The following is a 56,533-nucleotide window of genomic DNA, read 5'->3' on the forward strand; positions in this document are numbered from 1 at the left end:
GCGCCTGCCGAACGGAGCCGTAGCCAGCCCGATCAATCCAAGGACGGCGATCAGGTTGGACGGAAGGAGAAAGATCTCTATGAGCTTGGAGGCGATGAAGGACATCAGGCGCCAACTTTCGGTCCGGGCAGGGGGAGTCTACGCACCGCGATGACAGAGAAGCACCGAACTGCGCGCTGGCATCCCGCCATCAGGTTGCTGCATTGGCTCATGGTGGCTGCGCTCGCCTGGCAGGCCGTCGTCGCCCTCGGCCCTATGAAGGGGGCTGGCGTGATCGCGATGACCTGGCTTCCCACACACATCTCCATCGGTGTGACGGTATTCTGCATCCTCGTCCTGCGGCTGGTCGTTCGTGCCGTCACCAAGGCTCCCATCCGGCAAGCGCATTGGCTTGTGCGATCGGCGGGCGCTTCGGTTCATGCCTGCTTGTACGGCCTCATTGTTTCGATCGTGATAACGGGCTGGCTTGCCTACCGACCGATGCCTCTGATGCCTCCGGCTCGTCTTTTCGGATTCCTCCCGATACCGCGGGCGCCGAACGTCGCGGGTCTGACCGCCCGGGACTTCATCGCGATCCATGACACTCTGTTTTGGATACTCGCCACGCTCGTTGGCCTGCACATCCTGGCCGCGCTGATCCATTCGGTCCTGTTCCGCGATGGAGTCATGAAAGGAATGCTTTTCGGTCGCTGACTGGCATCCGAACGCTCCTGCAGAAGAACCGGACGGCCTGTTCAATTCGAACTGACTATACCGACAGCATCAGCGTGCTCTGATCGGTCAGGCGAACGCGCCGTTCAAAGCGCCGGCATTCTCGGTCCAGCGTCTGGCTGAGCCAAGCGGCGTCAACGTCGCTGGCGCGAACGAGCCGGAATTTCTGCATGCGGAAGGGCACCATTTCCATCCTAAGACGAGTGTGGCTCACGTCGTCCAGATCGATGAAATAGGCCAAAGAGAGTTCAGGACGATACGCTTCGTGCCCGGCGATCCCTTCGTAGTCGTTGATGAAATCGCCGCATCCGTAGAGGATCGGCTTGCCTGCATGGACTTCGATCGCCAGGGGATGATGCGAAGAGTGCCCATGAACGACGTCGACGCGGGCGCTGTCGATCAGACCGTGGGCGAAGCGTATGTGCGCGGCGGGCACTTCATAGCCCCAATTGGGTCCCCAGTGGACGGAGACAAGGACTACGTCGCCAGGCCGGCGCCAGCGATCGATGCTGCGGATGACGGCTGTGAGCGCATTTTCGCCCAGACTGGCAAGGACATTCACGCCGGGCCGGTTCGTCGCGGCAGCCCAGTGGTCCGGAACCCCGCTGGATGGGCAAGCAAAGGCGAATACGAGAAGCCGCTTGCCCGGTGCGCCTTCGAGCATGGCGGGGGCAGCAGCCCTATCTGCATCGAGCCCCGCGCCAGCTGTCGCGAGTCCTGCTTGTTGTATCGCGCGCAGCGTATTCTTCAGGCCGGCTGATCCCCAGTCGGCGACATGATTGTTGGCAAGGATGCAGCAGTCGATGTCCGCGGCGGCTATGCAGCCCACATTGGCCGGATGCATCCGGTAATTGATGCCCTTCGGCTCGGGCTGACCGTCGGCCGTGACACTGGTTTCCAGGTTGATAATCCTCAGATCTGGTTCGCGGCGATCGATCTCGTCCAGCGCATCACCCCAGATATAGTCGAAAGGCACCGCTCGCGGGATTTCGCCCGAGTGACTTTCCGCCAGCTTCACGTAGCCAAGAGCGGAGCGGATATGCGGTTCGTACAGGATCGGTTCGCAAGGATACGGCATGATCTGGTCGATCCCACGACCGGTCATCACATCGCCGCACAGAAACAGTCTCATTTTGCGCAGGTCTCCATCCCAACACGCCTGATCTGGTGCGGAAGCGTCGGACCCTCTCGAAGGTGCGGGGAGCTATGCCCGTCCCTTCGAGCCGGAAGTTCGAGGAACCACGCTAAGGTGATCGATCACCTTAATGACGCCCGGTGCGTTCTCCGCAGCCACGCGGACTGCATCCCGGACAATTTCGCTCGCCACGCTGCCGGTCAATTCAACGACACTGTCACAGACCGCAACATTGATGATTGGTCGCGGCGCCCATCTCTTTCCTCGGATCTCCCTCAGGATGTGTCTTCGCGCGGAGAGGTCCGCGGCCTTGGCTTGCGGCAAGCTGTCGAGGCGTGCGGCGAGACTGCGCAGCAGGTCGGCCCGGCTGACAATTCCGATCACCTTCCCATCTTGAACGACGGGCAACCGCTTCACACCATCTCGGGTCATCAGGGCAACGATCTTGTCGAGCGGCGTGTCCGGTGTGATGCTGACGACCTGACAGGTCATCACCTCGCCGACAGTACGGCCACGGCTCTGCACATATTCTTCCGCCAGCTCGTCCGGTGTCAGCCATAGCTGAATCCATTTTTCGTGCCTGGGCGCGGTGCTGATCTCGGGCCGGCAAACGAGGTCCCGTTCCGTAACGATTCCGACCAAAGTGCCTTTCTGGTCGACGACCGGCAGCCCGCTGATGCGATGCTCAAGCATGAGGTGAGCGGCGTTCGCGATCGAACTCTGCGGAGTGACCGCCAAAATTCCGGTGGTCATGATGTCCCGCGCTTGCATTGCCAGATCCTTCCGATCATCGACATTAACAATGGACCGGCGCCACCTGTTGCGCATTGCGACAAATCAAAGTCGATTTGCAGTGCTGCGGGCCGCAGTTCAACTTCCATGGGGACCGCCGCCAGCCCTCGACGATTGCAAAGAAACGATTGATCAAGATCAATGAATCACCCGTCTCATTGCATATGCTGATCAAGTTGTGCCGAGGCAGATTGGCGAAGTACGGCATCGAAACGTCTTCAGGCGGGAAGATGCCAATGCGACGAACCAGTCGTCCGTTGACGCGCAATAAAGGTTCCGCGGTCTTGCCGACGAGCGCCCCAGGAGAGATCCCAGGGTGGAAGCTGGCGAGGCCGCGGATTCCTGCGCGATGATTCCGGCCGATCTTGAGACGCCGACCGCTTCGGTTTGATGGTGATCAATGCATTTGGCGGCGAGGTGTGTTCTCTGGCGACATGCAAACGCAGACATCGGCTAACGGCGACTTTGCTAGCGGCGTTGCTATTCCACCGCTCGGGCTTCCAGGTCTCCTGCGTGTTCCGCAAGAGTGCCGCGGTTTTGTCGTTTTCGCCCATGGCAGCGGGTCGAACCTGTCCAGTCCGCGCAACGCCTATGTCGCCGAGGCGTTGAACAAGGCAGGATTCGCGACCCTGCTTTTCGATCTGCTTAGGGACGAGGAAGAAGCCGAAAGGCGAAACGTCTTTGACATCCCGCTCCTGGCCGACAGGCTGGCATCAGCGGTTGAATGGAGGGCGTCACAGGACGGTCTGGTCAATCTGCCGATTGGCCTGTTCGGCGCCAGCACCGGGGCCGCTGCAGCGCTCGTCGTCGCCGCGCGGTTCGGGAGCGCGGTCGCTGCCGTGGTCTCCCGTGGCGGTCGGCCCGATCTGGCAAAGGAGGCGCTCGAAGCCATCCACGCCCCCACGCTGCTCATCGTCGGCGGGCGTGATCGAGAGGTGCTGCTGCTGAACGAGACAGCGCTATCCAGGCTGAACTGTCCAAAGGCGCTGAAGATCATCCCCGGCGCGACACATCTGTTTTCCGAGCCCGGGGCCCTCGATGGCGTAATCGCCGAAGCAGCGGGCTGGTTCAGCACCTACCTGAAGTAGCTGCCCGGATAGGCTGATGTCGCGGTTTGATCCAACTCAAGGCACTTCCGCGTGTCTGGCGATTCAATGCCGGGGCGCCCGCTTAGACAGTGTGGGAGTGAGCGATGAGCTACAAGGATATTCTGGTTTTTCTGGACGGTTCCACCGACAACAATGCGCGAATGGAGTTTGCCTTTTCACTGGCTCAAGCTCACGGCGCGAGACTGACGGGTGTCGACGTGGACGCGGCTGCGGCCTTCGAGGGCGAATGGACCGAGCGCGCGAAATCGCTCGCAGAGACGTTCCATGCCGTCGCCAATCGCTCGGGCGTGCACGTCCGCTTCAAGATCGCGGATCGCAATGCGGCGGGATGGAAGGACTTCTATGCGCATTACGCGGATCTGCTGATCGCGACGCAGCCGAATCCGGAGGCCTTTGGCAAAGTCCTCTCCGGGGTGCCCGAGCAGGTTCTGATGTCGGCGGGGGTGCCGATGATCGTACTGCCGCAAGGCTGGAAGCCGCGGCCCGTCGGCAAGGAGGTCGTAATCGCGTGGTCGCCCAGCGCTCAAGCTACGCGCGTTGTGCACGATGCCATGCCGATCCTTGCCCGCGCAGAGAAAGTGACGGCGTTTGCATTCGACCCACCGGCCGACAGGGAGGATGCGGACGTCGAGATGCTTCGCGAGCATCTGCTTGCCCACGGCATCAAGATCGACATCGACATGTGGTCGAACGCTGGCGACCTGTCACCGATCGAAGCGCTGTATGCCTCTCCCGCACTCGAAGAAGCGGATCTCATTGTGGCCGGGGCTTACAGCCATTCACGATTCCGCGAAGCCCTGTTCGGCGGCATGACAAAATCCTTGCTCCAGCAGTTCTCCCTGCCGGTGCTGGTGTCGCACTGAACGGGTTACATCGAGACTCTCCAGCACTAGATTCAGGCAGCACTGACTGCGCGATGGATTTGGGCCGCGATGACTGACATCAGCCTCAGGTTGAACGAACGCCTTGGCCGAATCCATGCAATGCAACGCCTGGGCATAGAAGACGATCACGAGGCGCAAGTCTTCGGCCAGGGTCTGAACTTCTTTCACCTGGAAAACTGGTATTCGATCCACTCTGTGATCCGCAACGTGCTTCGGATCTCCGGCCTCTATGGGCGAGGGCGCCGCAATGCCGCCGATGTCCGGATCCGAACCAACCGCATCGCGTCGGCGAAACTGCCAAGCGAATTTGAAGGTTTCCGGATATTGCAGCTCAGCGATCTGCACGCCGATATGAGTCACGCGGCAATGGATCGGGTCATCGAACTGGCCGCTGATCTGGATTACGACATCTGCGTCCTCACGGGAGACTTCCGCGCCAAGACGTATGGCCCTTTCGAGGCGGCTTTGGATGGCGTCGCGCGCGTGCGGGCGTCTCTGAAGGGGCCCCTATACGGCGTGCTTGGCAATCATGACACTGTCCGAATGGTCCCGGCTCTGGAGGACATGGGCGTTCGCATGCTGATGAACGAGCTCGAGACGATCGAGCGCAGCGGCGAGCGCATCTACCTGGCCGGAATAGACGATGCGCATTTCTTCAGGGTCGACAACATCGAAAAGGCCGCGGCCGGAGTGCCGGCTGAGGCATTCGCAATCCTGCTTTCTCACACTCCGGAGATATATCGTCAGGCAGCGCACGCCGGATTCAACGTGCTGCTCGCGGGTCACACGCACGGCGGCCAGATTTGTCTGCCGGGAGGAATTCCGATCACCTTGGATTCAAAGCTTCCGCGAAGGATGGGCGCCGGTGTCTGGGTCTATTACGGCATGCTCGGCTACACCTCTGTCGGCGCAGGCTCAAGTGTGGTCGCGGTCCGCCTGAACTGTCTTCCAGAGATCACCCTCCATCAACTTCATCGTACGGAACTAGTAGGGCCTGTCTCTGATGCGAAGCATATAGAGAAGCCGAGAGACCATTAGCTCGCCGATCCAGAAGGCTCCGACCCCAATCAGAATGTCCCAAACCGAAAGGCCGACAAAGTCTTCGACAAGGACGAGGGGCAGAAGCGATTCGGGCACCTGATCGAGCCCCGGTGCTTCCGCGCTCGAAGCCAGTCGCAGCCGACGCTTGAGAAAGCTCGACAGCATGTCGCCTGCCATGGCGCCAAAACCGACAAGCGCTCCGATTGGCATGCCGAGCCCCACAACCGTTCCGCCGACCGCAGCCGCCAGGATTGCCAGCAGGAGCCCGCGAAGCGTCTTGGACTTGCCGAGGAGCGGTTGCCCATCCCAGAAAAGCCAGCCACCGTCGATCGGCCAAGCGAGTCGGTCGCCAAGCAACCTCTTGGCGATCACGGGCACGCCGTTCGCGAGGGTCAGCAGGACGAGGCACTGGGCAATCGGCCAGAAGTGAAGCTGCACCATGGGATTTCTCGCATTAACGGGAAGTCAGTGTAGTGAGGGGATCGAGCCAAGTCGCCTAGCCTAATATAGCCATCAACACCTCGCATCGATGTTCCTCCGATCCCGGTGTTGGATCGGTCGTTTCTTCATCGTCGAGAACGTTCCGGAGGCCTAGGGAGCGCCGTGTCAGCGCCCCCTGCCTGGCTTGATCCGCATCAATAACCGACAGCGGCGGCGGTGGCATGCTGTCGGATGATTCTGTGAAGCGGAGCGGCTCATGGTCAACGATCTCCGGGACCCGGACATTCGAGGATATCTCTGCGACGATGTTGATCCCGGCCTGCGGGCCTATATCCTCAAGGTCTACGACTTCATAGCCGACGCCTGTCCGCGAGCAGAGCCACGTGCCGATAACGCCTGAACAGTGCCGGGCCGGGCGCGCGCTGGCGAAAATCGACCGCGAAGAGCTGGCGGCCGAAATAGGCGTGTATGTCGATGTGATTGAAGCTTACGAGACGGGGCTTGCCTCCGACGGCGAGGTCGCGAAGATGGTACAACGTTCTCTTGAGAGCCTGGGCGTGCAGTTCCTTCCCGAGGAAGACGGGATTGGCGTGGGCGTCCGGCTCAAAGTCGATCGCGCAGGGACCAGGCAGATCGGCTGCTGGGAAGCGGAGGGCGGGCGCGTCGCGGAAGACGACGTTTCATGACGACGGCATCGGTGAGACAGATATGCGCTTGTTTGCCCTGAAAGAGACCGGTCGGTTGGGTCGGGATGTCGCGCAAGCCCTGGGTGTTGACCTCGATCCGCATGAGGAACGCGATTTTGAGGATGGCGAGCACAAGGCGAGGCCGCTTGCGAGCGTGCGGGGCGAGGATGTATTCGTCCTCCATAGCCTCGCAGGCGAGCGCGGCGCATCCGCCAACGACAAGCTTCTCAAACTTCTCTTTTTCATCGCCACGTGTCGGGAAAACGGCGCGGCGCGCGTTACCGCAATCGCGCCCTATCTTGCCTATGCGCGCAAGGAACGACAAACCAAGGCGCGTGACCCCGTAAGCACACGTTACGTGGCGCAGTTGTTCGAGGCGGTCGGCACCGACTGCCTGGTTACGCTCGACGTCCATAACTTCGCGGCTTTTCAAAACGCCTTCCGTTGCCGAACGCTCCATCTCAATGCTGGAGCCCTCTTCCTGCCCATGCTTCGCCAACTGGCCGGCGCCGAGCCTATCGTGGTGTTTTCTCCCGACGGCGGCGGCGTGAAGCGTGCGCAACTGATGAAGGAAAAGTGCGAGGCAGCAATAAGCAACGAGATGGGGTTCGGTTTCATGGAGAAACGCCGCAGCCGGGGCGTCGTCTCAGGCGATCTGTTCGCCGGCGAGGTGGACGGAAAAGTCATCTTCCTCATCGACGATATGATCAGTACCGGAGGCACGATGATCCGCGCTGCGCGCGCTTGCCGGGAGCGTGGCGCAAAGGAAGTTCACGCCATAGCCACCCACGGTCTGTTCGGCAAAGGGGCGGAAGCTTTGTTCACCGACCCAGCCATCGGGCGCGTTGTGGTTACCGACAGCGTGGCGTCGGCGTTGAAGGCAGGAGCCGGCCGCGAAGCAAAACTGCAGGTTCTTTCGATCGCCCCGCTGATTGCCGAGGCGGTCAAGCGCCTGCACGGGAATGGCTCAACTTCCGAATTGGCTGGGATGGAGAGCTGAGTTCGACTTTCGCTGCAGCGATGTAGGAGAGTGCCAGGGGGCGCCATCTGTCGGGATCACGGACAACGGGATCGAAAAGATGCGCCATGCAAAGGCGTGCTCGAAGCAGCATCCGGAACGCACCATAGAAGCTCAGGACTTCATCGTCAGGCCGGCCGCCCAGGCGCGCTTCGAGCGAGCCGAGCAGGGCCGGTCGCACCCAGCGCGCGCCCAACATCGCGCATTCGAGACCCAGATAGTTGATCTCGTCGTAAGGATCGACGACGCGCATGGAGCGATCGAATTCGAGACAGTCTATGACCTGCATCGGCGTGCCGATATAGACGTGCTCGGGCCGCAGGTCGCCGTGTCCCTCGACAATCGTACCTGCTTCGATGCGGGCCTTGATCCTCGCGGCTACCTGCTCAAACCTGGTATCGGCCGCTTCGAACAAGGGCAGGGCTGCATCTGAGACGCCGAGTGCCGGCCGGCCCAGAATGGCTCGATTGATCGCCTGCTCCTTGACGAGGCTTTTCAGGTAAAGGCCACCGTCTTCGATCTCCAGCGAACAGGCCGAATAGAAGCCGGCCAACAGGTCGCCTAGCTTGTGAATGTCGTTCCCGGTCACGACACCTTTTCGCAACCTCACGTCCAGCAGGTCGACCTCGGGCAGCCGTTTCATCTCGATCAGCCAGTCGACGATCCGCCCTTGCACTCCAAAAGTGAGACGTCCGTCCTGGGTGCATCGCAGCGGCGTGACGGAACAATAGGTGTCGGGCGCGAGCCGCTTGTTCAGCCGCAATTCCTCCTCGCAGAAGAACCGGCGCCGTGCGGGCGTGCCGAAATCGAGGAAGGGATATTGCACGGGCTTCTTCAGCTTGTAGACGCGGTCCTCGGTCAGGAAAACCCAGGACATATGCGTTTCCCGGGCCTCAACAAAGGATGCGGCATGAGGATACGACCCTGCATCGCTCAGGAAGCGTACCTTTGCCGCTAGATCGATCATCGACAATCATCCTCGCAGTCGCTCATGGATCACACCGTGCACCGGAACAGATCGATCAAACGGCGCAGCGCGCCTTGATGCGCATCAACGAACCGGGCGCTTGTTCGCGTATTGTACCCTGTTGGAACGATCCGACGAGGTACTTCAGGATGACCATTCAGACCGGCATTCAGACTGTCCCCGCAACGATTGTCGCTTCCCGAGGCCTGCCGGCCATCAATTTGCTGGTTGCAGGCAGGCTGCGCGACTATGCCGATCTGCTCGCGCAGCAAGGTGAGAGCGGATTTCGCGCCAGAGCCTTTGAGCACGCAGCCGATATGATCTCGGCTCTCGACCGCCCGGTGGATCAGATTCTTCTGCAGGAAGGCCGTGAGGGATTGATCGCGCTTCCCGCAGTTGGAACGGGTATTGCCAGCGCGATTGCCGAGATGGTCACCACCGGGCGCTGGTCGCAAATGGACAGGCTGCGAGGAGAACTTGCGCCTGAAGTTCTGTTCAGGAGCATCCCGGGCATCGGCGCGAAGCTGGCTGACCGGCTTGCCAAGGAGGGCCAACTCGAGAGCCCGGAGGAGCTCGAGCATGCCGTTCGCTTCGGCAAGATTCCTGTAAGGGGCATCGGCCCGCGACGCAGGCGGATGATTGCCGCAGCCATCGCGGAACGCCTCGGACGGCCGATATTCGTTTCCGAGGCCAGGGTTGCTCGCCCGCCTGTCACACTGCTTTTGCAGGTGGACCGGATGTATCGCGAGCGCGCGGCTGCGGGACAGCTGCGCAAGATAGCGCCGAAGCGTTTCAATCCCACTGGCGATGCTTGGCTACCCATCCTGCATGCCCGCCATGGCGACTGGCATTTCACCGCTCTGTTTTCAAACAGCCAGCTCGCGCACCAGCTCAACAAAACGGCGGACTGGGTCATCATCTACTATCACAAGGACGGCCAGCCCGACGGCCGGTGCACCGTGGTCACCGTCACACGCGGGCCATCGCTCGGGCAACGCGTGATCCGCGGGAGAGAAAGCGCAGAAGACGAAGAGGAGATGTCGGATGAAACGCGGAATCGGAAGTGAAGACATCGAGACGCCGGAACTGGCAATTCCGGTCCGGAAAGTCTGCTTCATAGTCGCCAAGGCACATGAATTCGACGTCAAGGTTGCCATTGCCGAGCCGGACGCGGGATCCAATCCCACGGACGACAATGAGATCGCGGTGCTTCAGGATCACGACGACGACCCTGTGCGTGAAGAGCTTGGTTCGCTGATCTCGGAGCTCTCCATCGATGAGCAGGTCGACCTTGTGGCGTTGATGTGGCTCGGCAGGGATGACGGTGAGGCCGCCGATTGGGAAGAGGTCCGCCAGCAGGCCGCCTTCGCCCACAACGAACACACGGCCGGCTATCTCTGCGGCAACCCGCTCCTGGGCGATCACCTCGAGGCCGGGCTTGATGCTCTCGGCCTGTCCTGCTCCGACTGAACCGAACTCGATGCGCATCAAGGGATCTACCGGCCTCCGATGCAGACGCGAAGGATGTCGGCATGATTGGCCATGTGGTCATCGGCCGGGAAGGCAGGACGGTGGCCGAGGTCAGGGACATTTCGCACTCGCTGAGGCGCCGGGTTGATGCGGATCATGCCTTTTGACGCAGATCAACGACCGCCCGCCGCATCCGGACAAGGGTAAAAACAAGGCGCTGGCGCCCGTCGTCTTCTCGGTTTGGTTAGGAATCGACGAATGCCCAACACTAAGGTCATCGATGACGCCACCGAGTTGCTCCCCTCGAATGGCCGTTCGGCGGGCCGAATGCTTGTGCCGAGCCAGCCTGAGCCCAGCATCCCGGAGATCGTTCCTGCCGCCACCGTGAAACGGCGCCGCCGGCTTTGGCTCGCATTGGCGCTGGTTGCGGTCGCCGGCGCTGCGACAGGCGGATATTGGTGGCTGCATGCCGTTCCCGGACTGCCCGCCGGGATCGCCTTCGGCAACGGTAGGGTCGAGGCGGACGAGATCGACATCGCGGCCAAGTTCAGCGGTCGCATCGCCGCGCTTCTCGTCGATGAGGGAGATGTCGTTCGCGCCGGCCAGGTGGTCGCGCGGATGGACACGCAGGACCTCGAGATGTCGCTCCGCAAATCCGAGGCACAGGTGCTTGGGGCCAATCGGATGCTCGACGAGGCGCGAGCCGGCGTCGAGCAGCAAAAGGCCCAGGCCAAGCTCGCCGAGCAGCAGCTCACCCGCGCGATTGTCCTCGTCGACAAAGGTTACGCGACAGCCGAGATTCTCGACCAGCGTGAGCAGCAGATGAGCGCTGCCAATGCTGCGCTGGCTGCCGCCAATGCCCGCGTCGGGCAAGCCGAACAGACGCTGGCGGCCGCCAGTCACGATGTCGAGCTCTACCGGATCAACATCGCCGACAATTCGCTCGTCGCTCCTCGCGATGGCCGCGTTCAATATCGCCTGGCCAATATCGGCGAGGTGATCGGCGCCGGCGGCAAGGTCTTGACCATGATCGACGCCGGCTATGTCTATATGGATATTTTCCTGCCCACGGCGGAAGCCGGTCGCACGACCGTGGGCAGCGCCGCGCGCATCGTGCTTGACGCCGCGCCTGAATCGCCAATCCCGGCCAAGGTTGTCTTTGTCTCCGGAGAGGCGCAGTTCACGCCAAAAGCAGTGGAGACCAAGGCAGAACGCGACAAGCTGATGTTCCGGGTCCGCGTGCGCGTCGACCCCGACTATCTGCGCATTCATGCGGCGGAGGTGAGCTCGGGGCTTCCGGGGCTCGCCTATGTGCACGTCAACGGCAGTGCAGAGTGGCCGACCTTCCTCGCAGCAGGGCGGACGGATGAGCCATCTCGCTAATGTTGTCGCCGTCGAGGGGCTCTCTCACTCCTACGGTCGCAGGCTTGCGCTCGACGGCGTTACACTCAGGGTCCCGACCGGTGCGCTCGTCGGATTGATCGGTCCGGACGGCGTCGGCAAGTCGACTCTGCTCAGCCTGGTCGCCGGGGCCAAACGCATTCAGACGGGCCGCGTGGCGGTCTTCGGCCGCGATATGGCCGACCAACGCCATCGTTCCGCCGTGTGCCCGCGCATAGCCTTTCTGCCGCAGGGGCTCGGCAAGAACCTTTACCCCGATCTCAGCGTCCGGGAGAATATCGATTTCTTCGGACGCCTCTTCGGGGAGCCGGCCGGCGAGCGCGCCCGGCGCATTGACGAGCTGCTCGAGGCGACCGGCCTGGCGCCCTTTCCCGACCGCCCGGCCCGAAAACTCTCAGGCGGCATGCGGCAAAAACTCGGCCTTTGCTGCGCGCTCGTTCACGACCCAGACCTACTCATTCTCGACGAGCCAACCACGGGCGTCGACCCGCTGTCGCGCCGGCAATTCTGGGAGCTGATCGAACGCATGCGAGCGAGGCGGGCCGGCATGAGCGTGGTCGTAGCCACCGCCTATATGGAGGAGGCGGAGCGCTTCGACGAGCTCATCGCTATGAATGCCGGGCGGATCCTCGCTTCGGCCACGCCGGCTGAACTGAAACGGCTGACAGGGCAGGGGAGCCTGGAGGAAAGCTTCATTGCGCTTTTGCCCGAGGCAGTTCGCGCCGGGCGTCGCGCGCTCTCCATTCCGCCGCGGCCATCGGGCGAACACGAGGCGGTCATCATCGCTCGCGACCTCACCCGGCGCTTCGGCGAATTCGTAGCGGTCGACGGCGTGAGCTTCGCCATCGAACGCGGCGAGATCTTCGGCTTCCTGGGCTCGAACGGCTGCGGCAAGACCACCACGATGAAGATGCTGACAGGGCTGCTGCCGGCCTCCGACGGCAAGGCATGGCTGTTTGGGCAGCCGATCGATGCCACCAACATGCGCCTGCGCAGGCGTGTCGGCTACATGTCCCAGTCTTTCTCGCTCTATACCGAGCTGACCGTGAGGCAAAACCTCGACCTGCACGCCCGTCTCTTCCATATCGCCGCAGACAGGGCGAAATCGCGCATCGCCGTGCTTATCGAACGGTTCGGCTTCGGCCCTTATGTGGACCAGCGGGCCTCGCAGCTGCCCCTCGGCATCCGTCAGCGGCTCTCGCTCGCCGTTGCCGTGGTGCACGAGCCGGAACTTCTTATCCTCGACGAGCCCACCTCGGGAGTCGATCCGCTTGCACGCGACAGCTTCTGGGAGCTCCTCGTCGAGCTTTCGCGGCGGCAAGGCGTCACCATCTTCGTCTCGACCCATTTCATGAACGAGGCGGCGCGTTGCGATCGCGTCGCGCTCATGCATGGCGGCAGGGTGGTGGCCGCCGGCACGCCGGCCGAGTTGGCCGAAGCCAAGGGAGCAGCCGATCTGGAGGATGCCTTTGTTGCCTATCTCCAGTCAGCAGGCGGCGAAAGCTCCAGTCCGGTCAGCAGCCCGCCAGAGCCTGAGCGCGCCGCGATCTCTGCGTCCGCGCGCGTGGCACCACGGGCCGGCTTCAGCCTGGGACGGCTTTTCGCCTATTCGTGGCGCGAGGCGCTGGAGCTTTGGCGCGATCCAGTGCGGCTCGGTTTTGCCCTCCTCGGCACGGCGTTTCTCATGGTTGTCTTCGGGCTCGGCATCAATACCGATGTCAATCAGGTTACTTTCGCCGCCCTGGACCGCGACAACTCACCGGAAAGCCGTGCCTATCTGCAGGAGTTCCGCGGATCGCCCTATTTTGCGGAACGGAAAACACTGGCCAGCTACGACGACCTCGATCAGGCGCTGCGCAGCGCCGCCTTCGCATTGGCTATCGAGGTGCCGCCGGGCTTCGGCCGCGACATCCGGCGTGGGGCGGCGCCCGAGATTGGTGCGTGGATCGACGGCGCCATGCCCTTCCGTGCCGAAACCATCCGCGGCTATCTTACTGGCCTGCATCAGCAATATGTCGCCGACCTCGCGGCCGCTGCCGGCAATCGGCCAGTGTCGCCGCTCATTGAAACTCGATTCGTCTACAACCAGGACTTCAAGAGCATCTTCGCCATGGTGCCGGGGACGATCGCGATGCTGCTCGCATTCATGCCAGCCATGTTGATGGCTGTTGGCGTTGTCCGGGAGAAGGAACTGGGTTCGATCGTCAATCTCTACGTCACTCCCGTGACGCGGCTCGAATTTCTCCTGGGCAAGCAACTGCCCTACGTCATCCTTTGCTTGATCAGCTTTCTTACCCTCTTCGTAATGGCCGTTTTCCTGTTTGGCGTGACGCTGAAAGGCAGCTTCTGGGTGCTCCTTCTCGGTGCGCTGCTTTACGTGACGGCGATGACCGGCTACGGCTTGGTGATCTCGGCATTCACGCGAACCCAGATTGCCGCGCTCTTCGTTGCGGGGATCATGACCTCTCTGCCTGCCGTGCAGTTCTCCGGCATGTTGGCGCCTGTCTCCTCGCTTGTGGGTTTCCCGGCCTTTATGGCCCATACTTTCCCGGCGATGTATTTCCTGCGCATCTCGGTCGGCACCTTCACCAAGGCGCTCGGTTTCCAGGAACTTGCCGGAAGCCTGTCGGCGCTGGCAGTCTTCATCCCCATCCTCATCTTGATCAGCTTGGCGTTCCTTCGCCGCCAGGAGCTATGATGTTCATGCAGCACCTAGCGAACATCTTCTGGCTCGGCACCAAGGAACTCCGCAGCTTCTCGCGCGATTTCGTGCTCTTCGGCTTCGTCATCTACTCCTTCACGCTAGCGGTCTATGCGCAGGCCGAGAGCCCGGCGCAGGAGGCCCACAACTCTTCCGTCGCCATCGTCGATGAGGATCATTCGACGCTCTCGCGCGCGATTGCCGCGGCCTTGCTGCCGCCCTATTTCAGTCCCCCGACCGAGGTCGTCGCCGGTCAGGTCGACGAACTGATGGACACGGCCCGCAGCACGTTCGTGCTCGACGTTCCACCGCATTATGAACGCGGCATCGTGGCTGGCCGCCGACCGGCTATCCAGGTCAATGTCGACGCCACCGCAATGATGCAGGCAGGCATCGGCGCCGGCTACCTGCAGCAGATCATCGCTCGCGAAATCGCCCGCTCTGCCACGGGTTCCGAACCTTCGCGGGCCGAGCCTGTGAATCTTGCCGTCCGCGTCGCCTTCAATCCCAATCTCACCACTCAACTCTTCAATGCGGTCATGGCCATCATCGGCAACGTCAACATGCTGGCCATCATACTTGCGGGTGCGGCAATCATCCGCGAACGGGAGCACGGCACGATGGATCATCTGCTGATCATGCCGCTCACGCCTTTTGAGATCGCGGCTGCCAAGGTGTGGGCGAATGGCCTGGTGATCACCGTCGCGGTCGGCCTGTCACTCTGGTTGGTGATAGAGACGCTGCTCGGAATTCCGATCGTCGGCTCCATTCCGCTCTTCATGGCGGGCGTCATGATCTATTTGTTCTTCGCAACCGCCATCGGCATCTTCCTGGGTACGGTGGCTCGCTCGATGCCGCAGCTTGGGCTGCTGTTCGTCCTGGTCGCTCTGCCAATGAACATCCTGTCCGGCGGCAACACGCCGCTCGACAGCATGCCGGCGTTCTTACGAGCGGTGATGGAGCTGTCACCCTCGACCCATTTCGTAAGCTTCGCGCAGGCCATCCTTTATCGAGGCGCCGGCATTGACGTGATTTGGCCGCAGTTTGCTGTCGTCGGGATCGTCGGCGGCATATTCTTCGCCCTCTCCATCATGCGTTTCCGCAAGATCAGCGCCGCCATGATGTGAGGTCGGCGCAAGCGCGCGCTCGTGCCGGCGAGAAACATCCAAGCACGGCCGCCCTCATGAGGGCTGGCCCCTACGATCGGACGGGCGTCCGACTCGTACGTTTCTTCGGGGGGCACCAGGATCAGCATTTCGCGCCGGCTAAAGCGCCGGGTTGATTGTGATCAATGCCTGGCGGCGAGGGACGCGGCAGAGATTCCAGATCGATGGAAACAGGTGGAATTGGCCATGCAGATCGAACCTCAGATCAGGTTCAATGGAATGGAGCCATCGCCCTCGGTGGAGGAGGTCGTGCGCGAGCGAATTGCCCGTCTCGACCGCTTCCACGACAGGATCACCTCATGCGCAGTCGTGATCGAGGCGCCGCACCGGCGCGGGCACAAGGGCAACCTCTACCGCGTGCAGGTCGACATCACGGTACCCGGAAACGAGATAGTGACCGGCCGGGAGCACGAACAGAATCATGCCCACGAAGACGTCTATGTCGCCATCCGCGACAGCTTCAACGCAGCGCAACGCCAGCTCGAGGATCTAGTCCGCAAAAAGAGCGGCTATCGCATCAAGTCGCACCCCGAAACCCTGCGCGGGAAGATCGCGCGGCTCGCGCCCGAAGAGGGCTACGGCTTCATCGCCGCACAGGACGGACGGGAGTTCTTCTTTCGCCGGGAGAGCATGGCATCGGCCAAGCAGTGGTCCTCGCTGACCATAGGCACCGACGTACGTTTCTCCGAGCATGAGGGCGAGAAGGGACCGCACGCCTCCGCGGTGACGGTCATTTGAAGCGGAGATGCAGCCTGTAGGTGAGGAGAAGATCATGAGCAGCGGGCCATACTTCCTTCGCCCATAGCGTTCAGGAGGCAAATCTCTGGCTCAAGGCCATTGCCACAAAGCTCCATTTCGAGGAAAGGCGTTTCGCCTGCGGCGCGCTGCGTGCCGTGCCGCCACGCGCTTCGAGACAGGCTGCTGCATCCCGCGCCGTGTTTCAGGTCGTCTTCGATCAACTCGATCCCGGAGAAACGGCCAAGGTCATTGATCGGCTTCCAATTTCCTTGAGGTCCTGTGACCGGAAGCGGCAAGGCGTGCGTCATAAGGCTGCTCGAACGATGGGGGTGAAAGACATGAAAGCGAAGACGACGGCAGGCTGCGGTATTGGTAGTCCACCCCGCTTTCGATCCCTTTGAGCCAAATAACTTTCTGCGAAAATTTCCCGCGCGAAGCGCCCCTTTTGCTGCTTCGTCGCGCGACGACGACCGAAGGCTCCTGTGTCCAGTCGTCTCGTCTTGACGGGGATCAAAGTCATCAAGGGCGAGAACCGGCACAGTGACTTCGGTTTCGGAGGTAACGTAATGGTTGCGCAATCCAATCCCCGAATCGTCTGGTTCGAAGATATCGGACGAGATGATGTTGCCCGTGTTGGCGGCAAGAACGCTTCGTTGGGCGAACTGGTCCGCGCGCTGCGTCCGAAGGGCATTCGCGTTCCCCCCGGCTTTGCGACTACGGCCGAGGCCTATTGGGCGTTCGTCCAGGCCAATGGTTTTGAGGAGCGAATGCGCCGCCTTCTCGCCGATCTGGACGAAAGCAAGATTTCCCTTGAGGAGGCGGGGAAGGCCGTTCGAGGGCTGTTCTTGCACGGTGACTGGCCCGAGCAAATAGCAGATGAAATAGCTGCCGCCTACCGGCAGCTTTGCGAACGCGCCGGCAGGTCGGAAGTCGATGTCGCCGTCCGTTCCAGCGCAACAGCCGAAGACCTGCCGGGCGCCAGCTTTGCCGGCCAGCAGGAAACTTTCCTGAATATTCGCGGCGAGAGGGCGCTGCTCGCTGCCTGCCGCCGTTGCTACGCCTCGCTCTTCACCGACCGGGCGATCAGCTATCGCAAAGCACAAGGCTTCGACCATATGAGCGTCGCCCTCTCGATCGGCGTTCAGCAGATGGTCCGTTCGGACATCGGCGGATCTGGCGTGATGTTTTCGATCGATACAGAGACGGGCTTCAAGGATGTGGTGCTGATCGACGCCAGCTGGGGGCTTGGCGAGAACGTCGTTCAGGGCATCGTCGATCCCGACGAGTACCAGGTCTTCAAGCCGCTGCTGGCGAATCCAGCCGTGGTGCCGATCATCGGCAAGAAGCGGGGCGGCAAGGAGCAAAAGCTGATCTACGCCGCCGGCGAGAAGCCGACACGCAATGTCCCGACCTCCAAGGCGGAGCGCTTGGCCTTCGTGCTGGAGGACACGGAAATCCTGACGCTCGCCAGATGGGCTGCCGCGATTGAAGCCCACTATGCCTGCCCGATGGACATGGAATGGGCCAAGGACGGCGAGTCGGGCGAGATCTTCATCGTCCAGGCGAGGCCGGAGACGGTTCAGTCGCGCCGTCAGGCGGCGGCGTTCAAATCCTATAGGATCGTCAAGGCCGGGCGGAAGATTCTCAGCGGACTTGCCGTCGGGGATGCGGTGGTAGCGGGCCGCGTCTGCCTGATTGAAGACCCCCGCGACATCGGCAACTTTGTCGACGGTGCGATACTCGTCACCCGCACTACGGATCCGGATTGGGTGCCGGTGATGAAGAGGGCGACCGCGATCGTCACCGACCATGGCGGGCGCACGTCGCATGCGGCTATTGTCAGCCGTGAATTGGGGCTGCCGGCGATCGTCGGCGCCGGCAACGCCACCGCGTTGTTGCATGACGAGCAGGAAGTGACGGTGTCCTGCGCGGAGGGTGATCAGGGCTTTGTCTATGAAGGGACGGCGACGTTCGAAACCGAAACGGTCGAGGTCGGTAATCTGCCGCGGACCCGCACGCAGCTGATGCTGAACCTCGGGAATCCCGCAGCGGCCATGCATTGGTGGCGCCTGCCGGCGGACGGCGTCGGCCTCGCCCGCATGGAGTTCGTGGTGAGCAACCACATCCGCGTCCATCCGATGGCGCTCCTGCGCTACGATGAGCTCAAGGATCAGGCCGCAAGACGAGAAATTGCCGAGCTGACGGTCGGCTACCCGGACAAGGCCGAATACTTCGTCGACCGCCTGGCGCGCGGCCTGGCGCGAATTGCCGCCGCGCTCTACCCCAAACCGGTCATCGTCCGCATGAGCGATTTCAAGACGAACGAATATGCCGGGCTGGTCGGTGGCGCGGAGTTCGAGCCGAAAGAGGAAAACCCGATGATCGGCTTCAGGGGCGCCGCGCGCTATTACTCGCCGCGCTACCGGGATGGTTTCGCGCTCGAATGCCGTGCTGTCCGCCGCCTTCGCAATGACATGGGTTTCCGCAATGTCGTCGTGATGATCCCGTTCTGCCGATCGACGCATGAGGCCGACCGCGTGCTGGAAGTCATGGCCGAGAACGGCTTGCGCCGGGGAGAGGACGGACTTGAGGTCTTTGTCATGTGCGAGGTCCCATCGAATGTGATCCTTGCGGCCGAGTTCGCAAAACGCTTCGATGGGTTCTCGATCGGCTCGAACGACCTCACGCAGCTCACGCTCGGCGTCGACCGGGATTCAGCCGACTTGGCCACCCTGTTCGACGAGCAGGATCAGGCGGTGAAGTGGATGATTTCCAGCGTCATCGCCGCGGCACGAAGGGCGGGCGCCAAGATCGGTCTCTGCGGCCAGGCACCCAGCGATCATCCTGAGTTTGCTGCCTTCCTCGTCGGGTGCGGCATCGATTCGATTTCCGTGAGCCCTGACAGTTTCATCGCGGTAAAGCACCAGATTGCTGCAGCCGAGGCCGCACGGAAATCGGAAAAGGCACGATGAAAGCCAGCGACATCATGACCATTGGTGCAACAACGGTGCGCCCCGACAGCACGATCGCCCATGCGGCGCGCCTGATGGTCGGACGCGGGATCAGCGGCTTGCCCGTCGTGACCCCACACGGAAAACTTGTCGGAATGATCACCGAACACGACCTGCTTCGCCGCAAGGAACTCGGCACCGCAGATCATCGCTCGCACTGGCTTGGTCTTTGGCTGGATGCGGACACGTTGGCACATCACTATGCGCGCGAACATGGTCGCAGGGTCGAAGACGTGATGACCCGCGACGTCGTCAGCGTTGGTCTGGATACTCCAGTCAATGAGATCGTGGATACGATGGAGACCAGAGGGATCAAGCGCGTTCCGGTGGTTCGAGATGAACAGGTGATCGGCATGGTAAGCCGCGCCAATCTGTTGTCGGTCCTGGCGCGCCTGATGGGTGAGCCGTCTCAACCAGTTGTCAGCGACCTGGCAATTCGCAAGAGTATTGTGGACGAATTGACGGGAAGGGACTGGGCACCGGGCGTCATGATCGACATTCTCGTCCGCGACGGCATCATTACACTGAAAGGAACGGTCAAGACCGAGCATATACGGGACGCCATTCGCGTGGTTGCCGAGAACGCGCCTGGCGCGGTTCGCGTATGGGACAATATTCGTGTCGTTACCGATTCCTGATGCTTGGGCTTGCCCTGGCATGAGGCAGTTCGCGACGGCCGCGGTGAAGATCGGGCCTTGAGCTCACGGAGGATTGGCGCCGGAGGTCTTCATCAAAGTCCTCAGATTGCCGATTCTATCCAACGCTGAACTGCTCTAACGCCGCGGTATCCTTGGTACCGTTCCGGACCACTGCCTGGTCTCGATGTTGCGACCGAGCGCCAGGGCGTTCGCGATCTTTGCAAAGACAATTCCAAACAGGAAGCCGCCGATGTGCGCCCACCACGCGATATCGGTCGCCATCGAGTGGGCGAACAGCGCTTGCGTTCCTTGCAGGATCTGGGCAGCGAACCAGAACACGGCGAAGAACAGTGCCGATACCGGAATAAAGAGCGGCAGGAATAGGATCGGCACAAGGAGAATGACCTGCGCCCGTGGGTAGGTCACGGCATAGGCGGCGATAACGGCGGCAATCGCTCCGGAAGCGCCGAGCGCGGGCTCCGAAGACGTCCAATAGGCTACGAGATGCGTGGCGCTGGCAGCCACGGCGCCTGCCGCATAGAGAATGAGAAACCCCAAGCGGCCGCATCGGCCCTCCATGGCAGGACCGAAGATCCAAAGGCTCCACATGTTCAAAATGATGTGCAGCCAGCCGCCGTGAAGGAAGGTGTTGGTGAGGAGTGGCCAGTAGTTGTTCGGGTCGAGGCCGGCGGCCATTGCCGCCCGCGGGTCCGAGTAACGCGCCGGAATGAGGGCAAAGTGCTCCAGGACCCAGTTCAGGTTGCGTTCGGGCATCCCGCTCATCCAGAGGAAGATCGCGAAATTGATTGCGATCAGGCCAAGGACGACGAGCGGCCGGCGGGCGCGTGGAGCAGTATCATAGATCGGTATCATGCAGGGCCGTCTCGTCCATTTCGCTGCGCATCAGCCAAAGCCCCGGCACCATCGGCAGCCAGAGAGTGAAACCGCGCAGGATCAGGGTGGCGGCAAGACTGCTTTCGATGCCGCTTCCCATAACGTGGAGCAGGCCTGTGCAGGTTCCCTCGAAAGTGCCCAGGCCGAGAGGGATTGGTGAGAGCGTAGCCACCACCGAAGCCAGGACGAAGCTCAGGAACGCGCCGATTGGACCAACGTCGAGCCCTACCGAGCGGGCGGCAATCCACAATGTCGCCGCGTCCAGCAGAAAAACGCCGATCTGCAGGAAAAAGGCCTCAAGGATGAGTTTCCCATCGCGAAGCATGTCCGTGTGGGCGCTGCCGAGAATCGCAGCCATCTTTGCCGCCGGCGCCCAGCGAAGCGCGGCCTTCGGGATGATACGCCCTTGTCGCCGGATCAGAAGGAAGGTGGCAAGCACCAGCGCGAGAAGAACGAGGACGAAAGCGATCGCAAGCGGAAGCCGAGCCGTGCCGAGGTCGCCGCTGTGCCACAAGATCACGAAGGCCAAAAGACCGACCATCAGGTAGCTCGCATAGTACGAAAACCCGTCGACCAGAAGCGCTGTCATGACCAGTGACGGGGCCACTCCCCGCCGTACCAGTCCTTTCGCGACGATCACGATACCGCTGAAGCCCCCGGAGGGAAGTGCCTGATTGGCAAAAAGCTGCACGACCGCGAGCTTGAACAGACCGGCAAACGACTGTCGGGTTTCAGTGCGCGAAAAGATCCTGAACCAGACCGCAGCGGCGCAGGCGTAGGTGGCGATCTGACATGCCACGGCCGCGGCGAGCCAGAGGGGATTGGCGGATCTCAACGTGGAAAGGAAAACCTGAACATCGCCGAAATGCAGTGCAAAGCCGACAATCACGCCCAGGAGAAGCAGGCCCGACAGCCAGCCGATCGCAACGCCGATGCCCGGAAGCTCGATTTCAGGAAGGCCAGGCACGGATTTGGGATGGATGGCCTCTTCTTCTTTGGGAGGCCGGGTTGCGTCCTGTCGATGCTCGAGGGGAGTTTCCCCGCTCAAGGGCGCGCGGCCTCAGATGGCGAGTGATGGGTTTGCATCTGAAAGCCGGTGACGATTGGAGGCGGCGAGAAGTTCTTGAAGCCAAGTCGCGGCTCGTCGCAGTTTGGGTCGAATTCGCCGAGTGGAACCGAGCGATGACATTGAGGTACGCCCGCGTGCGAGTTGCTGGAGGTTCCAATAGAGCCTGTAGTCTGCGAGCACCCGGCAACCGTCACAAGTAAAACGATCGAGGCAACTAGCTTGCTGTCCTTGAGAATCTGTTTTCTTCCTGACATGGATACGCCCTTTTCCGCTTACAAAACAACAAATCAATCAATCATTTACCATAATCCGCTCAAGGGTTTCTTTGTCTTGGATCAAAACACAGCACGGATTTGAAGCACCGAGAGACGGCCGAGTCGCAGGCGCCGCGAGGCGTGGCGGGCTTGACGGCTACCGAGATCGGTATCGAAGGCCGCGGCGAAGTTTGGTGACGACAAAACACCTCGTCGAACATGCATCGTTGCGGACGGGACGAGACGGCTTTCGCGGTCTCGTCCCAAGACAGCAACTACAGCGTCATCACCATGCGGCCATCGACCTTCCCGGCTCCGAGATCATCGAAGATCGTATTGATGTCTTCGAGCTTCGCCTTGTGGATGTGTGTCTTGACCTTGCCCTCAGCTGCGAACGCGATGGCTTCCGCCAGATCCTTGCGCGTGCCGACGATGGAACCCCGAATTGTGATACGCTTCAGTACAACGTCGAAGATCGGTGTGCCAAACTCGCCGGGCGGAAGGCCGTTCAGGCTGATCGTGCCCTTGCGTCTCACCATCTGCAGCGCCTGTGAGAAGGCCGGCACCGAAACGGCGGTCACGAGCACGCCGTGAGCGCCGCCGCCGGTCGCCTTAACCACCTGCGCCGCCGCGTCGGGCGATCTTGCGTTGACGACGGCATCGGCGCCTAGCTGGCGCGCCAGGGCCAGTTTCTCGTCTGTTACATCGAGCGCGGCGACATGCAGGCCCATTGCCTTCGCATACTGCACCGCGACGTGCCCGAGACCGCCGATCCCCGAAATGGCGATCCATTCGCCTGGCTTGGCTTCGGTCTCCTTGATGCCCTTGTAGGTGGTCACGCCGGCGCACAGGATCGGCGCCATCTCGACGAAGTCGACATTCCTGGGGAAGCGCGCCACGTACGGAGCGCTGCCGATCGCATATTCGGCGAAGCTGCCGTTCACCGTATAGCCGCTCATATGCTGGTGCTCGCACAGCGTTTCCCACCCGGTCCCGCAATATTCGCAGCAACCGCACGCGTCGTGCAGCCAGGCGATGCCGACGGGGTCACCTTCTTTAAGCCCGGTGACGCCCGGCCCCAAGGCAGCGACGATGCCGGCCCCTTCGTGGCCTGGGATGAATGGAGGCGTCGGCTTGACCGGCCAATCTCCGCTCGCCGCATGAAGGTCGGTGTGACAGACGCCGCTGGCAATGATCTTGACCAGAACTTCACCCGGCCCCGGCTCGGGGATCGGCACTTCTTCGATCGTCAGCGGTTTGCCGAATGCGTGGACCACCGCAGCCTTCATTGTCTTTGCCATAATCGATCTCCGTTGAATTGGCCGATCGCACGATAGAAGCGCCAGGCCGCGCGGCTTTGATGCAGGTCAACGCCGTCGCTTGGCATCGCCAGATCAGGCCGGCAGAGGCTTTGGCCTGGCCAGTCGGCGACGAGACGGCGAGATGCGACCAAGATCTCATCGCTACGCTCGTCGCGAAATCTGATTCAAATCAAAGAAACGGGCGCCGGAGAAGGCAATGTAAAGCTCCACTCGAAGGAGGGAAGACTATCCCAAGCTGTTCACTATTGACGGGGTTGTCGCCTATCTCACCAGCAGCGTGCAGCCACAAGGGACAAGAAGTTCATGAGCATTGCACGTCCTGCGCCAATCCTGACCATAACGCTCAACCCGGCGGTCGATGTCTCGAGCGAGACGGAAACGGTACGCCCGGTCCGCAAGGTCAGAACCTCCAATATAAGGTATGATCCCGGCGGCGGCGGCATCAACGTGGCGCGCGTGATCACGGCTCTGGGAGGAAAGGCCGAAGCCTATTTCCTGGCGGGAGGAGAGACAGGATCGCTGCTGACCCGCCTGCTGCAAGCCGAAGGAATCGCCGGCCATCTCGTGCCGATCCAAGGTCAGACGAGGATCAGCTTTATGGTTCGAGAGCGTAGCACCGGCCTCGAATACCGCTTTGTTCCCGAAGGACCTCCCGTACAGCCTCGCGAATTGGAGCCGTGCCTGGATGTCGTTGCATCCCACAAGGGACAGTACGTCGTCGCGAGCGGCAGCCTCCCCATCGGCGCGCCCCCCGATATCTACGCTCGAATGGCCAAGCTGGCAGCCACCCGCGGCGCGAAATTCATTCTCGACAGCTCAGGCACGGGGCTTGAAACGACGCTGAAGCAGTCGCGGCTGTTCCTGGTGAAACCGAGCCGTGGGGAATTGGAACAGTTCGTCGGCCGCAAGCTCGACGATGCCGGCGTCGGCCGAGCTGCATCCGACATCGTGGCCAGCGGCGCGGCCGAACTGGTCGCGATTACCATGGGGGTGGATGGCGCACTTCTCGCCAGCGCCCGGGGCGTCCTGCGCGAGCCGGCGATCCATGTGCGTGTGCGCTCCGCGCTCGGCGCGGGTGACAGCTTCCTTGGAGCAATGGTCTGGGCGCTTTCAGAAGGACGGTCTCCGGAGGAGGCATTCCGCTTGGGCGTTGCGGCCGGTGCCGCGGCTGTCATGAAACCGGGCTTTGAGCTTTGTCGCAGAGAGGAAGTCTTGGGGCTCAACGCAACCGCCTTATCCGCTGGCCGCGAGAGCCAAACGCGCTGAGCGATGCGCGTGGGACGCTACCAAATTTTTCACGACAAGAATTCTGCCCGGGACAATGCGACGGCTGCCCCGCGCAAGCCTGCGTCAAGCGCCTTGATCACATATATCGGTATCGGCGCCAGGAAGGACGACAGGCGGCCCTTTGACTGATACTCCCGGTGGAAGAATGCCAAACGGAAAGCCGTGGCTTCCGACGGATCGAACACTTTTGCGGGGATGCCACCGCCGAGATAGATGCCGCCACGCGCACTGTAGACAAGGGCCATGTCTCCAGCGAAACGGCCCAGCCACCTCTCGAGATAGCCGAGAGCTTCGAGCGCGAGGCGATCCTCGCCGTGCAGCGCCTGTTCCACGATCTCAGGCGCCGACGCCAGTTCCGCCGCGACGCCCCGCGTCTCGGCCAATGCCTCGTAGATCCTCACAAGGCCCGGTCCGGAAATCAGACGTTCCGCCGAGATGCGTGTCTCGTCTTTCGCGATGAGCTTGATGAGCGACAGTTCATCCGCGTCTTCGGCTGCGAAGGAAATGTGACCGCCTTCGCTGGGGATCGCGATCCACCCCGATGGAGAAAAAACAAGCCCGGCAACTCCCAGGCCGGTACCTGGTCCAAGCACCACCTTGGGCGCGCGATCAACCGGATCTCCTCCACCGATCTTGTGGAGATCGTGCGGCCCCAGGAAGGGCAGGGCAAGCGCGAGCGCTTCGAAATCATTGACCGCATGGACGTATTTAGCGCCGCTCGCCAGGCACAGATCCTTGCGCGAGAAGGACCAGGGCAGGTTGGTCATGCGGATCGTCTCGTCCGACACAGGACCGGCAATCGCGAAGCCGGCAAGTGATGGCCGATGCGGGATGCAATCCAGGTAGGCTTTGATCGCGGCTTGGAGCGAAGGAAACATGTCGCAGCGGAAGGCGGCAAAATGTTCGATCGTGAGTTCGTCGATGTCCGCGATCGCAAACCGCGCGTTGGTGCCGCCTATGTCGGCGACAAGGGCGGTGCGGGATTTGATGGTGGAAGCCATGATTGCCGATCTCGATCCAAGATAGCGGCATGATCAGGCTTGGCGGGCGCGTTTCGCCAGGACACCAGACCATGCAGGACGGACGCTAACACAGACACCCAACGCCATATTGATTCATGTCAAAAGGCAATTCGTCTTGCGCGATCGGCCCGAGCTCGGCGGATGGTTGGATCGGCGTTGGCAATCGCTTCTGCAGGTCACACGACCACGGCTACGCGCCCTCTCTTCACGCCGTCGCCGTTCACACCAGGCAAGAACTGCTCCACGAGCGGTTCCAGGTTTTTTACTCGGCGGCCTGAACGTGTCGGGCGTCGATGATCGCCCTTATCTCGGAGCGGCAGGAACCGCAGTTGGTGCCGGCGCGCAGCGTCGAGCCAATCGCCTCCAGACTGTCGCATCCTGCGGCGACCGCCGAAGCGAGCTGGTTGACGCCGACGTGGAAGCACGAACACACGACCCGCCCAATGGCGGGCACGGGCACGGGCGAGCGCCCCGACAACAGCGCGTGGCGATCGGTGGCCGACAGCGGCTGGCGCGTGGCCAAGAGCGACACCAGCCAGTCCCGCGTCGGCAGTTGGTCGGGAGCGGCGACCAGCAAGGCTTCCGCCATCGCGCCGCCTTCGTCGATGGCCGCGGCGCGATAGGCGAGCCCGCGGCGATCGGTGTATTCCAGGAGATGATCCTGACGTTGGGCACCGAGCAGCTTGCGCGCCAGGAGGATGCCCTGGTCCGGCGGTTCGGCTCCGGTCAGCTCGTAGACCCAGCCGCCCTCGACCGCCAGCCTGCTCCAATGGACGAAGCCTGTCGGCCTCAGATCACGCCGCGTGATCAGCACGCCCGCCCAGCCGGTGTTCTCGCGCACGATCCTTGCCGGGACATGCTTGAGCTCCGGCTGGCCGGAATGCGGGTCGGTCACCGGCGAGGACAGCAGGCCGGCGGCGGCTCTGGCCGCGAACTGGCCGCTCCAATGCATGGGCAGGAAGGCCTGGCCGCGCCGCTGCGTCTCGGCCAGGCGCACCCTTGCCCGGACGAACCCAAAACGCGTCGAAAGATGGGCGAGGTCGCCATCCTTGAGGTGGCGTGCGGCCGCATCCGCCGGATTGAGGTCAACGGTCGGCTCCGGCGCGTTCGCCATCAGGCGCGGCACGTTTCCGGTGCGCGTCATGGTGTGCCACTGGTCGCGCATGCGGCCGGTGTTCAGGGCAAGAGGATAGTCGGCATCGACCGTGAAGGCCGTTGCCTCCTGCCGCACCGGCACGAAACGCGCGCGGCCGTCGGGTGTCGGGAAACGGCCGTCGGCAAACAGTCTTGTTTGGCGCTCGTGCCGCTCCGGCGCGGGCCAGTGGCGTGGCGCGAAGGCGGCGTAGTCCGCGTCGTCGAGGTCAGCCAGGCCGCCGAGGTCGAACAGGCGCTCCCCACCGTTCTCGAAGGCGGAGAGCGCGGCGTGCTCGCGGAAGATGTCGGCCGGCGACTGGTAGGCGAAGGCATCGCCTGAGCCCATGCGGGCGGCGACCTCACAGATGATGCGCCAGTCGGCCTTCGCTTCGCCGGGTGGCGGCAGGAACGGCCGCTGGCGCGAGAGGCACCGTTCCGAATTGGTGACCGTGCCGTCCTTCTCGCCCCAGGCGGCAGCCGGCAGCAGAACGTCGGCATAGCGCGTGGTGTCGGTGCGGGTCACGTCCGAGACGGCGACAAAATCGCATTTGGCGAGCGCGGCGCGCACACGCGAAGCGTCCGGCATCGACACCGCGGGATTGGTGCCCATCACCCACAGGCCCTTGATGCGGCCGTCGGCAACCGCCTGGAACATGTCCACGGCCTTCAGGCCTGCGCGCCGCGCGATCCCGGGCGCCTTCCAGAAGCGGGAGACCCGGTCGATGTTGGCCTCATCCGCGAAATCCATATGCGCGGCAAGCTGGTTGGCCAGGCCTCCAACCTCGCGGCCGCCCATGGCGTTCGGCTGGCCGGTGACCGAGAACGGCCCCGTGCCGGGCCTGCTGATGCGGCCGGTGGCGAGATGGCAGTTGATGATGGCGTTGACCTTGTCGGTCCCGTGCGCTGACTGGTTGACGCCCTGGCTGTAGACGGTGACCGTACGCTCGGTCTCGGCGAAGAGATCGTAGAAGGCCTGGACATCGGCGGCCGCCAGCCCGCAGCCCTTCGCGACGCGCGCGATCGACGGCGCGTCGGCGCCGGCCAGCGCGGCCGCGGCGTCGAAGCCCGACGTATGGTCACGGATGAAATCGGTATCGATCTTTCCGGTCTGGACGAGATGCGCGAGCAGCCCGTTGAACAGAAGCACATCCGTGCCCGGATCGAGGGCCAGGTGCAGGTCGCACTCGTCGGCCGTGGCGGTGCGGCGCGGATCGATGACGACGATCCTGGTCCCATGCTCTCTGCGCGCCGCGAGCATGCGCTGGTAGAGCACGGGATGGCACCATGCGGTGTTGGAGCCGGTGAGCACGATGAGATCGGCGCACTCGAAGTCCTCATAGACGCCGGGAACGATGTCCTCGCCGAAGGCGCGACGGTGGCCGGCGACGGACGACGCCATGCAGAGCCGCGAATTGGTGTCGATGTTGCCCGAGCCGATGAAGCCCTTCATCAGCTTGTTGGCGACGTAATAATCCTCGGTGAGCAACTGGCCGGAGACGTAGAAGGCGACCGAGTCGGGCCCATGCTCGGCAATTGCCTGCGAGAATTTCGCGGCCACGTGGTCGAGCGCTTCGTCCCAGCTTGTCTGCCTGCCGCCGATTTCCGGCTGGAGCAGGCGGCCTTCGAGGCCGAGCGTCTCGGCAAGGGCAGACCCCTTCGAGCAGAGTCGGCCGAAATTGGCCGGATGCTCGGGATCGCCGCGGACGGTCGTCTTGCCGTCCGCGGCGATCTCGGCCAGCACGCCGCATCCCACCCCGCAATAGGGGCAGGTGGTCCTCACCTCGCGTGCCTCTGCCATGCCTCAGGCCGCTTTCGAGGCCAGCGCTTCAAGCGCGATGAAAAGCCGTTCGCCGTCGACCCTGACCGGGATCGTCCGCGCCGAACCTTCGTCGGCGCCGAGCGCCTTGCCCGTCTCCAGCGAGATCACCCAATTGTGCAGCGGGCAGGTCACCGCCGCGCCATGGACGATGCCTTGGCTGAGCGGCCCGCCCTTGTGCGGGCAATGGTCTTCGATGGCGAAGACCTGGTCGTGCGCCGTGCGGAAGACAGCGATCTTGCCTTGCGGCGTTGCAACGCACCGCGCGCCGCGCGGTGGAATGTCCGAGAGGGAGCCGATTGCGATCCAGTTCATTTGGCTGCCTTTGCTTGAAAGGAATCCGCCCGGGCACCCCCCTCTGTCCTGCCGGCCGTCTCACCCTCAAGGGGGGAGATTGGCAGTGTCGTCGACGGCACCCATCGAGCGGCGTTGGAGGTTGGCGAAGGCCATTGTGACATCTGATCTCCCCCCTTGAGGGGAAGATGGCCGGCAGGCCAGAGGGGGGTGAATGGCGCAAACATCTCCATCACTCCGCCGCCTCGGCGAATCCCACCGAGGCCATCGGCCGGAACTCATGCTTGTCCTTGCCGGAGACACGCTCCGACCACGGGTCGACCTGCGCGAATTTTTGGCTGAAGACGAAGCGCTCGAAATAGGCGCGGCGCTTCTCGACGTCGTCCAGGATCTGCCGTTTGATCTCGGCGGTGCCAACGCGCTTGGCCCATTTGTAGATGCGCTCCAGATAGCGGGCCTGCTCGCGATACATCTGGACGAGCGCCACGATCACCTCCAGCGCCTCGTCTTCGGTCTTGACCAGACCGAGCACTTCGGTGCCCTTGATGTCGAGACCCGCCGCGCCGGCGAAGTGGATCTCGTAGCCACTGTCGACGCACACCACGCCGACATCCTTGCAGGTAGCTTCCGCGCAGTTGCGCGGGCATCCCGACACCGCCATCTTCACCTTGGCCGGCGTCCACGAACCCCACATGAACTTCTCGATACGGATACCGAGACCGGTCGAATCCTGCGTGCCGAAACGGCACCAGTCGGAGCCGACGCAAGTCTTCACCGTGCGCAGGCCCTTGGCATAGGCATGGCCGGAGACGAAGCCGGCCTTGCCGAGATCGGCCCACACCGCCGGCAGGTCTTCCTTGCGGATGCCCAGCATGTCGATGCGCTGACCGCCGGTCACCTTCACGGTCGGGATGCGGAACTTGTCGACCACGTCGGCGATGGCGCGCAATTCGCCGGCGCTGGTCACCCCGCCCCACATGCGCGGCACGACCGAATAGGTGCCGTCCTTCTGGATGTTGGCGTGCACGCGCTCGTTGATGAAGCGCGACTGATAGTCGTCGGCATATTGATCCGGCCAATCGCAGACGAGATAGTAGTTGAGCGCCGGCCGGCACTTGGCGCAGCCGCAGGAGGTCTTCCATTCAAGCTCCTGCATGACTGCCGGTATAGTCTTCAGCTCCTTCGCCTTGATTAGGCGCCGCACATCGTCGTGGCCGAGGCTCGTGCAGCCGCACATGGGCTGCACCGCCGCCGGATTGTAGGCCTCGCCCAGCGTGAGCTTCAGGAGCTGCTCGACGAGACCGGTGCACGAGCCGCAGGAGGCCGAGGCCTTAGTGTGGGCGCGCACGTCGTCGAGGCCGGTCAGCCCCTTACCGGTGATCGCGCCGGTGATCTTTCCCTTGCAGACGCCGTTGCAGCCGCAGATTTCCGCATCATCCGCCAGTGCCGCAACGGCCGCCAAAGGGTCCGAGGAAGCGCCTCCCTGGAACGCCTGGCCGAAGATCAGCGTGTCGCGCATCTCCGAGATGTCGGTCGCCTTCTTCTTGAGGTCGTTGAACCAGGCGCCGTCTGCGGTCTCGCCGAACAGCACCGTGCCGATGATGCGGTTGTCCTGCAGCACGACGCGCTTGTAGATGCCTGCGGATGCGTCGCGCAGGATGATCTCCTCACGATCGTCGCCATCAGCGAAGTCACCCAGCGAGTAGAGGTCGATGCCGGTGACCTTGAGCTTGGTCGGCGTGTCGGAGTGGACGAAGCGCTTGTCCTCGCTGTCCGTGAGCCTGGCAGCCGCGACGCGGGCCATCTCGTAGAGCGGTGCGACCAGCCCGTAGACATGGCCGCCGACCTCCGCGCATTCGCCGAGCGCCATGATCGCCGGATCGGACGTCTGCATGCGGTCGTCGACGACGATGCCGCGATTGACCTCCAGCCCGGCTTCCTTGGCCAAGGCGCTGTTCGGGCGGATGCCGACCGCCATCACGACAAGCGTTGCCGGGATGATCGTGCCGTCCATGAGCTCGACGCCCTCGACCTTGCCATTGCCGAAAATGGCCTTGGTGTTGGCCTTGGTCATGACCTTGATGCCGCGTGACTCAACGGCCTTCTGCAGCAGGTAGCCTGCGGCCGGGTCGAGCTGGCGTTCCATGAGCGTCGGCATGACGTGGAGGACGGTGACGTCCATGCCGCGTTCTTTGAGACCGGCCGCGGCTTCGAGGCCGAGCAGGCCGCCGCCGATGACGATCGCCTTGGCGCGCGACTGCGCGGCGAGCAGCATGGCGTTGACGTCGTCGAGGTCGCGATAGCTGAGCACGCCAGGCAGATCCTTGCCGGGTACCGGGATGATGAAGGGCACCGAGCCGGTGGCGATGACCAGCCTGTCGTAGCTCTCGGTCACGCCATGGTCCGAGGTGACGGTCTTCGCGTCCCTGTCGATGGCGACGATCCGGTGACCCTTGTAGAGGGTGATACCGTGCTTGATGTACCAGCCGTCGCCGTGGATGACGATTTCCTCGAATTCCTTCTCGCCCGAGAGCACCGGCGACAGCATGATGCGGTCGTAGTTCACGCGCGGCTCGGCGTTGAAGATGGTGACGCTGTAGCGGTCGGGCGCGGCTTCCAGCAGGTGCTCGAGCATCCTGCCTGGCGCCATGCCGTTGCCGATGATGACGAGTTTTTCGCTCATGTCCGATCAGCTCCGATCTATTCGGCGGCGTAGGAAAGGGACGCGGTCTTGACCTCGGCCGCGCGCTCCATCCTGCGGACGGTCACGTGCATCCAGACCAGGCACGAGACCACGATGAGGAAAAGCAGCATGAAGCAGCTCGACCAGACGCCGGCGAGGTCGTTCAGCGCGCCGAAGGCGATCGGCAGGATGAAGCCGCCGAGGCCGCCGATCATGCCGACGACGCCGCCGACCGCGCCGACACTTTGCGGATAGTAGACGGGTATGTGCTTATAGACGGCGGCCTTGCCGAGGCTCATGAAGAAGCCGAGCACGAAGGCGACAGCGATAAAGGCGAGCGGGCCGATCTCGAAGTGGAAGGGGATCGGCCCGCTGATGCCGCGCACGACATAGTCTGCCGAGGGGAGAGACAGAACGAGGGTCGCGACGGCACAGACGCTGAAGGTCGAGTAGAGCACGGTGCGGGCACCGATGCGGTCGGAAAGCACGCCGCCATAGGCGCGGAAGATGCTTGCCGGAATTGAATAGGCGGCGCCGACCATGCCGGCGGTGGCGATGCCGAAGCCGTAGACGCCGATGAGGTAGCGCGGCAGCCAGAGCGACAGCGCCACGAACGCACCGAAGGAGAAGAAGTAGTAGAAGGCGAAACGCCAGACCTGCAGGTTCTTCAGCGGCGCGAATTCCTGCCAGAAGCTTTTCGTCGGCGCCGCCTTGCCGGCGCGGCGCTCTCGGATGACCGGATCGTCGCTGGTCGTGAGCCAGAACACGGCGGCCATGACGACCAGCGCCGCGGCCCAGATCAGCGCGACGGACTGCCAGCCCCAGGCAAGCAGCACGAGCGGCGCCAGGAATTTGGTGACTGCGGCGCCGACATTGCCGACGCCGAAAATGCCAAGCGCGGTGCCCTGTTTTCCGGTCGGGAAGAAGCGCGAGACATAGGCGACGCCGACGGCAAATGAGCCGCCTGCAAGCCCGACACCGAGCGCTGCGACCAGCATCTGTTCATAGGTGTGCGCAAAGGCGAGCAGGAAGGTCGCGACCGCCGCAGCGAGCATGGTCATGGTGTAGACCAGACGGCCGCCATAGCGGTCGGTCCAGACGCCGAGCACGATGCGCACGAGCGAGCCGGTGAGGATCGGCGTGCCGACGAGCAGGCCGAACTCGGTCTCGTTCAGGCCGAGTTCCTGCTTTATGCGCACGCCGATGATGGAGAAGATCGTCCACACCGCAAAGCACACGGTGAAGGCGATGGTGGACATGACGAGCGCCTGCCGGGAACTGCTGTCCTGGCTTTGCGCGACTGGGTGGTTTGCGGTCATGATCGGCTCCGGTTTGCGGCGTGGGACGCGCCGCGTGTTGTGTTGATCAGAGGCGCGGCATCGGTCAGCGCGGCGAGACCGGGATCTGCGCGGTTACTTGCGGACCCTTGCCTTCTGTTTCGTGGCTGACGGGAAACAGCAGCAGTGCGGCGATGAACAGCGCCGCCGTCAGCGCGCTGCTCGCCAGGACATCGCGACGGGTGAAATCCTTCAGTGAAGCGCCAGTTCCGATCCGTTTCGTCATCGTCGTCTCCGGTTGGTGCCGCTTGGGATCGGCGCCATCGATCGCGTGTTCGGGTCCAAAACAAAAAAGCTGCCGTCCAGGCCTCTCGCGTCCGTACATCCGGGATCGCGCTTTGACCTGAGCGGCAGCTTTGCCTGTGGCGCCCGCCATTGGACGCCGTGTCTCTTGGCCCTTGCGGGCCTACATTCTAACAATCAAGAAGCGTGCCAATTCGGCAGCTCTCTAAATTATCGAATAAAATCAATGTGAATCCGTAGCCGTGCGATTATTGATCATGCCCAGCGGCGGATCAAAGATTAGTCAGAATGCCTCGCATGGCAGCATAATATTTGTGCAGTGCGGCAGGTTGCCCATTGTCGATGCAGATTGCCCATTGCCGATTACGACGAGTTTTTCGGTCATGGCGCTACTCCGCAGCTTCGACGAAGCGATGGCGTTCATAGAGGAACTTCAACACGGCCTCGCGGCTGCGCAGAAAGGTGCGGTCGGATGCAAGCTCGATGCGCCGGCGCGGGCGGGCGAGCGGCACCGAAAGCACCTCGCCGATGGTGGCCGCCGGGCCGTTGGTCATCATCACGATGCGATCGGACAGAAGCACCGCCTCATCGACGTCGTGGGTGATCATGATCATGGTCGAGCCCAGCCTGGCATGGATGTCCATCACCGCATCCTGGAGGTGAGCGCGGGTCAGCGCGTCGAGCGCGCCGAACGGCTCGTCGAGCAGAAGGATCTTTGGTTCCATGGCGAGGGCGCGGGCGATGCCGACGCGCTGCTTCATGCCGCCGGAAATCTCGGCCGGACGCTTGTCCTTGGCATGCGCCATCTGCACGAGGTCGAGATTGCGCATGATCCAGTCATGCCGCTCTGCCCGGCTTTTTGTCCGACCGAAAACCTTGGACACGGCAAGGTTGATGTTCTCGTAGACGGTGAGCCAGGGCAGCAGCGAGTGGTTCTGGAACACCACGGCGCGCTCCGGTCCGGGGCTGTCGACCTCCTTGTCCTCGAGCAGCACGGCACCCTTGGAAACCTTGGTCAGCCCGGCAATCAAGTTGAGCAAGGTCGACTTGCCGCAGCCGGAATGGCCGATGATGGAGACGAACTCGCCGGCGTCGATGGTGAGCCTGATGTCCTTCAGCACCTCGCTGAACTGGCCGCCACGGACGAAGGATTTGTCGATATGGTCGAGCTTCAGATAGGCGGTCATCTTGGCCTCCTCACTTTGCCGTTGTGCCGCGGGTGACGAAGGCGCCGGCCGCTGCGACCAGCCGGTCGAGGCAGAAGCCGGTGACGCCGATATAGACGAGGGCGACGATGATGTCGGGCAGCCGCGACGAGTTCCAGGCGTCCCAGATGAAGAAGCCGATGCCGACGCCGCCGGTGAGCATCTCGGCGGCCACGATGGCGAGCCAGGACAGCCCGATGCCGATCCTTAGACCCGTGAAGATGTAAGGCGCGGCGGCCGGCACCATGATCTTGATGAAGAATTCGAGCTGGTTGAGCCGCAGGATGCGGGCGACGTTGCGGTAGTCCTCGGGGATGTTGCGGACGCCGACGGCGGTGTTGATGATCACCGGCCAGATCGAGGTGATGAAGATCACGAACAGCGCCGACGGGTTGGAGTCGCGGAAGGCCGCGAGCGACAGCGGCAGCCAGGCGAGTGGCGGCACGGTGCGTAGGATCTGGAACACCGGGTCGAGGCCGCGCATCGCCCAGACCGACTGGCCGACGAGCGCGCCCAGCGCCACGCCGACCGCCGCCGCCATGCCGAAGCCGATGGCGACGCGCTGCAGCGAGATCAGCACCCGCCAGGCAAGGCCGATATCCTGCGGGCCGTTGTCGAAGAACGGGTGCGCGATCAGGTCATAGGCCTCGTTCCACACCTGGCTCGGCGGCGGCAGGCTGGCCGTCGGCGACGCGCAAGCCACCTGCCAGACGACGAGCAGGATAAGGATGACGACGGCCGGCGGGACCAGCGCCGTCGCCAGCCGGCCGGCGATGGCCAGCGGGTCGATGCGCCTCGCCTTGGCGGTGAAGGCGATCACCTTGGCTGGCTTTGCCGGAAACGCCTTCACCCTGGTGTCCTCGATGGGTTGGATGGACATGTCGCAGAAAAACTCGGTTGGGCAGTCCGGTGGAGCGACAACGGCGCTAGCGCCGTTGCGCTTGGGTTGCGCTGCGACAAACGGCGCAATGCGCCGTTTGCGCTTGAGGCACCCTCGCACTTAAGCTGACGTCTTGATCTTCAGGCTGTTGAGATAGGCCGACGGGTTGGCCGGATCGAAGGTCTTGCCGTCGAAGAAGGTCTCGACGCCGCGCGAGGGTGATGCCGGAATCTCGTTTGCGGCGACGCCGAGATCCTTCGCCGCCTCGCGCCAGAGATCCTCGCGGTTGACCTGGTCGACCAGCGCCTTGATGTCGGTGGTCGGCGCGAACTTGCCCCAGCGGATATTCTCGGCGAGGAACCAGGCATCATGGCTCTTGAAGGGATAGGAGACGCCGCCCTTCCAGAACTTCATGTAGAGGTCGGTGCCCTTGGCGACGCGGTCGTTGCCGTAGTTGATGTCGCCCTTGAGGCGGCCGATGATGTCGGCGACCGGCACGTTCATCCACTGCCGCTTGCCGATGATCGAGGCCATCTCCTGCTTGTTCTCCATGGCCTCGCACCATTGCTGGGCCTCCATCACGGCCATCAGGATCGCCTTGGTGGCGTTGGGGTATTTCTCGATGAAGGCGGCGCGCAGGCCAAGCGCCTTTTCCGGATGGCCCTTCCAGAGCTCGCCCGTGGTCGCGGCGGTGAAGCCAATGCCCTGGTGGACGAGCTGCTCGTTCCACGGCTCGCCGACGCAGAAAACATCCATGTTGCCGACCTTCATGTTGGCCACCATCTGCGGCGGCGGCACGACGATGGTCGAGACGTCCTTGTCGGGGTCGATGCCGCCGGCGGCCAGCCAGTAGCGTATCCAGAGATCATGCGTGCCGCCCGGGAAGGTCATCGCGGCCTTGACTTCCTTGCCGGCTGCCTTCTTGGCGGCGAAGGCTTCCTTCAGTTTGGAAGCGTCGAGGCCGACGCCGGTTGCGGCGTATTCCTGCGCCACCGAAATGCCCTGGCAGTCGTAGTTCAGCCGCGCCACGATCGCCATTGGCATCGGCTGGTTGTTCTGCGTTACCTTGCCGGTTTGCATGAGGTAGGGCAGCGGCGTCAAAATATGGGCGCCGTCAATGCCGTTGGCATCGCCGCCGAGCATCAGATTGTCGCGCGTCGCGCCCCAGGAGGCCTGCTTCAGCACCTCGACATCGGGCATGCCGTATTTGGCGAACAGCCCCTTCTCCTTGGCGATCATCAGGGGTGCCGCGTCGGTCAGCGCGATGAAGCCGAGCTTGGCGCCGGTCACCTCGGGCGCGGTGGTCGCCGCATAGGCGCCGGAGGGAAGCAGCTTGCGTGCCGCCACGAGCAGCCCCGCCGTCAGGGCGCTGCTGGCAAGGAAGTCGCGCCGCGTCATGTCCTTCAGCGTCGTTCCAGTTCCGATCCGTTTCGTCATCGTCAGCTCCTTTGGGACCAGCGCGTCGATTGCGTGTTCGATCAAAACAAAAAAGCTGCCGGCCAAGCCGCGCGCGTCCGTCCATCCGGGATCGCGTATCGACCTGAGCGGCAGCTTTGCCTGTGGCGCCCGCCATTGGACGCCTGTTCCGTGACTCCTGGGAGCCTGCCTACTGCAAAGCAGGAACTGTGCCAGTTTCGGATTGGGTGAAAAACACCAATTGAATCAATTATATGTTACAATGGTTTGCGCGTCGGCCAGCAAGGCGAGCAGGACAAAGATTGTTCATTAGCGCAAGCGCACGCATAATTATTGTGCAATGCACAAGGATGGCGCAAAAATAATCAGGCCTGGATCTCGCCGGAATTCTGGCCGGTAATATAGGCGTCGATGCGGTCCGGATCGAAGATCTGGCCGTCGAAGAATCCATCCGGGCCGAGCACAAGGCTTGCCCCCGCCGAACCGACAGGCGTCGCGGTCTTCAGCGCGCCTTCGACCTTGGCATTGGCGCCGGGCAGGGCCACGCCAAGCGGCTTCAACGCCGAGCGGTAAAGGTCGGGCCGATAGCAGTCGCGGGCGATGGCCAGGTTTTGCGGCGTATGCGGCAATTGTCCCCAGCGCACCATCTGCGTGTAGAACCAGAGCGCGTGGCTCTTCCAGGGAAAGTTCGCCGCCTTGTCGAAGGGCAAGAAGAAATCCTCGACGCTGCGCTCCGCACCCCCGCCGAGCTGAAGGCGTCCGGTGAGCGCCGGCATCTGGATCGCCTCCTGCTGCCCGAGGAAGGCGGGCCTCGCCATCAGCGCCGCCAACTCGCCGCGGTTCGCCGGATCCTGGCACCAGCGGGCGGAACGATGCAACGCCCTCAGCAGCGCCGCCAGCGCGTCCGGGTTGTCCTCGGCCCACACCTTGCGCACGCCGATCACCTTTTCCGGGCTGTTGCGCCAAAGCAGCGCCTTGAGGGTGACGATGTGGCCGGTGCCGGCGGCGACTGCGGCGCTGTTCCAGGGCTCGCCGACGCAATAGCCGTCGATGCGGCCGGCGGCCAGGGCGTCGGTCATGAAGGGCGGCGGCACGATGACGATCTCGATATCGCGGTCGGGATCTATGCCGCAGGCGGCGAGCCAATAGCGCAGCTCGTAATTGTGCCCGGAATGCGGGTGCACGACGGCGAAACGCAGCGGCTCGCGGCGGCCGGCGGCAGCCCGCTCGCGGATCAGCGCGCCGAGCGCGGCGCCGGCACGCGCCGGATCGAGATCGGGCGAGGCGCCGTTCGCCGCCATGCCTTCCCATACCGGATTGGAAACCGTGACGCAGTTGCCGCCGAGCCCGAGCGAGAAGGGTACGATGGTTTCCGACGCAAGCGGCGTGAGGCCAAGGCTGCAGGCCAGCGGCATCGGCCCAAGCATATGGGCGACGTCGAAATGGCCGATGGCGATGCGGTCGCGGATGTTGGCCCAGGAGGTCTCGCGATGCAGCTTGAGCTCGATGCCCTCGCGCGCGGCAAAGCCCATCTCGCCGGCCGCGACCAGGACGGCGCTGTCGAAGAGGGGCATGAAGCCGGCAGTGATCTCGTGCATCGCTTCCATGCTCATTCGCCCTCCAGCGGTCCCAGCAATCCCGCCGCCGTCACCAGGCTCTGGGCGATCTCGGCGATCTTGCGGTTCTGGTTCATGGCGGTCTTGCGCAGAAGCGCGTAGGCAGCCTCCTCGCTCAAGCCGCGCGACTTCATCAATATGCCCTTTGCCCGATCGACGACCTTGCGGTTCTCCAGCTCGCTGCGTGCTTCTTCCAATTCGCGCGCCATGCGCGAGAAGGCATTGAAGCGGCTTATCGCCATGTCGAGGATCGGCTTGATGCGCTCCTTCTTCAGCCCATCGACCACATAGGCGGACACGCCGGCATCGACCGCCGCCTCGATCGAAGCCTGGTCGGAGCGGTCGACGAACATGGCGATCGGACGTTTCACCGCGCGCGAAAGCTGGAACATGTTCTCCAGCATGTCGCGGTTGGGATTTTCGAGATCGATGACGATGACATCCGGCTCCAACTCGGCGATGCGCTTGGCGATGCCTGCCACGTCATGAACCACGGTGACATGGCGATGGCCGGCATCCCGCAATCCGGCCTCGATGATCGAGGCGCGGATGCGGTTCTCATCGATAACAAGAATGGTCAACGAACCGGCCGCCATGCCTCTATTGTGCAGTCGGCCCGCAATTGTGCAATGCGGTAGTGTGGCCGAAAGCGAACTTTGCTGCACCCGGTGGATCGTGGCTTATCCCGATGCTCGAGCCGCCGGATTTTCGAAGACACGTCCTTCGCTGGCTCAGAACAGTCAAAAAAGTATCGGTCGGCGCAGCGTGGCGAGGTGGCGGACGTCCTTGGCCGCCTCTATCGTGACCCTAGATGAGCCGGAACAAACGGCCGCGGTTCGAAGGCTGAAAGCATCCCGACAGCCTCCGGGAGGAAGCAATGGGACACGATCTGAAAGTCGCCGAGCTCGGGGCCATTCCCTCGTTGCTCGACCGCATCTATCTGGCCTGCCAGATGCTGATGAGCGACGAGCAGGCTCAGACATCGGAGACCTGCTTCGAGGTCGGCTTCAACAATCTGTCGAACTTCAACCGCCAGTTCGTGGCCGAGAAGGGCATGCCGCCTTCGCAGTGCAGGCGAACGGTTGTGGGCAATTTTGCGGCTCCATGCGCCGCATAGAAAGGAGTTGGGAGGAGAAACAAGCCTTAAGTAACAAATAGGACGAAGCGATGGGGTCGCGCAAGCGAACCAGCGATGGACGAGTATTTCCTCGTGTCGTGCCAGCGGGAGGAAGCCGTTAGGCTGCTGCACGAGTTCGCTAGACTTCCGATCGGGCGGTGCGAGCAGACATCCGCAGCCTGATGTCGGGGTCTATTACACTAAACAACGGGAATGGAGAAGACCTTATGTCCAGATACATGTCCAGATTGACCGCAGCCGCTTTGGCCGTCTCAGGCCTCGCTCTCGGCGCGACGTTTTCCAATGCGCAGGATATTGCCGGTTCCACGGTCGCGTTCCTGATGCCCGACCAGGGCTCGACGCGTTACGAGGAGCATGATCATCCGGGCTTCGTCGCCGAGATGAAGAAGCTCTGCGACAGCTGCAAGGTGCTCTACCTCAACGCCGACGCCGATGTCACCAAGCAGCAGCAGCAGTTCAATTCGGTCATCACCCAGGGTGCCAAGGTGGTCGTGCTCGATCCGGTGGACTCCGCAGCGGCAGCGTCGCTGGTGCACAACGCGCAGGCCCAGGGCGTCAAGGTCATCGCCTATGACCGTCCGATCCCCGACGCCAAGGCCGACTTCTATGTGTCGTTCGACAACAAGGCCATCGGCAAGGCGATCGCCGCCTCGCTGGTCGAGCATCTCAAGGCCAAGGGCATGTCGAGCGACGGCGATGTCGGCGTGCTGCAAATCAACGGCTCCCCGACCGACGCCGCCGCGGGCCTGATCAAGGACGGCATCCATGAGGGCCTGAAGACCGGCAGCTACAAGACGCTCGCCGAATTCGACACGCCGAACTGGGCGCCGTCGAATGCGCAGCAATGGGCAGCGGGGCAGATCTCGCGCTTCGGCAACAAGATCGTCGGCGTGGTCGCCGCCAATGACGGCACGGGCGGCGGCGCCATTGCCGCGTTCAAGGCAGCCGGCGTCGATCCGGTGCCGACGGTGACGGGCAACGACGCCACCATCGCCGCATTGCAGCTCATCATTGCCGGCGACCAGTACAACACTATCTCGAAGCCGAGTGAAATCGTAGCCGCGGCTGCGGCGAACGTTGCGGCGCAGCTTCTCAAGGGCGAGACCCCGAAAGCCGAGACGAAGCTCTACGACACGCCCTCGAAGCTCTTCGTACCGGCGGTCGTGACGCAGGAGAACCTCAAGGCCGAGATCATCGACAAGAAGATCCAGACCGCAGCCCAGCTCTGCACCGACCGCTACGCCGAAGGCTGCAAGAAGCTCGGCATTGAATAAGGAGCGATGCCGCCCTGGCGGCATCGTCTTCAATAAGCGATGCCGCTGGCGGCATCGTCTTCGGCGACGCGACCCAGCTGCGTCGCCGGCGATATGCCCGGCACGCGCCAAGGCGACAGCCGGGTATGTCCGGCCGCTCCCTCCTGGCGGCCGGACATACCGACCAAAACGCGGGAAGAGAGACAGCCCATGGCAATACCCGACGCGCCGTCCACGACAAGCCGCCCGCCAGTGCTCAGCCTGCGCGGCATCTCGAAGAATTTCGGAGCGGTGTCGGCACTCACCGATGTCGATCTCGACATCAACGCCGGCGAGATCGTTGCGTTGGTCGGAGACAACGGCGCCGGCAAGTCGACGCTGGTGAAAATCCTCGCCGGCGCACATATGCCGAGTTCCGGCTCGATCACTTTCGACGGCCAGCCGGTGACGCTTGCCAATCCCGCCGCGGCGCTGAAGCTCGGCATCGCCACCGTCTTCCAGGACCTGGCGCTCTGCGAAAATCTCGATGTCGTGGCCAACATCTTCCTCGGCCGCGAACTCCACCCTCTTCGCCTCGATGAAGTCTCGATGGAGGTCCGCGCCTGGACGCTGCTCAACGAGCTCTCCGCGCGCATTCCCAGCGTACGCGAGCCGGTGGCATCGCTGTCGGGCGGCCAGCGCCAGACGGTCGCGATCGCCCGCTCGCTGCTGATGGAGCCGAGGGTCATTCTGCTGGACGAGCCGACCGCGGCGCTGGGCGTCGCGCAGACGGCAGAGGTGCTGAACCTCATCGAGCGCGTGCGCGATCGCGGGCTGGGCGTCGTCATGATCAGCCACAACATGGAGGACGTGCGCGCCGTGGCCGACCGCATCGTGGTGCTGAGGCTCGGCCGCAACAACGGCATCTTCCTGCCCGGCGCATCCAACCAGGAGCTGGTCACCGCGATTACCGGCGCCGACGACAATGCGGTCTCTCGGCGCGGCAGGCGCACGGCCGAGAAGGCGCAAGGAGAACGGCCATGACGACGGCTTCCGACCGCAATCCCGGCGCGCTGCTCGATCGCAGCGACGAGCGGCTGAAGGACCGCAGCGGTGCCAAGGGCGCCGTCAAGGGCTTTCTCGACCGCGTCCGCTCCGGCGATCTCGGCTCGCTGCCCGTGGTTGTCGGGCTGGTGCTGATCTGCACCATCTTCCAGACGCTGAATCCGGTGTTCCTGTCGCCGAACAATCTGGTCAACCTTTTGTTCGACTGCTCGACCGTCGGCATCATCTCGCTCGGCATCGTATGCGTTCTGATGGTCGGCGAGATCGACCTCTCGGTCGGTTCCGTCAGCGGGCTGTCCTCGGCGCTGCTCGGTGTGCTGTGGGTGCAGTGGGGCTGGCCGGTCGCGCTTGCCATCGTCGCGGCCATGGCGGTCGGGTTCGTAATCGGCTGCGTCTATGCGCTGCTGCTCAATCGGCTCGGCATGCCGAGCTTCGTGTCGACGCTGTCCGGCCTGCTCGCCTTCCTCGGGCTGCAGCTCTACATCCTCGGACCGACCGGCTCGATCAACCTGCCTTACGACTCGCCGCTGGTGAATTTCGGCCAGCTGCTGGTGATGCCGCATTGGGTATCGCACACGCTGGCCGTGGTGCCCGGCGTGCTTGCCCTGGCTCTCGGCTACCGCAAGGCGCAGCGCCGCCAGGCCGCCGGATTGTCGTCGCGTTCGTTTGGCGGGCTTCTGTTCCAGGCCGTGGTGATCACGCTGGTGCTCGAGCTGGTGACCTACTACCTGAACCTGTCGCGCGGCGTGCCGTGGATGTTCGCGCTGTTCGTCGGCCTTGTCGTGGCGATGAACTACGCGCTGAAGCGGACCCAGTGGGGCCGCTCGATGACCGCCGTCGGCGGCAACCGCGAGGCGGCGCGGCGCGCCGGCATCAATGTGCGTCTGATCTATGCCAGCGCCTTCGCGCTCTGCGCCACACTGGCGGCCACCGGCGGGCTGCTGTCGGCCGCACGGCTTGCCAGCTCCAGCCAGCAGGCCGGTACCGGCGACGTCAACCTCAACGCCATCGCAGCAGCCGTCATCGGCGGCACCAGCCTGTTCGGCGGCCGTGGCAGTGCCTATTCGGCGCTGCTCGGCATCATCGTCATCCAATCCATCGCAAGCGGCCTGACGCTGCTCGATCTGTCATCCTCGCTCCGGTACATGATCACCGGCTGCGTCCTGGCTATCGCGGTCATCGTCGATTCTCTCGCCCGCCGCTCGCGTGTTTCACACGGCCGCGCCTGACGGCTTATCGAAGAGGATCGCAATGTCTGAAAGTCTTTCCGGCAAGGTTGCCGCAATCACTGGTGCTGCCTCGGGCATCGGGCTGGAATGCGCCCGTACCATGCTTGCCGCCGGCGCAAAGGTCGTCCTGGTCGATCGGGCCGAGGATCGGCTGAAGGAACTTGTCGCGGAGCTCGGCGACAATGCTTGCGCCGTGGTCACCGACCTGCTCGAGCCGGCTAGCGTCAATCGCATGATGCCTGAGATCCTGGAAAAGGCGGGCCGGCTCGACATCTTCCATGCCAATGCCGGCGCCTATGTCGGCGGCGAGGTGGCATCCGGCGACCCCGACCAGTGGGACCGGATGCTCAACCTCAACATCAACGCGGTGTTCCGCACCGTACACGCCGTGCTGCCGCATATGATCGAGAAGAAGAGCGGCGACATCATCATCACCAGTTCCGTGGCCGGCTTCGTTCCCGTGGTCTGGGAGCCGATCTATACCGCCTCGAAATTCGCCGTGCAGGCCTTCGTCCATACAGTTCGCCGCCAGGTGCTCAAGCACGGCATCCGCGTCGGCGCGGTCGCGCCCGGCCCCGTGGTGACGGCGCTGCTGAGCGACTGGCCGAAGGCCAAGATGGAAGAGGCGCTTGCCGCCGGCAGCCTGATGGAGCCGAAGGAAGTGGCCGATGCCGTGCTCTTCATGCTGACGCGGCCGCGCAACGTCACCATCCGCGACCTCGTCATCCTGCCGCAGAGCGTGGATATCTGAGCCTTCCGAAGAAGTTGCGGCGGCGGCGCTTTTGCTGTGCTCTCCTGCTTCGGGCCACGTGACCGGCGAGATGCTGGTCATCGATGGCGGCCACACCGCGCTGAGACAGGAGAGCTGTGATGAAACTGAAGGACAAGGTCGCCGTCGTGACCGGCGGCGCGCAAGGCATCGGGGCGGCCATCGTGCGCGGCTTCGCCGCGGAGGGCGCTCAAGTCGTCATCGCCGACGTGGGCGCAGACAAGGCGGACGCGCTGGCGCGGGAGCTGGGCAGTCAGGCTTCCGCTATCCGGCTCGACGTGCGCGATCTTGCTTCGATCGAAGCGATGGTCGATTCGGTGACAAGGACACATGGCGGCATCGACATCCTGGTCAACAACGCCGCCGTCTTCGACATGGGGCCGCTTCTGGAAATTTCGGAAGAGAGCTTTGACCTTCAATTCTCCGTCAATGTGAAAGGCCTGTTGTTCACCCTGCAGGCGGTTGCCAAGCACATGGTCGCGCAAGGGCGCCGCGGCAAGATCATCAATATGGCCTCGCAGGCAGGCCGGCGCGGCGAGGCGCTGGTCGCGGTCTATTGCGCGACCAAGGCAGCCGTGATCAGCATCACGCAATCGGCAGGCCTCGCGCTCATCAAGCACGGCATCAACGTCAACGGCATTGCGCCGGGCGTGGTCGACACGCCGATGTGGGACCAGGTCGACGCGCTGTTCGCGCGCTACGAGAATTTGCCGATCGGCGAGAAGAAGCGGCAGGTCGGGCTGGCGGTGCCGGCAGGACGCATGGACGATCCCGACGACTATCGGGGCGCGGCCGTCTTCCTGGCCTCGAGCGATTCCGACTACGTCGTGGCGCAAACGCTCAATGTCGACGGCGGCAACTGGATGAGCTGACCGGCCGAAGCGACAGGACCTCTGCGGCGATTGCGAGGAACGATCTGGCGGTTGGCGCATTTTGGTTCCCATCAACAGTTTGAGGGAATCCATGCGCATTGCCCATGTCGCGCCGCTTTACGAATCGGTCCCTCCGAGATTCTATGGCGGCACCGAGCGCATCGTCTCCTATCTCACCGAAGCGCTGGTGGAACTGGGGCACGATGTGACGCTGTTCGCGAGCGGCGACAGCGAGACCTCGGCGCGGCTGGTGCCCGGGCGCGACCAGGCGATCCGTCTCGATCCGCGGCCGAAGAAATCGGAGATCGCGGCGCATCTGGCGATGCTTGCCGACGTGCGCGAGCGGGCCGGCGAATTCGACGTCATCCACTTTCACCTCAGCCATTTCGCGCATTTTCCGTTCTTCGAGCATATGGCGGGACGAACGGTGACGACGCCGCATGGCAGGCTCGACTATGTCGACCTGGCGCCGGCCTACAAGCGCTTCCCGCGCTTTCCGATGATCTCGATCTCGCATAGCCAAAAGCGCGGCTTGCCCGATGCCAACTGGGTTGCGACGATCCATCACGGGATTCCGGTCGATGCCTATCAGCCCACCTATGACTTATCGGGCGAAGAGCCGTATCTAGCCTTCCTCGGGCGCCTTTCGCGCGACAAACGGCCGGACCGCGCCATCGAGATCGCGCGGCGTTGCGGGCTGAGGCTGAAGTTGGCGGCCAAGATCGGCGACGACGACCGCGCCTATTTTCACGACGAGATCGAGGCGCTCATCGACGGCGACCGCGTCGACTATGTCGGCGAGATCGCGGAGGACAAAAAAGCGGCGTTTCTCGGCAATGCCGCGGGCCTCCTGTTTCCCATCGACTGGCCCGAGCCGTTCGGCCTCGCCCCGGTCGAGGCCATGGCCTGCGGCACGCCGGTGATCGCCTGGGATTGCGGTGCCTTGCCGGAGATCATAGATCATGGTGTGACAGGCTTCGTCGTTGATACTGTCGAACACGCGGCCGCTGCGATGCCAACCCTCCTCAAACTCGACAGGCGGCAGGTGAGGGCGGTCTTCGAAAAGCGGTTTTCGGTCGCCAGGATGGCGCGTGACTACCTTGCCGTCTATGCGCGCCTGATTGGTGCCCATCAGGCAAAGGCTTCCTAAACGCTATTGTCTCGGCAATTGCAGTGGGGGGCGCAGCAACGAAGAGGTTGCGAATGATGGAACTCGACGAGCGCAAGCTCGATCCCGCCGTGGCCCTTGCCTCGTTGGACGAAACGGCGCCACGGGAGCCGCATCGGCTATTTGCCCTCAAACAGGGCGACTGCTTTGCCGTCACGGACGCCTATGGCGACATCAGGGGCGCTGGTGACGGTTTCTTTCGCGACGATACACGCGTCCTGTCCGAGTTCCGCCTGACCGTCGGCGGCCGGCAGATGTCGCTGCTTGGCGCCTCGCTCAGCCAGGATAATGTGCTGTTCACCAGCAACCTGACCAACTTGCCGATCCAGAGCGCCGCCGGCCGCGACATTCCGCAAGGGGCGATCCATATCGAGCGCGTCAGGCTGATCTGGCAGGACCGGCTGTTCGATCGCATCACGCTTTCCAACTACAGCCGCGAGCACTCAACGATTGTCGTTTCGCTGCATTTCGCCGCCGACTTCCGCGACATGTTCGAGGTGCGCGGCTCGACACGGCCGCGGCGCGGAACCGTCCATGTCGCCAAGACCGACAAGGCGTCGGTGCTGCTCGGCTATGACGGTCTCGACGGTTTGCCGCGCATGTCGGCGATTTCTTTTTCGCAGGCCCCCGACAAATTGAGCGACAATCGCGCCGACTTCCTGGTCGCGGTCACCAAGCGCAGCAGCAAGGTGCTCTATGTCGAAGTCGGTCCGGAGGTCGCCGAGACACCCGGACGCGACCGCTTCCGCGCCGCCGCGGCCCGCGCCCGCTTCGGCATGCGCGCCAAGCGCCGGCATGGCGCCACGGTGTGGAGCTCCGGCCGCGTCTTCAACGACTGGGTCGAGCGCGCCCGCGCCGATGTCGCGCTGCTCACCACCGAGCTCCCGACCGGGCCCTATCCCTATGCCGGCATCCCCTGGTTCTCGACGGCCTTCGGTCGCGACGGCGTGATCTCGGGGCTGCAGATGCTCTGGCTCAATCCCGGCCTGGCGCGCGGCGTGCTGGCATTTCTTGCCGAGCATCAGGCGAAGGAGACGTCGCCCTTCATCGATTCCCAGCCGGGTAAGATCATGCACGAGACGCGCAAGGGCGAGATGGCGGCGCTGCGCGAGCTCCCCTTCGGCCGCTATTATGGCGGTGTCGACACGACCCCGCTCTACATTCATCTCGCCTGCGCCTATGCCGACCGCACCGGCGACATGGCCTTCATCGACACGCTCTGGCCGTCGCTCAAGGCGGCCGCCGAATGGACGGTAGAGGCAAGCCGGGCGACCGGTTTCGTCACCTATCAGCGCGCGGCCGCGTCCGGCCTTGCCAATCAGGGCTGGAAAGACAGCATCGACTCGGTCTTCCATGCCGACGGTCGCATGCCCAAGGGACCGATCGCGCTGGTCGAGGTGCAGGGCTATGTCTTTGCCGCCTATCGAGGCCTTGCCGCGCTCGCGCGCCGCCGCGGCGAATTCGCCGATGCCGAGCATTGGGAGAACCGTGCGGAGGAAATGCGGCAGGCCGTCGAGCGCGATTTCTGGATCGACGATCTCAACTTCTACGCCCTTGCCATCGACGGCGAGGGCCAGCCCTGCAAGGTGCGAACGTCGAACGCCGGGCATCTGCTCTATGTCGGGCTGCCGCAGCCGGAGCGCGCCAAGGTCGTCGCCGACCAATTGCTGTCGGCCTCCTTCCATTCTGGCTGGGGGCTGAGGACGCTCTCCGACGACGCGATCTTCTTCAACCCGATGTCCTATCACAACGGCTCGATCTGGCCGCACGATACGGCGCTCTGCGGCGTCGGCCTGGCGCGCTACGGCGAGCGCGACGGTGTCGTGCGGCTGATGAGCGGCACCTTCGAGTCTGCGGTGCATTTCAACATGCGGCTGCCGGAATTGTTCTGCGGCTTCATCAGGGCGCCGGGCGAGGCGCCGATCGCCTATCCCGTCGCCTGCCTGCCGCAGGCCTGGTCGGCGGGCTCCACCTTCATGCTGATGCAGGCCTGCCTCGGCGTGGAAATCGATGGCTGGGATGGCGAAATTCGCGTCACGCGTCCAAGGCTGCCAAACGGCATCGACATGCTCACGCTCCGACACTTGAGCGTCGGCAAAACAGCTGTGGACCTCACATTCCAGCGCGTCGGCGACCGAGTCGTTGCCTTCCTCGCTGATCGGCATGAGGGCATGGTGCCGCTTATCGTGCGCACTTAGAGCGGTTCAGCGTTCCGGAGGATCGCCGAACCGCTCCAATTACCTGTTGTTACGCAATTCCGGGCGGAAACCGCTGCACACTTTTCCTGGCATTGCGCCCGAGCAGAGTTCGGCAAGTACGCGTTCAACAATCGAAAAATGTCGGAACCGACGACCGCTTTATGCGTTTGCCAACTTGGACCGGCCTACCGCTCCGCAGCCGGCAAGAACGAAAAACAAAAATAGCGGACAGCCGGAGGCAGCCTGGCATTCAATGATACAATATGGCGTAGACCTTTTGTGGGTTCTCATCTTATTAAGTTTCGGACTTTCCGCTCTCGCAGTCTTTGTTTCAATATTCCGGCACCGCCGTCAGCGTTCGAGGACGGCGAGCATGCCGGCTTCTGGTGACGATGTCGCTTCGGAGGCGGCGCGCAAGGTGCTGCGCGAATTCGAAAAGAACGGGCAGTCGGTCGACGCCGCGCTGGTCACCTGGTCGCCGGAGACGCTGCGCAAGATCCTCACCGAGGATCTGCCGGACGCGCAGGTCATCGTAGTCTCCAACCGCGAGCCTTACATCCACAACGAAAAGAACGGTGAGGTCGAACTGGTCGTGCCTGCGAGCGGACTCGTCGCGGCGCTCGAGCCGATCACGCGCGTCTGCGCCGGCACATGGATCGCCTATGGCGGCGGCAGTGCCGACCGCGAAGTGGTCGACAGCAACGACCGGGTGCAGGTGCCGCCCGGCAATCCGTCCTACACGCTGCGCCGGGTCTGGCTGACGGACGAGGAATATCAGGGCTACTATCTCGGCTTTGCCAATGAAGGCCTGTGGCCGCTCTGCCATATCGCCTTCACCCGTCCGATCTTCCGCGATTCCGACTGGGAGGCCTACGAGGCCGCCAACCGCAAATTCGCCGATACGGTGGTCGCCGAGGCCCGCAACGAACGGCCGATCGTGCTGGTCCAGGATTACCACTTCGCGCTTCTGCCGCGCATGATCCGCGAGCGCCTGCCGGATGCGATCGTCATCACCTTCTGGCACATTCCGTGGCCGAATTCGGAGGTGTTCAGCATCTGCCCGTGGCGCGAACGCATCCTCGACGGACTGCTCGGCAGCTCGATCATCGGCTTCCACACGCAATTCCACGCCAACAATTTCACCGAAAGCGTCGACCGCTTCATGGAGAGCCGGATCGAGCGCGCGGACGCCGCCGTGTCGTATGGCGGCCAGACGACGCTGGTGCATGCCTATCCGATCTCGATCGAATGGCCCGTCGAGCTGCTGAAGACCCTGCCTTCGGTCGAGCAATCCCAGCGACACATCCGCGAGCGGTTCGGCATTCCGGCCGATGCCAAGCTCTGCGTAGGCGTCGAGCGTCTCGACTACACCAAAGGCATCCTCGACCGCTTCCACGCGCTGGAGGAGCTGTTCATCCGCCATCCCGAAACGATCGGCAAGGTGGTCTTCCTGCAGATCGCGGCGCCCAGCCGGGGCACGCTGCCGGCCTACAAGCAACTGCATGAGGAATGCCTGCGCTATGCCGAGGAGCTCAACGAGCGCTATGGCAGCGAGACGTATCGCCCCGTCGTGCTGGTGGCGGAGCATCATTCGCAGAAGCACGTCTACGAAATCTATCGGGCTGCCGACATCTGCCTGGTCACCAGCCTGCATGACGGCATGAACCTCGTCGCCAAGGAATTTGTTGCCTCTCGCGACGACGAGCAGGGTGTGCTCCTGCTCAGCACCTTCGCCGGCGCCTCGCGCGAGCTTCTGGAAGCGCTGATCGTCAATCCTTACGATGCGGCGATGATGAGCGAGACCATGCTGCAGGCACTCACCATGGGACCGGAAGAGCAGCATGAGCGCATGCGGCGGATGCGCGAGATCGTTCGCGACAACAATGTCTACCGCTGGGCCGGCAGCATGCTGCTCGACGCGGCGCGGCTGAGGAAGCGCGACGAGCTCGACCGGGTCACGGCTTTATCCGACCGGTCGGTGAATGGCGACAATGTCGTCTCCATGTTCGAACGCAGGCAGGCAGTCGGTTACCGATGAACACACAGGCAGATTTGACGCCACGGCTTCCCGAAGGGCGGTGGGCGCTCTTCCTCGACATCGACGGCACCTTGCTTGAGCACGCGGCCCATCCGGACAGCGTGTCGGTCAGCGAGGAACTGCACCGGCTCCTTGAGACGATCGAACGCCGGCTTGACGGAGCGCTCGCCTTCATCACCGGCCGCTCGATCGCCGCCGTCGACCGCCTGTTCGATCCCTTGAAGCTGCGGATCGCCGGCCTCTACGGGCTGGAACACAGGCTGACGCCGGATGGGCAGATCGAAGCCGCTGACGAGCCGGCCGATATGGCGGCGCTCGCAGACGAGATCGAGTTGGAGCTGGCGAGCAAGGCCGTCTATGTCGAGCGCAAGGGTCCGGTGCTCGCCATCCATACGCGGGCGGCGCCGCATCTTCTGGCGCGCGCGGCGGAACTGGTCGAGGCGGCGCTTGCCCGCCTGCCGGAAGGCTACAGGGTCATCGCGGGTAACGCGGGGGTCGAACTGATGCCGCTCGAAGCCGCCAAGGGCGCCGCGATCCGGCGCTTCATGCAGCTCGATCCCTTCAGCGGCCGGCGTCCGGTTTTCCTCGGCGACGATACGTCGGACGAGAACGGCTTCGACACCGTCAATGCCGCAGGCGGAATCTCGATCCGCGTGAAGCCGCAGGGCGAGACCGCAGCGCGTTTCGCCATCGCCGACGTCGCCAGCGCGCTCGCCTGGCTCGAGGCGAATTTCGGGGATCCGGCCGAACAGAGGGCCGGCAACGATCTTTTCGCTTGAACCTGCCCAAAGCGGGAATACCGCATGTCAACAGCCCCGGTGTGGGGCCGTTGGCATCTAAGATTGCTGTAACGCGGCTATTTGCTGCCGCCGTTCGCCTTCACGCTGCTGCAGAATTCCGGATGCGTGTTGGTTGCGTTGGCATTCTTCGCCTCGTCGTCGCAGGCCGCCGCAATCAATTTCTGATCCGCTGGCGTCAGCGCCTTCCACGCCCTGGTGAATTCGTCGCTGCTGCGCATCTTCTTCATGGTGGAGTCGGTATAGAAAGGCTGCATCTTGGCCGGATCGTCGAGCGCCGACGTGCCGGCGCCGGACGCGGCGGCGAACGCGGAGCCGGCAACCATCGAAAGCGCCATCGCGCCGAAGCAGATCATCTTGACGTTCATGACATAGACCTCCTGTTACTCTGGATCGTTCAAGAAGCGATTACGTCACCAACGGCAGGTCCGGATTAAAGTTCCTTGATGGCTATCCAACACAGAATACGATTCTGAAAATTTCGCCGTGATGATCGAAATTTTCCCGCTGGCCGCAAAAATTTGGTCGCATTGCGTTCGGGTGCAATCGTCAGCGGGACGCCACCGGTGCCGTCTGACTATACACGGCTTCCCGTCAGTTCCTGACGACCGGCTTGGAGCGCATGCGGGAGACGGTCTCGCGCTCGGCGCGCTTGGAGCGCATCGGCGGCAGGCCGCGGTCGATGAGATCCATGTCTTCTAGCACCATGTCGCCCATGCGCTTGAAGGCGACATCGAGCGCGCCGGCGCGGTGGGCCGAGCGCAGGAAGCCGGGGAGAGCGCGTACCGGATGATCCTTCGCCAGCGGTTCCTCCGGGAAGACATCGCTTGCGGCAACGATATGGCCGCTCTTGACAGCTGCCATCAGCGCCGGGAAATCGACTACGCCGGCTCGGCTGAGCAGGATGAAGGCGGCGCCCTTGCGCATCTTGGCGAAGGCATCGGCGCCCAGAAAGCCCTGGTTCTCGCTGGTCACGGAGGCGACGACGAAGACGAAATCGCTTTCCGACAGAACCTTTTCGAGCGAGGCCGGCTCGACGCCGTGCTCGGCAAGAACGGATGGCGGCAGCCATGGATCATAGACCCTGGTGCGGGTGCGGAAGCCGGTCAGCAGGCGATTGAGCGCGCGGCCGAGATCGCCGAAGCCGATGATGCCGACATCGGCACCCGAGAGCAGCCGGGCGGTCTGGTTGCCGTCGCCGCCCCACAGCTCCTTGCCCTGCCGGAAAGCGAGGTCGGCATCGACGATGTCGCGCGCCAGGTTGAGCGCCATGGCAAGGCCCAGTTCCGCAACCGGTTCGGCAAACACCAGGCCGGTGGTGACCACATGGATGCCGCGGGCAAACAGCGTCTCATAGGGCATGTTGTTGATAAGGTTCGTCTCTACATTGAAGACGCAGCGCAGCGCCCTCAACTTCTCCAGCGTCTCCGGGGCGATCGGCGGTTGGCCGACGATGTAGCGCGCCTCGCCCAACACGTCTGTCGGCAACTCCGAGACACCTTCCGGCGTTGTCTCGACGATGCGATACTTTCTGCGAAAAAGCGCCAGCTGCGGTGGCGTGAAGATCAGGTCGAGCGTGCGCGGTTCGGGCGCGCTGATGACCAGCGGCAAGGACTTATCGGACATGGTTCATCCTCCCAGTGTGATTGGATCGCGTCAACCACATCCGTGTTTACCCTCGATGAAACGATTTACAATAGCGAAAAATCGATTTATCGGTTAATTTAACGATGGCGGCAAAATGGCTGCCCGCTCTTGGGAGGAAGCCCATGGCGCAGAAGGAAGCCCAGCAGCGGCGCCCGTCGATCCACGACGTGGCAAGCCATGCGGGCGTGTCCGCCGCCACCGTCTCCAAGGTTCTTTCCGGGGTCACGACGGTTAAGCCGGAAAACGCGCAGCGCGTCCTCGATGCTGTCGAACTGCTGGGCTATCGCGTCGACCCGCTCGCCTCGGATATGCGGCGGGCCAAGCGTCGCATCATCGGCGCCATCATGCCCGAGTTCGAAAGCGAGTTCTTCGGCCAGATGGTGAGCGAGCTCGAAGGTCTCGCCGAGCAGCGCGGCTATACGCTGGTCGCCGCCTCCAGTCGTGAATCGGAAGCGCGCGAGAAGGAGATTCTGGCCCGCATGCACGACTGGCGCGTCGCCGGCGTCGTGCTGGCGCCGGTGCGCAACGAGCACGGACCGGCGGCCGCCTTCATGAAGGCGAACGGCATGACCGGGGTGCTGATCGACCGCGTGCTCGCCGACGACGCCTTCGACACCGTTTCGGCCGACAGCGCCGCGGCAAGTGCGGAAGTGGCGCGTGCGCTGGTCGGCATGGGCCATCGCCACGTCCTGGTCGTCGGCCTCGGCGAGCAGGCGGCCACGGTGCGCGCCCGTCTTGAAGGATTCCGTCGCACCGCGCTGGAACTTGCGCCGGATATCCGCATCGACGTCGTACTTTGCGAAAGCGATGTCGGACCTCTGCGGGCGCTGCTTCACGACTATTTCTCCAAGGGTACCGAGCGGCCGACGGCGGTCTATTCGCTGTTCCTCAAGGGCACGCTGGTGGCGCTTTCCGAATTCCGGCGGCGCGGCTGGCATTGCCCGAACGACATCTCGCTGGTCGGCTTCGACGACGCGGAATGGATGCAGGTGACATGGCCGGCAATTGCCGCGGTGGTGCAGCCGGTGCGTGAGATCGCCACCAATGCAATGGAGGTTTTGTTTCGCAGGATCGAAGGCGAGGGCGGCCCGCCCACGGCGCGGCTCGAACCTTGCAAGGTGTTGATGCGGGAATCCGTTGGCTCGCCAGGCAGCGTCCCGCATTCCGGGGGAGGAGACCGACAATAGAACCCCATTGTCGACAACGGAAGAACAGCGCCGGCCCTGGCCGCGGCATCCGGCGCAAACAATGGAGGATGGAATGATATCGCTTATCCTGAAGATAAATCGATTTACCCTTGCTTTGGGCGTCGCCTTGGTAATGTCAGCGGTCGGCGCCGCCAGGGCAGAGGACGGCGAATATGGCGTGCTGATGAAGACGCTGGCCAATCCGTTCTGGGGCGCGATGGCCCAGGGCGTCGCCGACGGCGCCAAGGAAGCCGGCGTGAAGTACTTCCAGCAGGCGGCCGAAAGCGACCAGGCGGCCGAGCCGCAGCTCAACCTCTGCAACACGATGCTGGAACGCAAGCCGGTGGCGATGATCACCGCGGCCATCAACTCGACCAACCTGCTTCCGTGCCTGAAGTCGGCGCAAGCCTCAGGCATGAAGATCGTCGACCTCGACAACAATCTCGACCAGGCCGTGCTCGACAAAGAAGGCGTCAAGGTCACCTTCCATATCGGCTCCGACAATGTCGCGGCCGGCGCGCAAGGGGCGGAATATCTCGTCTCCAAGCTCGGCAAGGATGCCAAGGGTCCGGTGCTGGTGATCGAAGGTCTGTCGGGCAACATCACCGGCGAGAAACGCGCCAAGGGCTTCGCCGACAAGCTCAAGGAACTGGCGCCGGGGCTGCAGATTGTCGCTTCGCTGCCGGGCGACTGGGATCGCGGCAAGGCGGCCTCGATCGCCACCGACACGCTGACCGCACACCCCGACCTCGTCGCCATCTTCTGCGCCAATGACGGCATGGCGCTGGGCGCGGTGGAATCGGTCTACGCGGCCGGCAAGGGCCAGCAGGTGACCATGATCGGCGTCGACGGCAATGTCGACGCGGTGAAGTCGATCAAGGAGGGCCGCCTCAACGCTTCCGTCGCGCAGCTTCCCTATCTGGTCGGCAAGCAGGCGGTCGAGAACGTCAAGAAGGCGCTCGCCGGCGAGAAGGTCGAGGAAAGCATCGCCGTGCCCACCCTGGTGCTGACCAAGGATGTGCTCGACGCCGGCAAGGAGCCGATGCTGCAATATGTGAAGTAGGAAAGGAAAGGGAGTAGGGGAGTAGGTCAGTAGGGGAGTAGGGGAGTAGGGGGAGCGATGGTTTGCGTTTCTCCGATTTTGGTCGAGCCACCTTCTTCCCTACTCCCCTACTGACCTACTGACCTACTCCCCTACTCCCCTACCCGAAGGGTAAAAAAACATGGCTTCCGAAACGGCGCAGCCCGGCTTCTGGGTTCGGGTGCAGCGTGCATCCGTCGAACGACTTCACATCCGGCTGGAGTCGCTGCTGGTGCTTGTCTTGCTGAGCACGGCGATGGCGCTTCTTTCGCCATTCTTCCTGTCGCTCAGCAATTTCCTCAACATCCTGCTCGCGACTTCGACGATCGGCGTGCTGGCAATAGCCGCCACCTTCGTCATCGGCTCGGGCGGGCTCGATCTGTCGCTTGGATCGGTCATGGGTCTTGCCGGCGTGGCGGGTGCCTACGTCGCCATCAATCTAGGCTGGCCGTCGGTCTTCGCCGTGACCGCCTGCATCCTTGCCGGCGCGATTGCCGGCTACATCAACGGGCAACTGGTGACCCGCGCTTTCGTGCCGGCCTTCATCGTCACCCTCGGCATGCTTGGGCTAGCGCGCGGGCTGGCGCTGGTCATCTCAAAGGGCAGAGCGATCTACGGCCTGCCCGCCGAGATCGTCTATATCGGGCAAGGAAGACCGCTCGGCATTCCGATGCCGGTCATCATCTTCGTGCTGACCGCGATCGTCGCACATACGGCGCTTGCCTATACGCGCTTCGGCCGCCACACGCTGGCGCTGGGCGACAGCGAAGGGGCGGCGCGCGCCGCCGGCATCCGCGTCGAGCAGCATCGCCGCATCATCTACACGCTCTCCGGCGCGCTCGCGGGGCTCGCCGGCCTGCTCTTCACCGCCCGCGTCAATGCCGGCGATCCGACCGCCGGCATCAACTACGAGCTCACCGCGATCACGGCGGCGATCATCGGCGGCACCAATCTCTTCGGCGGCCGCGCCTCGATCCTCGGCACGATGATCGGCGCGCTGATCATGGGCGTGCTGCAGAACGGGCTGACGCTGCTTGCGGTGCAATCCTACTACCAGCAGATGGCGATCGGAGCGGTGCTGATCCTCGCGGTCTTCATCGACCAGTACCAGGTGCGAAAGGAGTCGCGCGTATGACACTTCTCTCGCTCCATGGCATTCGCAAGAGTTTTGGTGCGGTCGACGTGCTGCATGGCGTCGACCTGTCGGTCGCGGCCGGCGAGGTGGTCGGTCTGGTCGGCGACAATGGCGCCGGCAAATCGACGCTGATGAAAACCATCACCGGCATCTACCGGGCCGATACCGGCTCGATCGAATTCGACGGCAAGGACATCCTCGCCCTCGATCCCGGCCAGCGCCGCCGCCTCGGCATCGAGATGATCTACCAGGATCTATCTTTAGCCAAGCAGCAGGATGTGGCCTCCAACATCTTCCTTGGACGCGAGCCGACGAAAAGGCTGCTCGGTCTGTTCCCCGGCTTTGTCGACAAGGCCGAGATGGATCGGCAGGCGGCGCGGATGATCGATCGGTTAGGCGCGCACCTGCCGTCGATCAGTCGTTCCGTCGGCTCATTCTCCGGCGGCCAGCAACAGACTGTGGCGATCGCCCGCGCGCTGACCTTCAATCCGAAGCTCGTCATCATGGACGAGCCGACGGCCGCGCTTGCCGTGCGCGAGGTGCAGAGCGTGCTGGATCTCATCCGGCGGCTGAAATCGGAAGGCATCGCCGTCATC

General features: G+C 63.2%; 50 protein-coding genes and 1 pseudogene (1 of these 51 cut by a window edge). 30 read left to right on the plus strand and 21 right to left on the minus strand.

What is annotated here, in order from left to right; translation table 11 throughout:
* Positions 1–693: cytochrome b (locus RFN28_RS13780; RefSeq protein ID WP_320287881.1), on the plus strand; the 693-nt coding region annotated here is incomplete at its 5' end.
* A 55-nt stretch (positions 694–748) separates the two neighbouring features.
* Here the strand turns inward: RFN28_RS13780 and RFN28_RS13785 are convergent.
* Positions 749–1,843 (minus strand): CapA family protein, encoded by a 1,095-nt coding sequence (locus tag RFN28_RS13785; RefSeq protein WP_320287882.1) that lies wholly within the window; start codon positions 1,841–1,843, stop codon positions 749–751.
* A 72-nt stretch (positions 1,844–1,915) separates the two neighbouring features.
* Entirely contained in the window at positions 1,916–2,617 is a 702-nt protein-coding gene (locus tag RFN28_RS13790) for a CBS domain-containing protein (protein WP_320287883.1), read from the minus strand.
* A gap of 455 nt (positions 2,618–3,072) precedes the next feature.
* Here RFN28_RS13790 and RFN28_RS13795 point away from each other — a divergent pair, with 455 nt between their 5' ends.
* The 3 genes from RFN28_RS13795 to RFN28_RS13805 all read left to right on the plus strand — a co-directional run bounded on the left by RFN28_RS13795 (position 3,073) and on the right by RFN28_RS13805 (position 5,669).
* Positions 3,073–3,726, plus strand: coding sequence for a dienelactone hydrolase family protein (locus tag RFN28_RS13795; protein WP_320287884.1), 654 nt, complete (start codon positions 3,073–3,075; stop codon positions 3,724–3,726).
* Between the two features lie 104 nt (positions 3,727–3,830).
* A complete protein-coding gene (locus RFN28_RS13800) occupies positions 3,831–4,610 on the plus strand; it encodes a universal stress protein (protein ID WP_320287885.1) in 780 nt (259 codons plus the stop codon).
* Between the two features lie 69 nt (positions 4,611–4,679).
* Complete coding sequence (locus RFN28_RS13805) at positions 4,680–5,669, plus strand: metallophosphoesterase (protein ID WP_320287886.1); 990 nt, start codon at positions 4,680–4,682, stop codon at positions 5,667–5,669.
* Here the strand turns inward: RFN28_RS13805 and RFN28_RS13810 are convergent.
* The gene (locus RFN28_RS13810; protein ID WP_320287887.1) at positions 5,616–6,113 is read right to left on the minus strand and encodes a CDP-archaeol synthase; all 498 of its coding nucleotides are present in this window, start codon (positions 6,111–6,113) and stop codon (positions 5,616–5,618) included. The genes RFN28_RS13805 and RFN28_RS13810 overlap by 54 nt on opposite strands.
* Positions 6,114–6,369: 256 nt before the next feature.
* Here RFN28_RS13810 and RFN28_RS13815 point away from each other — a divergent pair, with 256 nt between their 5' ends.
* From RFN28_RS13815 to RFN28_RS13825, 3 genes are read left to right on the plus strand one after another with little or no spacing between them, the layout of a single operon-like run.
* Positions 6,370–6,513, plus strand: coding sequence for a hypothetical protein (locus RFN28_RS13815; RefSeq protein WP_320287888.1), 144 nt, complete (start codon positions 6,370–6,372; stop codon positions 6,511–6,513).
* Entirely contained in the window at positions 6,497–6,799 is a 303-nt protein-coding gene (locus RFN28_RS13820; protein ID WP_320287889.1) for a helix-turn-helix domain-containing protein, read from the plus strand. The genes RFN28_RS13815 and RFN28_RS13820 overlap by 17 nt, the downstream gene beginning before the upstream one ends.
* A gap of 22 nt (positions 6,800–6,821) precedes the next feature.
* Positions 6,822–7,799 (plus strand): ribose-phosphate diphosphokinase, encoded by a 978-nt coding sequence (locus RFN28_RS13825; protein WP_320287890.1) that lies wholly within the window; start codon positions 6,822–6,824, stop codon positions 7,797–7,799.
* Here the strand turns inward: RFN28_RS13825 and RFN28_RS13830 are convergent.
* Positions 7,744–8,784, minus strand: coding sequence for a hypothetical protein (locus RFN28_RS13830; RefSeq protein ID WP_320287891.1), 1,041 nt, complete (start codon positions 8,782–8,784; stop codon positions 7,744–7,746). The genes RFN28_RS13825 and RFN28_RS13830 overlap by 56 nt on opposite strands.
* Positions 8,785–8,933: 149 nt before the next feature.
* Here RFN28_RS13830 and RFN28_RS13835 point away from each other — a divergent pair, with 149 nt between their 5' ends.
* The 6 genes from RFN28_RS13835 to RFN28_RS13860 all read left to right on the plus strand — a co-directional run bounded on the left by RFN28_RS13835 (position 8,934) and on the right by RFN28_RS13860 (position 16,260).
* Complete coding sequence (locus RFN28_RS13835) at positions 8,934–9,851, plus strand: DNA-binding protein (protein ID WP_320287892.1); 918 nt, start codon at positions 8,934–8,936, stop codon at positions 9,849–9,851.
* Positions 9,829–10,254 (plus strand): DUF3775 domain-containing protein, encoded by a 426-nt coding sequence (locus RFN28_RS13840; protein ID WP_320287893.1) that lies wholly within the window; start codon positions 9,829–9,831, stop codon positions 10,252–10,254. Before RFN28_RS13835 ends, RFN28_RS13840 begins: the two co-directional genes overlap by 23 nt.
* Before the next feature lie 258 nt (positions 10,255–10,512).
* Complete coding sequence (locus RFN28_RS13845) at positions 10,513–11,637, plus strand: HlyD family secretion protein (RefSeq protein WP_320287894.1); 1,125 nt, start codon at positions 10,513–10,515, stop codon at positions 11,635–11,637.
* On the plus strand, positions 11,621–14,353 hold the full coding sequence (rbbA, locus tag RFN28_RS13850; protein WP_320287895.1) for a ribosome-associated ATPase/putative transporter RbbA: 2,733 nt from the start codon (positions 11,621–11,623) through the stop codon (positions 14,351–14,353). Before RFN28_RS13845 ends, rbbA begins: the two co-directional genes overlap by 17 nt.
* A gap of 5 nt (positions 14,354–14,358) precedes the next feature.
* The gene (locus tag RFN28_RS13855; protein WP_320287896.1) at positions 14,359–15,483 is read left to right on the plus strand and encodes an ABC transporter permease; all 1,125 of its coding nucleotides are present in this window, start codon (positions 14,359–14,361) and stop codon (positions 15,481–15,483) included.
* 225 nt (positions 15,484–15,708) lie between these two features.
* Positions 15,709–16,260, plus strand: coding sequence for an HPF/RaiA family ribosome-associated protein (locus RFN28_RS13860; protein WP_320287998.1), 552 nt, complete (start codon positions 15,709–15,711; stop codon positions 16,258–16,260).
* Between the two features lie 32 nt (positions 16,261–16,292).
* On the opposite strand, the gene RFN28_RS13865 is transcribed toward RFN28_RS13860, so the two are convergent.
* The gene (locus RFN28_RS13865; RefSeq protein WP_320287897.1) at positions 16,293–16,838 is read right to left on the minus strand and encodes a hypothetical protein; all 546 of its coding nucleotides are present in this window, start codon (positions 16,836–16,838) and stop codon (positions 16,293–16,295) included.
* On the opposite strand from RFN28_RS13865, the gene ppsA reads away from it, so the two are divergent.
* A complete protein-coding gene (gene ppsA, locus RFN28_RS13870) occupies positions 16,827–19,232 on the plus strand; it encodes a phosphoenolpyruvate synthase (RefSeq protein WP_320287898.1) in 2,406 nt (801 codons plus the stop codon). The genes RFN28_RS13865 and ppsA overlap by 12 nt on opposite strands.
* The gene (locus RFN28_RS13875; RefSeq protein ID WP_320287899.1) at positions 19,229–19,909 is read left to right on the plus strand and encodes a CBS domain-containing protein; all 681 of its coding nucleotides are present in this window, start codon (positions 19,229–19,231) and stop codon (positions 19,907–19,909) included. Before ppsA ends, RFN28_RS13875 begins: the two co-directional genes overlap by 4 nt.
* A gap of 135 nt (positions 19,910–20,044) precedes the next feature.
* Here RFN28_RS13875 and RFN28_RS13880 read toward each other — a convergent pair whose 3' ends face one another.
* The 3 genes from RFN28_RS13880 to adhP all read right to left on the minus strand — a co-directional run bounded on the left by RFN28_RS13880 (position 20,045) and on the right by adhP (position 23,427).
* Positions 20,045–20,782, minus strand: a complete 738-nt coding sequence (locus RFN28_RS13880; RefSeq protein ID WP_320287900.1) for a rhomboid family intramembrane serine protease — start codon at positions 20,780–20,782, stop codon at positions 20,045–20,047.
* The gene (locus RFN28_RS13885) at positions 20,766–21,851 is read right to left on the minus strand and encodes a lysylphosphatidylglycerol synthase transmembrane domain-containing protein (RefSeq protein WP_320287901.1); all 1,086 of its coding nucleotides are present in this window, start codon (positions 21,849–21,851) and stop codon (positions 20,766–20,768) included. The genes RFN28_RS13880 and RFN28_RS13885 overlap by 17 nt, the downstream gene beginning before the upstream one ends.
* A 550-nt stretch (positions 21,852–22,401) precedes the next feature.
* Positions 22,402–23,427 carry an alcohol dehydrogenase AdhP gene (gene adhP, locus RFN28_RS13890; RefSeq protein ID WP_320287902.1) on the minus strand — a complete coding sequence of 342 codons (1,026 nt, stop codon included), beginning with the start codon at positions 23,425–23,427 and terminating at the stop codon, positions 22,402–22,404.
* Positions 23,428–23,751: 324 nt separating this feature from the next.
* On the opposite strand from adhP, the gene RFN28_RS13895 reads away from it, so the two are divergent.
* The gene (locus RFN28_RS13895; RefSeq protein ID WP_320287903.1) at positions 23,752–24,714 is read left to right on the plus strand and encodes a 1-phosphofructokinase family hexose kinase; all 963 of its coding nucleotides are present in this window, start codon (positions 23,752–23,754) and stop codon (positions 24,712–24,714) included.
* A 29-nt stretch (positions 24,715–24,743) separates the two neighbouring features.
* Here the strand turns inward: RFN28_RS13895 and glk are convergent, their stop codons facing one another.
* From glk to RFN28_RS13950, 11 genes are all read right to left on the minus strand, one after another.
* Entirely contained in the window at positions 24,744–25,736 is a 993-nt protein-coding gene (gene glk / locus RFN28_RS13900; RefSeq protein WP_320287904.1) for a glucokinase, read from the minus strand.
* 283 nt (positions 25,737–26,019) lie between these two features.
* On the minus strand, positions 26,020–28,689 hold the full coding sequence (locus RFN28_RS13905; RefSeq protein WP_320287905.1) for a nitrate reductase: 2,670 nt from the start codon (positions 28,687–28,689) through the stop codon (positions 26,020–26,022).
* A gap of 3 nt (positions 28,690–28,692) precedes the next feature.
* Positions 28,693–29,022 carry a nitrite reductase small subunit NirD gene (gene nirD / locus RFN28_RS13910; protein WP_320287906.1) on the minus strand — a complete coding sequence of 110 codons (330 nt, stop codon included), beginning with the start codon at positions 29,020–29,022 and terminating at the stop codon, positions 28,693–28,695.
* Positions 29,023–29,233: 211 nt separating this feature from the next.
* On the minus strand, positions 29,234–31,684 hold the full coding sequence (gene nirB, locus RFN28_RS13915; protein WP_320287907.1) for a nitrite reductase large subunit NirB: 2,451 nt from the start codon (positions 31,682–31,684) through the stop codon (positions 29,234–29,236).
* Positions 31,685–31,701: 17 nt separating this feature from the next.
* Entirely contained in the window at positions 31,702–33,003 is a 1,302-nt protein-coding gene (locus RFN28_RS13920; RefSeq protein ID WP_320287908.1) for an MFS transporter, read from the minus strand.
* A gap of 64 nt (positions 33,004–33,067) precedes the next feature.
* The gene (locus RFN28_RS13925) at positions 33,068–33,247 is read right to left on the minus strand and encodes a hypothetical protein (RefSeq protein WP_320287909.1); all 180 of its coding nucleotides are present in this window, start codon (positions 33,245–33,247) and stop codon (positions 33,068–33,070) included.
* Between the two features lie 406 nt (positions 33,248–33,653).
* Entirely contained in the window at positions 33,654–34,451 is a 798-nt protein-coding gene (locus tag RFN28_RS13930; protein WP_320287910.1) for an ABC transporter ATP-binding protein, read from the minus strand.
* A gap of 10 nt (positions 34,452–34,461) precedes the next feature.
* Positions 34,462–35,349 (minus strand): nitrate ABC transporter permease, encoded by an 888-nt coding sequence (gene ntrB, locus RFN28_RS13935; protein WP_320287911.1) that lies wholly within the window; start codon positions 35,347–35,349, stop codon positions 34,462–34,464.
* Positions 35,350–35,469: 120 nt separating this feature from the next.
* Positions 35,470–36,786, minus strand: a complete 1,317-nt coding sequence (locus RFN28_RS13940) for a CmpA/NrtA family ABC transporter substrate-binding protein (protein ID WP_320287912.1) — start codon at positions 36,784–36,786, stop codon at positions 35,470–35,472.
* A gap of 344 nt (positions 36,787–37,130) precedes the next feature.
* The gene (locus RFN28_RS13945) at positions 37,131–38,372 is read right to left on the minus strand and encodes a CmpA/NrtA family ABC transporter substrate-binding protein (protein WP_320287999.1); all 1,242 of its coding nucleotides are present in this window, start codon (positions 38,370–38,372) and stop codon (positions 37,131–37,133) included.
* 2 nt (positions 38,373–38,374) lie between these two features.
* Complete coding sequence (locus RFN28_RS13950; RefSeq protein WP_320287913.1) at positions 38,375–38,977, minus strand: ANTAR domain-containing response regulator; 603 nt, start codon at positions 38,975–38,977, stop codon at positions 38,375–38,377.
* A gap of 335 nt (positions 38,978–39,312) precedes the next feature.
* On the opposite strand from RFN28_RS13950, the pseudogene RFN28_RS13955 reads away from it, so the two are divergent.
* The 10 genes and pseudogenes from RFN28_RS13955 to otsB all read left to right on the plus strand — a co-directional run.
* A pseudogene (locus RFN28_RS13955) lies at positions 39,313–39,498 on the plus strand (helix-turn-helix domain-containing protein); the annotation flags it as partial.
* A gap of 227 nt (positions 39,499–39,725) precedes the next feature.
* On the plus strand, positions 39,726–40,793 hold the full coding sequence (locus RFN28_RS13960; protein ID WP_320287914.1) for an ABC transporter substrate-binding protein: 1,068 nt from the start codon (positions 39,726–39,728) through the stop codon (positions 40,791–40,793).
* A 189-nt stretch (positions 40,794–40,982) separates the two neighbouring features.
* Positions 40,983–41,795, plus strand: a complete 813-nt coding sequence (locus tag RFN28_RS13965; RefSeq protein WP_320287915.1) for an ATP-binding cassette domain-containing protein — start codon at positions 40,983–40,985, stop codon at positions 41,793–41,795.
* Positions 41,792–43,045 (plus strand): sugar ABC transporter permease, encoded by a 1,254-nt coding sequence (locus RFN28_RS13970; RefSeq protein ID WP_320287916.1) that lies wholly within the window; start codon positions 41,792–41,794, stop codon positions 43,043–43,045. The genes RFN28_RS13965 and RFN28_RS13970 overlap by 4 nt, the downstream gene beginning before the upstream one ends.
* A gap of 22 nt (positions 43,046–43,067) precedes the next feature.
* Positions 43,068–43,796 (plus strand): SDR family oxidoreductase, encoded by a 729-nt coding sequence (locus RFN28_RS13975; RefSeq protein ID WP_320287917.1) that lies wholly within the window; start codon positions 43,068–43,070, stop codon positions 43,794–43,796.
* Positions 43,797–43,912: 116 nt separating this feature from the next.
* Positions 43,913–44,686, plus strand: coding sequence for an L-iditol 2-dehydrogenase (locus RFN28_RS13985; RefSeq protein ID WP_320287918.1), 774 nt, complete (start codon positions 43,913–43,915; stop codon positions 44,684–44,686).
* A gap of 91 nt (positions 44,687–44,777) precedes the next feature.
* Positions 44,778–45,836, plus strand: coding sequence for a glycosyltransferase family 4 protein (locus RFN28_RS13990; protein ID WP_320287919.1), 1,059 nt, complete (start codon positions 44,778–44,780; stop codon positions 45,834–45,836).
* Between the two features lie 53 nt (positions 45,837–45,889).
* Positions 45,890–48,052, plus strand: a complete 2,163-nt coding sequence (locus RFN28_RS13995) for an amylo-alpha-1,6-glucosidase (protein ID WP_320287920.1) — start codon at positions 45,890–45,892, stop codon at positions 48,050–48,052.
* A 253-nt stretch (positions 48,053–48,305) separates the two neighbouring features.
* Positions 48,306–50,090, plus strand: a complete 1,785-nt coding sequence (locus RFN28_RS14000; protein WP_320287921.1) for an alpha,alpha-trehalose-phosphate synthase (UDP-forming) — start codon at positions 48,306–48,308, stop codon at positions 50,088–50,090.
* Positions 50,087–50,869, plus strand: a complete 783-nt coding sequence (otsB, locus tag RFN28_RS14005) for a trehalose-phosphatase (protein ID WP_320287922.1) — start codon at positions 50,087–50,089, stop codon at positions 50,867–50,869. Before RFN28_RS14000 ends, otsB begins: the two co-directional genes overlap by 4 nt.
* A gap of 77 nt (positions 50,870–50,946) precedes the next feature.
* Here otsB and RFN28_RS14010 read toward each other — a convergent pair whose 3' ends face one another.
* Both RFN28_RS14010 and RFN28_RS14015 read right to left on the minus strand, forming a co-directional pair.
* A complete protein-coding gene (locus RFN28_RS14010) occupies positions 50,947–51,255 on the minus strand; it encodes a hypothetical protein (protein WP_320287923.1) in 309 nt (102 codons plus the stop codon).
* A 226-nt stretch (positions 51,256–51,481) separates the two neighbouring features.
* Positions 51,482–52,513, minus strand: a complete 1,032-nt coding sequence (locus tag RFN28_RS14015) for a hydroxyacid dehydrogenase (protein ID WP_320287924.1) — start codon at positions 52,511–52,513, stop codon at positions 51,482–51,484.
* Between the two features lie 143 nt (positions 52,514–52,656).
* On the opposite strand from RFN28_RS14015, the gene RFN28_RS14020 reads away from it, so the two are divergent.
* From RFN28_RS14020 to RFN28_RS14035, 4 genes are all read left to right on the plus strand, one after another.
* Positions 52,657–53,721, plus strand: a complete 1,065-nt coding sequence (locus RFN28_RS14020; RefSeq protein ID WP_320287925.1) for a LacI family DNA-binding transcriptional regulator — start codon at positions 52,657–52,659, stop codon at positions 53,719–53,721.
* A gap of 73 nt (positions 53,722–53,794) precedes the next feature.
* Complete coding sequence (locus RFN28_RS14025; RefSeq protein ID WP_320287926.1) at positions 53,795–54,784, plus strand: sugar ABC transporter substrate-binding protein; 990 nt, start codon at positions 53,795–53,797, stop codon at positions 54,782–54,784.
* Between the two features lie 160 nt (positions 54,785–54,944).
* Positions 54,945–55,937, plus strand: a complete 993-nt coding sequence (locus tag RFN28_RS14030) for an ABC transporter permease (protein ID WP_320287927.1) — start codon at positions 54,945–54,947, stop codon at positions 55,935–55,937.
* Positions 55,934–56,533, plus strand: the 5' portion of a protein-coding gene (locus RFN28_RS14035; protein WP_320287928.1) for an ATP-binding cassette domain-containing protein. 177 nt of this gene lie beyond the right edge of the window; 600 of the gene's 777 nt are visible here — the first part of the coding sequence; the start codon lies at positions 55,934–55,936; its stop codon lies off the right edge, out of view. Before RFN28_RS14030 ends, RFN28_RS14035 begins: the two co-directional genes overlap by 4 nt.

It is taken from the genome of Mesorhizobium album (assembly GCF_033977205.1).
Taxonomy (GTDB): Bacteria; Pseudomonadota; Alphaproteobacteria; order Rhizobiales; family Rhizobiaceae; genus Mesorhizobium; species Mesorhizobium album.

What these genes read in the sequence shown, in the direction of transcription:
- RFN28_RS13875 (WP_320287899.1), top strand. Translation starts at nt 19,229, where the DNA reads ATGAAAGCCAGCGACATCATGACCATTGGTGCAACAACGGTGCGCCCC.
- RFN28_RS14025 (WP_320287926.1), top strand. Translation starts at nt 53,795, where the DNA reads ATGATATCGCTTATCCTGAAGATAAATCGATTTACCCTTGCTTTGGGC.
- RFN28_RS13825 (WP_320287890.1), top strand. Translation starts at nt 6,822, where the DNA reads ATGCGCTTGTTTGCCCTGAAAGAGACCGGTCGGTTGGGTCGGGATGTC.
- RFN28_RS13905 (WP_320287905.1), bottom strand. Translation starts at nt 28,689, where the DNA reads ATGGCAGAGGCACGCGAGGTGAGGACCACCTGCCCCTATTGCGGGGTG.
- ntrB (WP_320287911.1), bottom strand. Translation starts at nt 35,349, where the DNA reads ATGTCCATCCAACCCATCGAGGACACCAGGGTGAAGGCGTTTCCGGCA.
- RFN28_RS13860 (WP_320287998.1), top strand. Translation starts at nt 15,709, where the DNA reads ATGCAGATCGAACCTCAGATCAGGTTCAATGGAATGGAGCCATCGCCC.
- RFN28_RS13805 (WP_320287886.1), top strand. Translation starts at nt 4,680, where the DNA reads ATGACTGACATCAGCCTCAGGTTGAACGAACGCCTTGGCCGAATCCAT.
- ppsA (WP_320287898.1), top strand. Translation starts at nt 16,827, where the DNA reads ATGGTTGCGCAATCCAATCCCCGAATCGTCTGGTTCGAAGATATCGGA.
- RFN28_RS13815 (WP_320287888.1), top strand. Translation starts at nt 6,370, where the DNA reads ATGGTCAACGATCTCCGGGACCCGGACATTCGAGGATATCTCTGCGAC.
- rbbA (WP_320287895.1), top strand. Translation starts at nt 11,621, where the DNA reads ATGAGCCATCTCGCTAATGTTGTCGCCGTCGAGGGGCTCTCTCACTCC.
- otsB (WP_320287922.1), top strand. Translation starts at nt 50,087, where the DNA reads ATGAACACACAGGCAGATTTGACGCCACGGCTTCCCGAAGGGCGGTGG.
- RFN28_RS13835 (WP_320287892.1), top strand. Translation starts at nt 8,934, where the DNA reads ATGACCATTCAGACCGGCATTCAGACTGTCCCCGCAACGATTGTCGCT.
- RFN28_RS14010 (WP_320287923.1), bottom strand. Translation starts at nt 51,255, where the DNA reads ATGAACGTCAAGATGATCTGCTTCGGCGCGATGGCGCTTTCGATGGTT.
- RFN28_RS13840 (WP_320287893.1), top strand. Translation starts at nt 9,829, where the DNA reads ATGAAACGCGGAATCGGAAGTGAAGACATCGAGACGCCGGAACTGGCA.
- RFN28_RS13970 (WP_320287916.1), top strand. Translation starts at nt 41,792, where the DNA reads ATGACGACGGCTTCCGACCGCAATCCCGGCGCGCTGCTCGATCGCAGC.
- RFN28_RS13895 (WP_320287903.1), top strand. Translation starts at nt 23,752, where the DNA reads ATGAGCATTGCACGTCCTGCGCCAATCCTGACCATAACGCTCAACCCG.
- RFN28_RS13940 (WP_320287912.1), bottom strand. Translation starts at nt 36,786, where the DNA reads ATGACGAAACGGATCGGAACTGGAACGACGCTGAAGGACATGACGCGG.
- RFN28_RS13800 (WP_320287885.1), top strand. Translation starts at nt 3,831, where the DNA reads ATGAGCTACAAGGATATTCTGGTTTTTCTGGACGGTTCCACCGACAAC.
- RFN28_RS14015 (WP_320287924.1), bottom strand. Translation starts at nt 52,513, where the DNA reads ATGTCCGATAAGTCCTTGCCGCTGGTCATCAGCGCGCCCGAACCGCGC.
- RFN28_RS13790 (WP_320287883.1), bottom strand. Translation starts at nt 2,617, where the DNA reads ATGCAAGCGCGGGACATCATGACCACCGGAATTTTGGCGGTCACTCCG.
- RFN28_RS14030 (WP_320287927.1), top strand. Translation starts at nt 54,945, where the DNA reads ATGGCTTCCGAAACGGCGCAGCCCGGCTTCTGGGTTCGGGTGCAGCGT.
- RFN28_RS13990 (WP_320287919.1), top strand. Translation starts at nt 44,778, where the DNA reads ATGCGCATTGCCCATGTCGCGCCGCTTTACGAATCGGTCCCTCCGAGA.
- RFN28_RS13930 (WP_320287910.1), bottom strand. Translation starts at nt 34,451, where the DNA reads ATGACCGCCTATCTGAAGCTCGACCATATCGACAAATCCTTCGTCCGT.
- RFN28_RS13795 (WP_320287884.1), top strand. Translation starts at nt 3,073, where the DNA reads ATGCAAACGCAGACATCGGCTAACGGCGACTTTGCTAGCGGCGTTGCT.
- glk (WP_320287904.1), bottom strand. Translation starts at nt 25,736, where the DNA reads ATGGCTTCCACCATCAAATCCCGCACCGCCCTTGTCGCCGACATAGGC.
- RFN28_RS13960 (WP_320287914.1), top strand. Translation starts at nt 39,726, where the DNA reads ATGTCCAGATACATGTCCAGATTGACCGCAGCCGCTTTGGCCGTCTCA.
- RFN28_RS14000 (WP_320287921.1), top strand. Translation starts at nt 48,306, where the DNA reads ATGATACAATATGGCGTAGACCTTTTGTGGGTTCTCATCTTATTAAGT.
- RFN28_RS14020 (WP_320287925.1), top strand. Translation starts at nt 52,657, where the DNA reads ATGGCGCAGAAGGAAGCCCAGCAGCGGCGCCCGTCGATCCACGACGTG.
- RFN28_RS13920 (WP_320287908.1), bottom strand. Translation starts at nt 33,003, where the DNA reads ATGACCGCAAACCACCCAGTCGCGCAAAGCCAGGACAGCAGTTCCCGG.
- adhP (WP_320287902.1), bottom strand. Translation starts at nt 23,427, where the DNA reads ATGGCAAAGACAATGAAGGCTGCGGTGGTCCACGCATTCGGCAAACCG.
- RFN28_RS13995 (WP_320287920.1), top strand. Translation starts at nt 45,890, where the DNA reads ATGATGGAACTCGACGAGCGCAAGCTCGATCCCGCCGTGGCCCTTGCC.
- RFN28_RS13925 (WP_320287909.1), bottom strand. Translation starts at nt 33,247, where the DNA reads ATGACGAAACGGATCGGAACTGGCGCTTCACTGAAGGATTTCACCCGT.
- RFN28_RS13810 (WP_320287887.1), bottom strand. Translation starts at nt 6,113, where the DNA reads ATGGTGCAGCTTCACTTCTGGCCGATTGCCCAGTGCCTCGTCCTGCTG.
- nirB (WP_320287907.1), bottom strand. Translation starts at nt 31,684, where the DNA reads ATGAGCGAAAAACTCGTCATCATCGGCAACGGCATGGCGCCAGGCAGG.
- RFN28_RS13950 (WP_320287913.1), bottom strand. Translation starts at nt 38,977, where the DNA reads ATGGCGGCCGGTTCGTTGACCATTCTTGTTATCGATGAGAACCGCATC.
- RFN28_RS13855 (WP_320287896.1), top strand. Translation starts at nt 14,359, where the DNA reads ATGCAGCACCTAGCGAACATCTTCTGGCTCGGCACCAAGGAACTCCGC.
- RFN28_RS13945 (WP_320287999.1), bottom strand. Translation starts at nt 38,372, where the DNA reads ATGGAAGCGATGCACGAGATCACTGCCGGCTTCATGCCCCTCTTCGAC.
- RFN28_RS13830 (WP_320287891.1), bottom strand. Translation starts at nt 8,784, where the DNA reads ATGATCGATCTAGCGGCAAAGGTACGCTTCCTGAGCGATGCAGGGTCG.
- RFN28_RS13785 (WP_320287882.1), bottom strand. Translation starts at nt 1,843, where the DNA reads ATGAGACTGTTTCTGTGCGGCGATGTGATGACCGGTCGTGGGATCGAC.
- RFN28_RS13975 (WP_320287917.1), top strand. Translation starts at nt 43,068, where the DNA reads ATGTCTGAAAGTCTTTCCGGCAAGGTTGCCGCAATCACTGGTGCTGCC.
- RFN28_RS13845 (WP_320287894.1), top strand. Translation starts at nt 10,513, where the DNA reads ATGCCCAACACTAAGGTCATCGATGACGCCACCGAGTTGCTCCCCTCG.
- RFN28_RS13880 (WP_320287900.1), bottom strand. Translation starts at nt 20,782, where the DNA reads ATGATACCGATCTATGATACTGCTCCACGCGCCCGCCGGCCGCTCGTC.
- RFN28_RS13965 (WP_320287915.1), top strand. Translation starts at nt 40,983, where the DNA reads ATGGCAATACCCGACGCGCCGTCCACGACAAGCCGCCCGCCAGTGCTC.
- nirD (WP_320287906.1), bottom strand. Translation starts at nt 29,022, where the DNA reads ATGAACTGGATCGCAATCGGCTCCCTCTCGGACATTCCACCGCGCGGC.